This is a genomic window from Undibacterium sp., from assembly GCF_030683615.1.
Classification (GTDB): Bacteria; Pseudomonadota; Gammaproteobacteria; order Burkholderiales; family Burkholderiaceae_D; genus Undibacterium; species Undibacterium umbellatum.
This window is the reverse complement of record NZ_JAUXQE010000006.1, coordinates 113,262-170,932: the sequence shown is the minus strand read 5'-3', so window position 1 is coordinate 170,932 and position 57,671 is coordinate 113,262. Positions and strand designations below refer to the sequence as shown.

Genomic DNA, 57,671 nt, shown 5'->3' with positions numbered 1-57,671 from the left:
GTGGCAGTAGCCAGGAACTGACTACTATCCGCGATCAGTATAAAAGCCTCGAAGATTGCCGCAAAGACTGGGGTGATGGTGCTGCTTGCGAAACTGTTGCCAGCAGCACCGACCTGAATACCGCTAGCATGCCAGCTGGCACTACTGGCAGCAGCTATACGGGTAGCGGCAGTCACTATAGCGGTTACACGCACAGCTTTTTCGGGCCTTTTTATTCGCCCGGCTATCGAGATACCGTACAAAGAAATCTTGGCGTACACAATTCTGGCAGCGACCATGCCATCAGTCGCAGCACGACCACCACACGCAGCAGCGTCAGTCGCGGTGGTTTTGGCAGTAGCGCACGTAGTAGCGGAGGCGGTTGATGATACGCACCTCCCTGACACCACGCGCGAACTGGCAGCAACAATTTGAATCCCTGGGCTTTAGCTATCACTCCATCGATGGTCTGTACTGGGATGAACGCTATGCCTACCGCTTTACTGCAGAACAAGTAGATACGCTGGAACAAGCCAGCCTGGACTTGCACCAAATGTCACTGCAAGCAGTGGAACATGTCGTCAAGCACGGTATGCAAGAGAAATTTGCCATACCACCGGCATTCTGGTCACAAGTTGAAGATAGCTGGCGAGCCAAAGAATTTTCACTCTATGGCCGCTTTGATTTGAGCTGGGATGGCAATGGCCCGCCCAAGATGCTGGAATATAATGCCGACACCCCCACGGGGCTGGTGGAATCCAGTGTCGCCCAATGGTATTGGTTGCAAGATGTTCATCCGGATGCTGACCAGTTCAATTCCCTGCATGAAAAACTCATAGACCAGTGGAAGAAATTCCCTGGCAAGGGCCTGTTGCACTTTGCCTGCGCGGGCGGCAATGAAGAAGATGAAGGCAACCTCTCTTATTTGCGCGATACTGCCATACAGGCAGGCTTTGCCACCAAACAATGCGCCATCGAATCCCTGGGCTGGGATGAAGACGAAGGCGTATTTGTCGATGATCTTGACAGCAGGATAGACAATCTGTTCAAACTTTACCCCTGGGAATGGCTGTGTCGCGAAGATTTTTCCAATCATTTGCTGAAGCGCCCCATGCGTATCATAGAGCCAGCCTGGAAAATGATCTTGTCAAACAAGGCAATACTACCGATATTGTGGGAATTGTTTCCGAACCATCCCAATCTCTTGCCCGCCTATTTTGATGCCTGGCGCATCAGTGGCAATCATGTGAAAAAGCCTTTGTATTCTCGTGAGGGGGAAAACATTTCCATCTATGCGAATGGCGAAGTGATGCATACTGCTGGTGAATATGGTGCCGAAGGTTATATCTATCAGGCTTACGCACCACAACCAAAGTTTGACGACGGCATCACCCCTGCTTACACCTCGATCGGTGCCTGGATAGTTGGTGATGAAGCTGCCGGAATAGGCATACGCGAAGATGAAACCCTGATTACTAAAAATACCAGCCGTTTCATTCCCCATTATTTTGTAGAATAGGATTACCCATGAGTGAACAATTACTGGCACACGGATTAGTCGCCTTTTTCAGCCATATAGCAGCCGCCTTTGTCCTATTGACCCTGTTTATCGTCGTGTATATACGCATCACCCCTTATCGAGAAATCGCCTTGATTCGCGAAGGCAATATCGCTGCGGCCGCCAGTCTGTCTGGTGCCCTGCTGGGCTATTGCACCGCCCTGGCATCTGCCATTGCCAACAGCGTCAGCGTGATCGATATGAGCTTCTGGGGTCTGGTCGCCCTGGTTATACAATTACTGGCATTTGGCATTGCCCGTTTGCTGATACCCGGCATCATCTCGGATATCCCCAATAATAAAATTGCGTCTGGCATTTTCCTTGGGGCTTTGAGCCTTGGTCTGGGAATGATCAATGCCTCTTGCATGACCTATTAATTTGCAACAGATTCAAGATAGAGAATTGCATGCCACGTTTTTACTGCCCTCTCCCCTTAAGCATAGGGGCCATCATCAACTTGCCGGACGAAGTCGCGCATCATGTATTTGTACTGCGTCAGAATGTGGGTGACAACATCAGCATCTTCAATGGCGAAGGGGGCTGTTACGTCGCTACGCTTACCCAGGTCGCAAAGAAAAATGTCCAGGCCGAAGTAAAAGTATTTTTGCCGGAAGAATGTGAATTGCCTTATTCATTGAATCTGGTGCAAGCCCTGCCTGAGGCCTCGAAAATGGACTGGATCGTAGAAAAAGCCATGGAGCTGGGTGTCAGTGCGATACAGCCTCTGGCCGCGCAGCGTTGCGTGGTGCGGCTTTCAGCTGAACGAGCCGAGAAAAAACAGGCACACTGGCAAGGCATCATCATTGCCGCTGCTGAACAATGTGGCCGCAATCGCCTCGCTCATCTGTCACCCGTCATGAATTTCAACCAGTGGCTTGGGCAGCAAGATATGCATCAAAGAATATTGCTGACACCACGCGCAGAGCAATCACTGGCTGACTGGTCACGTCACCATCCGGCACAGGCAGTCAGCCTCATGGTGGGGCCGGAAGGCGGCTATTCCGACGAAGAAGAAAACCTCGCCATCAAGCATGGTGTACTGGCCTTATCCATAGGACCGCGCATCTTGCGTACGGAAACAGCGGGGCTGGCAGCGATTACCATCTTGAATGCAGCCTGGGGCGGCATGTGAGAAGATCACAATAACAAACAGACAAAAATTTCTCTCGCCGTAAAAAATTGTCAAATTTCATACAGAGTTCACAATTCCTGCCGATACTCAGCCAGACACTTGCAGCACTTTACCAATTCAGAAGGAAATATCATGAGTTTATTCGATAGCGCATTAAGCATGCTTGGCAGTGTGAGCCAGAACAGCGGCGGCAATGCATCGCTGATGCAAGCAGCAGTCAGCATGCTGGGTGACAGGCAACCAGGCGGCGTAGGCGGTTTGCAAGCATTGATCAGTGCTTTTCATCAGGCTGGTTTGGCAGACATCGTGCAATCCTGGGTAGGTACTGGACAAAACATGCCTATCTCTGCCGCACAAATCCAGCAAGCCCTGGGTGGCGGGCAATTGCAACAACTGGCAACTGCAGCAGGCATCTCTCACGAAGGCGCAGCCAGCCAACTGGCTGAATTTTTGCCTGGTATCATCGATCATCTGACGCCACATGGCCAGGTGCCAGAGGCTGGCAACATCGATCCGGCCGCGGTGCTGCAGCAGTTTTCATCCTTGTTCGGCAAGTAAGCCTCACCAACTTGCATCGATAAAATCCAGCGACATGCATTTTGCAGTCGCTGTTTTTTTATGGAACAAGATAAATCTCTACCCTCTCCTTACCCCGCCCGATATTATTGCGTTTCAGCCTGATCTGTCCTAATTCACCTGTGCGCCTGACATGGGTACCGCCGCAGGGCACACGCGAAAATCCGGCAATTTCCCAGTAACGTCTTTCTGTAGATTCATCTTCAAAAGCGCACTTGATGTCAAGATTGGCAGCAATGATAGCCTGTACTTGTTCTGCATAAGCTGGCAGCAAAGGAGCAATGCTCTCGCTCCAGATAAAGTCTATGCGCGCTTTGTCCTGCGCAATATGGGCACCGGCCTTGCCTATGCCTGGCAATGATTTATAAAATAATTCCAGTACCAGCTCGGCGGCAAAGTGCAAACGCATGAGACGGTAGCGTCTATCCCAATCTATGCAGACCTCCACATCCTGCCCCAGGTGCAAGCCATGCGCATCCGGCAAGGTATAAAGCAGGTCATGCCCTTCTTTACGTGCAGCCAGAACCGCATGGCCAGCTATACTGCCGGTATCGCTTTCCTGGCCACCAGAAAACGCAAAGAAAATCGTTGATGCGAGGCAGATATCATTGCCCTCTATCTTGCTGACTTGCGTCAACAGACGGGTTTGATAGGGATCTTCCCAAAAAATTTTCTTCGTCAATTTCAATCCTCAAGATACCAGGCAGGCAAAACCTCTCGACATATTTTCCAGTTATCAGGAATGCCTTCGCTACCAACAAACGATGCGACAACACCGCCAACTATCGCGCATAAGGTATCTCGGTCACCACCTGCGCTTACTGTCAGCCACATAGCCTTTCCAAAGTCGTCCAGCGCCTGGGCGCAGCACCACAAGGCCAGTGGCACGGTATCCTGCGCCGACATATTATTGCCATTACCCAAAACAGAAACTGGAAAATCCATGGCACCTGCCTTGGTGATGGACTGGGCACGAACCAGTTTCGAACGCACCTCAGTTTGTGGTAACGCGTCGATGATTTTGCCCAAAAATTCTGCATGTGCAGGTCTTACTCCAGCATCTCTGTAAATGCAAGCCTGGGCAGCCCCCAGTGCAACTGCAACGGCTCCCGCTATTCCTTCAGGATGAGCGTGTGTCACTTCGGCCGACAAACTGGCCTGCTTCATCAGCAATGCCAGATCATCTGCGAAGTAAGCGCCAAGTGGCGCAGCCCGCATGGCGGCACCATTGCCATAAGACCCCTGACCTTCAAACGAACTGGCAACTACATCCTGCCAGGCTTCACCGGCATCGATGCAGGCCAGGACCCTGTGCATGGATGGCCCATAAGCACGGTCGTAGCTATATTGTTTTGCAAAACTTTTTGCGAGTATGTCCTGATCAATTTCACCGTGATTACGCAATACACGCACGATAGACAATGTCATCTCTGTATCATCGGTAAAGTACCAGGGAGCATCAGGCAATTGCCCGCCACCTGCAAGCAGTGACTGATTTTCTGTTTGAAAGAAACACTGGCCAAATGCATCGCCTATGGACAAACCTTCCAGTGACGTCAGTGTGCGTTCTAGTGATTTCATTATTCAGGTATTTTTTATTCTGCACTTAAGATGCGTACAAGTTTATCACGGTGATGCGTCTGGCAAAGCCTCAGCCTGTCAGGCAGCTTCGCGACGAAGGCAGTACTTTCAGTGCGCGGTTCATAGAAACGCAGCGGCAAGGCTTAAGGGTGGTTTTGCGCAAGTCCTGCTGTAAAAATGTCAACACGCCCTGGCACAGGCATCATCTTGATTCTGGATTCCATTCATCGTTGATGCCATATCCGGCACGCTTCAAAATTGGCAGACCGTCTTCAATGCAAAAGGTCTGACGCTGGGCTTGCCAACCTTGTTCCATGCCACCGAGAATCAGCAAACGCGCAAAACTGGGAAGGTGCAAATTGATTTCGCCAATCCCAGATGTCAACCAGTTGCCCGCCACCGTTGCGCTGGTGTGAAAGTGGATATGAAGAGCAGTGGTTTTATAGCCTTCAAGAAAGGCGGTGAATTTCACATGCACAGGATAGTCAGCTGCCACGTCTGTACGTGTCAGGTATGTGGCTTTTACAGTCCAGAGAAAACTGTCATTCCCAATCTTCAATCTCCTTAGTTTGGATTTTGCCATGCGATTGCTGATACCAGTTCATGCCGCAACAGGGCAACTGCGCTTGATTGATTCATGACTCATCAGAAATTTCCAGTAGCGTTCATACTCAGGTAAATCACTGATTGCCACCCCAAGGTCCACTGCCTTGCGATAGATGATACTAACAAAAATATCAGCCTGTGTGAATTGCTTACCAACTGCAAACTGACTGTCTAACCATAAACGTGAATGCAGTTTTTGCAGGTTCATGAACAACCACTTTGCTCTTACCGGGCGCATCTGATCCTTATTCCAGTCAGGATGAAAAAATCTTACCGTGCTACTGTTTTGTTGAGGATGTATGGATGAGTTAACTGCCTCGCAAATTTCACGCACCTGAGCACGGGCAAAGGGGGCTTCGTATTGCAAAGGTGGATTGGGGGCGATCTCTTCAATAAACTCAGCCATGGCCATGGATTCGCTTAGGGCGATGCCATCAACCTCCATCAAGGGTACACGGGCGAATGGGCTCAGCAATCTGACTTGCTCCCCTACATCGCCCAACCCGACATCAATACTATCGTACTCGACTTGTTTGTAGTCAAGTATCCACAACAAGCGTTCACAGCAGTTTGCATCTGGTGCGTGATAAAACCTGATTTTCATATTTGATCCTGTCCGTCCTGGCCAATGCTATCTTACCGCGAAGTATGGATATGCGACAGCCATGAAAAAACCCGCCGTGCCTGGCGGGTTTTCACTTTTTTCTTAACAAGCTGCTAAAAAATTCACTGTGCGATAAGCGATATGTCATCAATCAGGAAAGAAGTTGCTGTCACGCTACCCTCAACGCCCACAAAGTACACGCGTATGGTCTGGCCTTTATAGCTGCTCAGATCAAAGGTTTTGTTGACATAAGTCGTGCCCTTGTTCAGGTTTGAGTACGTCGCCAGTGTTGTCAGTACCGTGCCACTACTGCTTCGTATTTGCAGTTTGAGGGTGTCGTAAGCCTGCGTTGTCGTGGTTTCGGCCGAACTGACTTTCAACCAAAAACTCAGGCTGGCGGACGTGGCGGCAGCGGGGATCGTCACTTGTTGATACAGCGTGTCAGTGTGGGCGCTGCCATAGCCATTAAGCCAGGCCTTGTAGCTGCCTGTACGAGATGCCTCAGAACCACCTGTGCTGATAACGCCTGAACTGGCAGTCCAAGAGCTGGCACCACTCTCAAAGCCACCATTGCTAATCAACTGCGTGGAAGTGCTGTTGTTGACAGTAAAATTCACTGCAGATGAAGTACCAATATTATTGGCAGCATCATAGGCTTTGGCGGTCAGGCTGTGAGTACCATTCGACAACGTTGCTGAATTCAAGGTCGTTGAATACGGTGACGTGGTACTGGTCGCCTTCAAGCTACCATCAACATAAAACTCAACTTTGGTCACGCCTACATTATCTGTCGCTGTCGCTGACAGAGTAATGTTGCCGCTCGTACCACTCACGCTGGCCGACACAGTAGGTGCAGTCGTATCGCTGACAGGGTTATTGATAGTAAAGCTGACCGCCGAGGAAGTACCAACATTGTTGGCAGCATCATAGGCCTTGGCAACCAGGCTGTGGCTGGCGTTAGTCAAGGTCGCCGAGTTCAGTGTCATGCTGTAAGGTGTACTGGTTGCCGTACCCTTGAGTGTGCCATCGACATAGAACTCAACCCTGCTGACGCCCACATTATCAGTTGCATTGGCAGACAAGGTGATCGTGCCACTGGTGCCTGACTCCCCAGCACTGACTGTCGGTGGCGTGCTGTCTGTGCTATTCGATTGCGTAACCCAGATTGGTGCAGACCACAGGATTTTACCGTCATCCTGGGTGATTTTGGCATAGTAAAAATGCTCGCCCACAGTTGGAGTAATCGTGGTGGTCGCGGTATTCGACAATTGCGTTACCGTGCCTCTGCGTCCTGGCACACCTTCATAAATCACTACCGTAGAAACGGTACGGCCACTCGTGCTGGCAAAATTGCTGACCAGGGTCAGAGGGCCGCTATTGGTGAAACGCTCTCCCATGATGTGGCCGTTAGCAGTCAGGACGATTTGCGATGTCTTGTCCATGGTAGCGAAGATGCGACGCGCTTTCATGGCTTCGACAAAATTTGCCGTATTCAGTGCAGCACCGTTTGCCAGCAAAACACCGGTACGGTTGGTATAAGATGCCCCCCAGTTTGCACAGTGATTATCCTGGTTTGTTGTAAACGCCACGTGGAAACCAGCTTCCAATGCCTTGTTGCAGGCACCTTCATACATGCTGCGGCTAGTTTCCGTTTCTGTGGTATTGGTTGAGAATGCAGAGGTATTCAAGACCTCACAAGCAACCATGGCCTGGTCGCCATCTGCGGTAAAACCGAATGCAGTGCCGCCGACAAGAAATTGTCCGCTGCTTGAGGGGTGATTAAACTGTCCTATCCATCCGCGCTGGCGCATCAAGGTGTACAAGCCAGCATAATCATTTTTTGTAGTTAGCGTATCTGCCAGCAACTGGTTGCCGCTATTGTATTCCCATCCCAACAATTCATTGGCATTGAAAATATTCAAGTGCCCACCGTTGTTGATGACACCCCATTCCAGACCATAAATCCCAAGGAAACCGGCATGGCTAGAGTTGAAACTGCTGGCAGCGGCAAGGCCAGACTGATACAGATTTTTTGCAGTTGCCGGTGTGGCTGATGCATTGGTGCCATCAGAACCGTCATACATATGGTTGTGCTCGGAGGCCAACAAAAAGTCCAGACCCCTGTTGAATGCGTACTGATAGGCGTCTGTCGGACCATAGGCTGCCGATTGCGGGTTTTGCGCACCAGTACATGAAGTCAGTTCACCGCCACCATCGCTATGATTGGTCTGGCTATGCAAGTTGCCGTAGTAGATAGTGTAAGGCAATGAACCTGTTGCCGCTGTTGGTGGCGGTGCCATGCCCGCAATAGACTTGGCTGCGGATGTACTAGTAAGTGAGGTGCTGGCCTTGGTCGGCAAGGCTGCAAAACTTGGCATTTTGGGTGTAGCGAGCTTGCCAACTTGCAGTGGCCAGCTTTGTGTAATGATTTCCGTGTCTGGTTTTGCCAATGCACGCTCAACAGTGCTGGCAACATCACCCGCTGGCGCAGCCTGCATGGCAGAAGTATCCGTCGCCTTGGCAGTAAGTCTGACTTGATAAACACCATCTTTCAAGGCTGCGCCTGTTGGGCCGCGGCCACTCCAGAACATTTGTGCAGTGACAGTTTTTTTGAACAGTTTTTCCGTGCCGTACCAGCGGTCTACTACACGCCCGTCTACGCCCAACAACTCCAGGCGCCAGGTGACGGTCTGCTCCTTCGTAACATGGGGATACTCGAACTCCATCGTGAAATAACGGGATTCAGCACCGGCTTTGGCATCAGTCCGATATGGCACATGCAGACTTGCCTCGAATTCATTATGATCCGCAATAGATGCTTGGGCAGCTTGTATGCCCACAAAACTGAATGAAAAAACAAGACCAAGTTGCAATGCCAACGTTGTTAGTTTGCTGGCTTTTGGTAAAGCTTGCATAAAAAATTCCCCCTGAATAACTACTCATTAATGTGTGTGGCCGTCCCACACACATCTTCATTCAGTCGAAATTCTCAAAGCAGAGAAAATACTTCTCGCGCTAGCGTCCATGACAGGACACCTTGCGTTATCTCGCTTCTTTATTCCAGCCTTGTTCAGATATCTGTAAGCAGCCATTCTTGTACTTCTCTACCTATTCTTCTTACCACCATGCTGTTTGCTGCTTTCCAGAAACGAGATTTAACGACAGTTGAACTAAGCAATCGTTTGCGCAAACGATTACTAGATTAACATCCGATCATGTCAGTTTTGTTACTGCGGATTGACTTTTTTTAACAAATTTGTGAAAAAACCACTATTACTTATCTGTTTGGTGCATTTCCATACCATTTGCACCGGATATTTTTGTTTGCACCAAAACAGACAAGGGGATATCTCCCCGACGGGAAACTTAAATTTCCCCATTTAAATATTTGACCTGGAACGAAAAAGAAATCTGGGAAGTAATTTGAGATTCAGGTGCGCAGGGCGGCCTGATGCTTCTTCAGCCAATCAATTTGTTCATCGGTATCGGGAACCGTAATACCGCGCGCTTTGCTGACCGTTGCCAACGCTACGACGGCATCCAGTCCATGCCGGATCAAGACTGCTGAAGCAAGCAAGCCAGTCCGCCCTATCCCCGCACGGCAATGAACGACAGTATTCTCCCCCTTGAGTATGTCATCATACAATTGCGTCACCAATTTCTGCGTGGCAGAAAAAGAAGAAGGCAGGCCCCTGTCCTTGATGGGAAAATGCACAAAATCGATCTGATTTGCTCCACATAAGTCAGGCGCAGTTTGCAAACCCAGCTGACGAATTTCATGTGCCTCCAATAAGGAGACCAGCCGATCGATACCGAATTGCGCGATCCCGCGAAATTCATCTTCTATCCATTCGCCCGCAACGGGTTTAGCCATCACGGCAAGGAAGCCTTGTCCGATCTGAGTGACTTTGTAAACATCGGGGCGCATGAATAGAAATTTTTAATTGGAATAGCTCAGTTTTTATTTCGTTGCGTCTTTCAACATCAGCTTCTTGATCATCCCCACAGGCGCACTACCATAGCTAAGGAATTGCTCATGAAATTGCTTGAGTTTGAACTTGTCGCCCTGCTGCTTTTTGAGCTGCTCGCGGAATTCCAGTATCTCGCTATAGCCGCTGAAATAGCTGGTGAGTTGCACAGATGTATATTGCACACGCAACCACTTGCCATCGGCTTCTGCCTTGGTCTGGAAGGCTTGGTTCATCAGGAAGTCTTTGGCTTCTGATTCTGTCATGCCAAGTACATGCACCTGATAATCGAGAATGGTATTGCAGACAGCGCGCAAGTTCCATTTGTAATACATAAGCCACATCTCTGGTGTGTTATCACCGTAGCCCGACTCCAACATCATGCGTTCGCTATACACGGCCCAGCCTTCTATCATGGCACCATTGCCAAACAGGGTCTTGATCACTGACGGTGATTTGTTCGCATGTTGCAATTGAGTGTAATGGCCAGGAATGGCTTCATGAATATTCAATATCTGCAAAACCCAGTGATTGTATTCACGCAAAGTGCTTTCAATTTGTTCTGGTGGCTGGCCATCAAAAGGTGTGACGTTGTAATAGGTTTTATCGTTGGGCCTGAAAATGCCAGGTGCTTCTATCGAAGCGACGCTGATACCGCGTTGATATTCTGGAGTTTCACGGACGACCAGAGGCTTTTTGAGATCCAGGCTGACCAGATCATGGTCGCGTATCCATTTTTCCAGTTGCGGTATTTGCTTGCGGATTTCCGGGTACAAGTCCTTTGCTGCTACATGTTTGTCTGACAGCTTATCGATGACCATGGCAATTTTCTTGACGCGATCAGCTGGCTTGGCTTGCGCGCCCATGGTTTTATCCCACAACTGGTCGGCCAGTTTTTCCATGTTATTGTGCGCTTCTTCCCTGGCTGTCAATGCGCGCTGGTAAATTTGTTCGGCTGTCAAGGATGTCTGGATATCAGCTGAGAATTTGCCTTCATACAAATCCTTGCCTATGCGAAAAGAGCGGGCGGTTGCCGGATCGAGTGTCTTTTCCAGGCCCACAAGAAATTGCACATAGTCATTGATGGCAGCACGTGCGTTTTTCAAGCCGTCTTCCAGCGCTTGCTTGTCTTTGACTGCAAGCTTCTCTTGTGCGGCTGCCTTTTCCAGACCTGCCAATACTGTGATGGCACCGGCACTTTGTTTGATCGCCAGACGGGTATGCTCAGGCGTGGGATTTTTAATACTGTCTTTTGCCGCTGCATAATATGCAGGTACGGCTTGCAGGCGCTGAATCGCTACCAGCACCCTTTTTGCTTTCGGGGCAAAATCGGTATTGAGAATGGCATCAAAGCTGCCAGCAATATTATGCTGGGTTGGATTCCATTCAAATTCACGGAATTGCGTCAGATACCAGCGTGTACCATTCAAATAGTTGCGTATCAAGGCCAGGTCAGTCTGCTCTTTTGCAGATAAAGCGTCGGCATTCACTTTGCCCAATTGGTCCAGCCAGTTATCGGCAAAAGCAACATAGGCATCGCGGGTCGCCTGATTGGGCAAGACCAGCTTGTTAGCATCCTGGTAACGGCCTGCGGCCATCGCCATGTCCGGGTCTTGTTGCCACAATGCAGCGAGGAAAGCTGTCTTTACCTGGGCAAAACCCTGATCAGCTTTTTTATTTGCAGCTACAGGGGTGGCAGTGGCGGACATGCTAACAGGTGCTACCAGCACCAAAGAAGACAGTAAAGTGGCAATAATGACAGAACGAAAAGGGATGGGCATGGTTGGTGTCTCGCAGGCTTAATATATTAAGAGGCATGAGGTTAACATAAGATGGACATGGTCACATGTATTTTTGTTTAATGGCTCGAATGATCTAAAAAGCACAGCCAACGGCAAACCAGTGATCGAATCACTACTTGAATGCCGCCGATCTGGCCTTAAAGCTCAACGCGCCACATTTATTTGTTACACTCCAGCCTTGGCAGGGGCCAGACTGCCCTGCTCTTACCACAAAAAAGAAAAATATGATCACCCCCAATCCCGCTCTGCAATTGCACTGGATAGAAAACGACGAAGCGCGCTCATGCCGCTGGCATTCCGAGAGTGGTGCACCGACACCCAAACGCGTGCAAATTGCCGATGACCGCATGAATGTGGAAACCGCCTATAAGCTGGCCTGCGAAGGCACCGCCCTGCTATGGCGTGGCGATTATCACAATGCAAAACAACTCTTGCAGGCGCTGGCTCGTCGCATTGATAAAAAGCCAGCCAAGGCCAGCAAGAAAGCCAAAGTACCAGAATCAGCAAAAGAAGCATTCAACCTGCACCGCCAGGCACAATCGCAAAGAGCACGTGTGCTGGCCATGGTCTTGGTCCCCTTTGAAGCTGACTACCGTATTACCCTGCGTCGTGCCCCAGATGTAACGCAAGCCTGCCGCGAAGTCTATGGCGAACCAAGCACTGCCTTTGTGGCCTCCCTGCGCGAATTGCTGGGCTTGATAGGTGCGCACGAATGGCGCAAGAATGGTGTTGAGATCGCTGCTCTTGGTGCAAAAATCCACCCCTACTATGGCGTGTTCTCCCCTGTACGCGGCGAATACATAGACTTGCTGGCAAAAGCACCACTGCCATCAACAACACTGGCTTTTGATATCGGTGTGGGTACTGGCGTGCTGTCAGCCTTGCTGGTGAAACGCGGCGTCAAAAAAATTGTGGCAACTGACCAAGACCTGCGCGCCCTCGCCTGCGCCCGTGAAAATGTGGACAGACTGGGTTTGTCCGACCAAATTGAATTATTGCAGGCAGATCTTTTTCCGCCTGGTCGTGCGCCGCTGATCGTATGTAACCCACCATGGTTGCCAGCACGCCCCAACTCACCTATAGAATATGCCGTGTATGATCCCGACAGCCGCATGTTGCGCGGATTTCTGGCTGGCGTGGCAGATCACCTCGAACCTCAAGGCGAAGCGTGGCTGGTCATGTCAGATTTTGCCGAACACCTGGGCCTGCGCACTGCGGCTGAATTACAAGGCTGGATAGAGGCTGGTGGGCTGACGGTAGCTGGCAAGGTGGATATCAAACCGCGCCATCCAAAATCTACGGATGAAAACGATCCCTTGCATGCGGCCCGCGTCAAAGAAGTTACTTCATTGTGGCGTTTAAAATTAAAATAGCATCTGTATAGGTGACCAGCGTCTATCAAAATTCTGGTCACTTGAATTGAATAACTGTTTAGAAAATTAGCATCATGATCAACAAACCCGCCCGCATACTGACCTTTAAATGCAAAAACTGCAGCAAATCTGTTCAGGTTTTCCTGCAAAAAGTCTCTGCCTGCTCGCACATTCAGCCTTATCAAGGTATTTGCAGCTGCGGCGAAATCATGAAACATGCGACTGGCAACAAGGAAGCAGTTCAATCCTATCTCAGCTCCAATGATGTCTTGTGGTCGCACCATCATTAATTTGATGTGAAAATGACCGTCCGATATCTGTGCATAAATCCGAACGCTGATCTGCCAAAACTGGCACCGTCACCTCCGTTTAAAGTGATCGTCCTTGCAGATCATGCAGTAACACCAGAATGGCAGGATAAGGTAAGCAATCACCTCGTCGATGCAGGTTGTTTGTACATGATGGCCTGGGGTGTTGATTGCAGCGCTTGGGATGACGCCTTAGATTGGGCAAATATCATGAAATTTATTGGTGAAGAAATTCCAGAAGATAAATTCTTGATAACTACCTGGCACGATGATGAAACTGTCGATGAAGTCTTATATTTTTGTAAATTTATAGCAAAACACCCAACAGTTGACTTGAATAGTGTCTTGATTTTTCATATTTCACAACAAGATGTATCTGAAGACCTGCTTGCCAGATATGAGACGCTTAGCTCGGAAGCCGGCTAACGCACATAAAATGGTAATTCAAGCTAACTCCAGACATTTTAGATTGCAATATGTGCATTAAATTGCCTTTTCTGATTAATAGCCCGCTGAAACGATTTATAATCTAAGGCTTTGCAGCAGTTTTCTGGAAACAATGAAGGTATTTCGCGGACTTCCAAATGCAGCCTCCCGTGCACCCTGTGCGCTGGCGATAGGCAATTTTGACGGTGTACATCTGGGCCATCAGACTTTGCTTGCCCGTTTGCGGGATGCAGCTACACGTCTGGACATAGAAGCTGCAGTAATGACATTTGAACCACATCCGCGTGCATTTTTTGCGCAAATGATGGGTGACTTGTCGAAAGCACCTACCCGCATTGCCAATTTGCGCGACAACATGGCGTCGCTAAAGGCTGCTGGTGTTGACCGGGTGATCGTTGAGCATTTCAATGCCCAGTTTGCCGCTTTGTCGCCACAAGATTTCATCGAAAAAGTGCTGGTTGATGGCCTGCATGTGAAATGGGTCATGGTCGGTGAAGATTTTCGCTTTGGTGCCAAACGTGCCGGAGACATCTCCAACCTGACAGAAGCAGGACAGCGCTTTGGCTTTACGGTAGAAACCCTGCCTTCAGTGCAAAACAAGGGCGTGCGTATTTCATCATCTGCCGTGCGCCTGGCATTGGCAAATGGTCATTTTGATGACGCAGAAGCCTTGCTCGGCCACCCTTACCGTATTTCCGGTCATGTAGTACATGGCCAGAAGCTGGGACGCACGATAGGTTTTCCTACACTGAACCTGCGCATTGCGCATCACCGCCCTGCCCTGAATGGCATCTTCATCGTCCAAGTACATGGCCTGGCAGAGCAGCCTTTGCCAGCCGTTGCCAGTCTGGGTGTGCGCCCTACGGTTGATGACAGCGGCCGCGTGCTGCTGGAAACCCATGTATTTGATTACAGCGGCCATGCTTACGGTAAAGTCGTGCAGATAGAGTTCCTGAAGAAGCTGCGCGACGAAGAAAAATACATAGACTTGCCAACCCTGACCGCAGCCATCAACAAGGATGCTGAACAGGCTCGTGCTTATTTCGCCGACAGCCACCGTCCGGCTCGCTCTGCCACTGACCGAATTTGAAGCTCACACTTTGTTTGTTGTGATTGCTTGTGACCTCATCCCGATTTTAAAAATAGAAAACCCATTATGTCTGAAAACAAAGCGGCAAAAACGGCCAGTAAATACCCGGTCAACATGACCGAAACCACCTTCCCTATGCGCGGCGATCTGGCCAAGCGTGAACCCAAGTGGATCAAGGAATGGCAAGACAAGAAAATCTATGAGCGCGTGCGCAAGGCATCCGCCGGTCGCCCGAAATTCATCCTGCATGACGGCCCACCGTATGCGAATGGTGATATCCATATCGGTCACGCTGTCAACAAAGTACTGAAAGACATGATCATCAAGGCCCGCACCATGGCTGGCTTTGACGCACCGTATGTACCAGGCTGGGATTGCCACGGCATGCCTATCGAAATCCAGGTTGAAAAACTGTTTGGCAAAAACCTGCCAGTGGCCGAAGTGCATGCCAAGGCACGCGTGTATGCGAATGAACAGATAGAAAAACAAAAGGCTGACTTCATCCGTTTGGGTGTTCTGGGTGAATGGGATAATCCCTACAAGACCATGGCCTTTGGCAATGAGGCCGAAGAATTGCGCGCGCTCGGCAAACTACTGGAAAAAGGTTATGTCTATCGCGGCCTGAAGCCTGTGAACTGGTGTTTTGACTGCGGCTCGGCCCTGGCGGAAGCTGAAGTCGAATACGAAAACAAACGTGATCCTTCCATCGACGTTGGCTTCCCGTTTGCTGAACATGACAAACTGGCCGCTGCATTCAAGCTGGACAAGCTGCCGCTTGATAAAGGCTATTGCGTCATCTGGACCACAACGCCATGGACCATCCCGTCCAACCAGGCGCTGAACATGCACCCGGAAATCACTTACGCACTGGTCAAGACCCAGCGCGAAGGTGAAGACATCCTGCTAATCCTGGCAAAGGACCTGGTTGACGCCAGCCTGACCAATTATGGTTTGACCGGTGAAGTCATCGCTACTTGCCTGGGTGCTGATTTATCTGAAATCAAATTCAAACATCCCCTGTCAACACTGGATGCGGGCTATGACCGCTTTTCTCCAGTTTATCTGGGTGAATATGTCAGTACAGAAACCGGTACTGGCGTGGTCCACTCTGCGCCAGCCTACGGTATCGAAGATTTCCAGTCATGCAAGGCGCATGGCATGAAGGATGATGAGATCATCGCCCCAGTGATGGGTGACGGCAAATTTGCATCCAGCCTGCCATTTTTTGCCGGCATGACCATCTGGGAAGCATCCAAGCCTATCTGCGACAAGCTGCGCGAAGCGGGTACCCTGTTCTCGTTCAAGATGTTTGAGCATAGTTATATGCATTGCTGGCGTCATAAGACGCCCATCATCTATCGCGCCACGTCACAATGGTTTGCCAGCATGGACAATACCCCGAAAGCGGGTGGTGACAACTTGCGCCAGACAGCATTGAAAGCCATCGATGACACTGCCTTCTTCCCGGCATGGGGCAAGGCGCGTTTGCATGGCATGATCGCTAACCGTCCTGACTGGACTTTGTCGCGTCAGCGTCAATGGGGCGTGCCTATGGCTTTCTTCCTGCATAAGGAGACTGGTCAATTGCATCCGCGCACACCAGAATTGCTGGAACAAATCGCCCTGCGCATAGAAAAAGAAGGCATAGAAGCCTGGCAAAAAATCGAAGTTGCTGATTTACTTGGTGATGAAGCTGCCATGTATGTCAAAAACCGCGATACGCTGGACGTATGGTTTGATTCTGGAACGACGCATCAAACTGTCCTACGTTATTCGCACAAAGAGCAATCCGCCTTTCCTGCCGACCTCTATCTGGAGGGCTCGGACCAACATCGTGGCTGGTTCCACTCATCACTGCTCACATCCAGCATGCTCAATGGTTGTGCGCCATATAAAGCCTTGCTCACGCATGGTTTTGTGGTCGATGGCAACGGTGAAAAAATGTCTAAATCCAAGGGCAATGTAGTAGCTCCTCAAAAGGTATTCGACACACTTGGCGCTGACATCCTGCGTCTGTGGGTTGCCTCGTCCGATTATTCGGGTGAGGTGTCCATCTCTGACGAAATCCTGAAACGTGTGACGGAAGCCTATCGCCGTATCCGCAACACCTTGCGCTTCTTGCTGGCCAACACTTCTGATTTTGATGCGGCAAAAGATGCTGTTGCGATCAATGAACTGCTGGAAATAGACCGCTATGCCATCGCCAACATGGCGGCATTGCAAAAAGATATCCTGGCACATTTTGATGGGTTTGAATTCCATCCTGTGGTCAGCAAATTGCAGTCATTCTGTTCAGAGGATCTGGGTGGTTTCTACCTCGACATCCTGAAAGACCGCCTGTACACCAGCGGCACGACTTCGCATGCGCGCCGTTCTGCGCAAACTGCAATCTGGCATATCACGCAATCCTTGTTGCGCCTGATGGCACCAATGTTGTCTTTCACTGCAGAAGAAGCCTGGCAATTCTTTGCCGCTGCTGATGCGTACAAAGACAGCGACGAAACCATCTTCACGCAAACTTATTACAGCTTGCCAGAGATCGCTGATGCAGAAGCCTTGCTGGCAAAGTATGCAGCGCTGCGTGCAGTGCGTACAGATGTTACCAAGCGACTCGAAGAAGTACGCGTTGCCGGTGGCATAGGTTCATCCTTGCAGGCAGAAGTGACCATCAAAGCCAGCGGCAGCAAATTTGATGTCCTGAACAGCTTTGCCGAGGACTTGAAATTCACCCTGATCACCTCAGCAGCAGGTGTGGAACAGGTAAATAGTGAAGCGGAAGAAACCGTGGTCGTTACCCCATCCAAATATGAAAAGTGCGAGCGTTGCTGGCATTACCGTGCGGATGTAGGTAGCAATCCAGAGCACCCTGGACTGTGTGGCCGTTGTGTCAGCAATCTGTTCGGTGCTGGCGAAGCACGCCGCTTTGCCTGATTTTAAATCTGGTGAGGCTCTACCCTGAGCCTCACTCATTGCATCTCAATAACACTTCACCATCCATGGCAACCAAAAAACGTAGCAATGCCTCTGGCAGCTCTTCTGGTTCTTCTGCTTCCAGCTCAGCTCTGGTACTTTGGCTGGGCTTTGCCGCCATCGTTATTTTGCTGGACCAAGTGAGCAAAATCACCGTCAGCAAGGCTTTTTCCTATGCCGAAACGCTTAGTATCACTTCTTTTTTCAACCTGACCCTGGTGTACAACAAGGGTGCGGCTTTCAGTTTCCTGGCAGCAGAATCAGGTTGGCAGCGATATTTCTTCACAGCCATTGGTCTGATTGCAGCGGCTTATATCACTTATCTGTTAGTACGCCACGCGGGTCAAAAGCTGTTTTGTACTGCCTTGTCTCTGATCATGGGCGGTGCTCTCGGCAATGTTATCGACCGGGTGATGTATGGTCATGTCATCGATTTTCTTGATTTTCATTACAAGGAAATTTATCACTTCCCGGCCTTCAACATCGCTGACAGCGCCATTTGTCTGGGTGCGGCATTATTCATCCTGGATGAATTGCGTCGAGTCAAAAAATAAAGGAATAGCACCATGAGTCTGCGACTGGCTGGTAAAAAGATCGTTCTGGGCCTGACCGGTGGCGTAGCCTGCTACAAGATTGCAGAACTGACACGGGCATTGGGCAAGGCTGGTGCCAATGTGCAGGTGGTGATGACAGAATCTGCCACCCACTTTATTACACCTGTAACCATGCAGGCCCTGTCTGGCAATACGGTATACACCGACCAGTGGGATGCGCGCATACATAATAATATGCCGCACATAGACCTAACACGGGATGCCGATGCCATCGTGATTGCACCCTGTAGCACAGACTTTATTTTCAAACTGGCACATGGTGCCTGCAACGACTTGCTCTCTACCCTGTGCATCGCCCGCCCTGCCAACCTACCGTTGCTGATAGCGCCAGCCATGAATGTGGAAATGTGGCAAAACCCAGCAACCCAGCGCAATGTGCAACAAATTCTGGCCGACGGCATACAGCTCATGGGGCCTGCTGCTGGTGACCAGGCTTGTGGCGAAACCGGCATGGGCCGCATGCTGGAACCGGATCAATTGCTCGCAGAAATCATAGCAGCATTCCATGCAAAAACACTGGCAGGCAAGCACGTATTGATCACCGCTGGCCCCACCTTTGAACCGATAGACCCGGTGCGCGGCATCACCAATCTGTCGTCCGGCAAGATGGGCTACGCAATTGCCCAGGCCGCCTGGGAAGCAGGTGCCATTGTCACACTGGTGTCTGGTCCGACCGCACTCGAAGCACCTTATGGCGTACGTCGTATCCACGTGCAGACTGCCCAGCAAATGCATGATGCCGTAATGGCGCAATTGAAACAGCAAAAACAGGAAGTATTTGTTGCCGTGGCAGCCGTCGCTGACTGGCGCGTCGCCAATGCCAGCGAGCAGAAGCTAAAGAAAACTGGCGACAATGATATGCCGCAATTGCAATTTGCACAAAACCCTGACATTCTGGCGGCCGTAGCAGCCATGCCGAATCCACCTTACTGCGTAGGCTTTGCTGCCGAGTCAGAAAATCTTTTGCAATATGGTTCTGCCAAGCGCCAAAAGAAAAATGTCCCGTTGCTGGTTGGCAATATCGGTCATAACACCTTTGGCAAGGATGATAATGAGCTGGTGCTGTTTGACGTACATGGTCACACTATTCTGCCACGCGCCGACAAGCAAACCCTGGCCCTGCAACTGGTCGCTGAAATCGCCCTGCGCACCAGCCTGATGTAAATCTTCCATTCAGTTCAAAGAGCCTGGTCTCTTTGAGCATTATTTATTTGTTCATTTTTTGCACAATACGATGAAAAACATAGACCTCAAAATCCTCGACAGCCGCATGAAGGACTTCCTGCCATCGTATGGTACACCCGGCAGTGCTGGCCTCGACCTGCGCGCTTGCATAGACGCAGCCATTACCATACAACCCGGCCAGACAGTCCTGATCCCTACCGGCCTGGCGATCCACATCGCTGACCCTGGCTATGCTGCCATGATCTTGCCACGTAGTGGCATGGGCCATAAAAACGGCATCGTCCTCGGTAACCTCGTTGGCCTGATTGACTCTGACTACCAGGGCCAACTGATGGTATCAACCTGGAACCGCAGCCAGGCAGAATTCACTCTCCAGTCCATGGAAAGACTGGCGCAACTGATCATCGTGCCTGTGCTGCAAGTTGGCTTTAATATCGTCGACGAGTTTGGACAGAGTGAGCGTGGTGAAGGTGGGTTTGGGAGCACAGGCAAACATTAAATTTATCTCTTGCTGGCCAATTTTTTGTTCAACCCCAGCACGCTAAGTAATAACAGTGCCAGCAACACGAATAGTGTCAGCAAGAAAACGGAAAACAGAAAAAATGCATGGTATGTCGGAGCATGCATCATCGTTATGGCAATGAGTAAGCTAACGATGATGTCTATCGTCAGGCAAACCAACAATTTCCAGACCCGCTCCCATAAATTCGAGCTTAGTGCCCATGCAAACATCATATAGAGCACAGCCAGGATTAGTAATTCAAGCAGCACTGACCAGACAGGATATGATTGCACCTCAATGATTTTTCGCACATGAATCATATACCCGTCCGGCAGCGTGCCCGCCCATATTAGCAATGCCGCCATCACTGCATAGATGGCGGCAATTATTTTCCTAGTATGGCGGTAAACCTGCTCAAACATGCACAGGAATCAATCAGGCAAGGCTGGCCAACGCTGCTAGCAATTTAGCTTTCAATTCCTCGTTCTTCAATTCCTGCTTTTCCACATCAAAATTTTCATAAAAGGTCGGCACTGACAAACTGGCCTTCACTTCTCCGCCAAAGAAGGGCGCTGATCCCGTAGCAGCAGCCAGCACGCTGGCACCACCACGTGCACCAGGAGACGTCGACAGCATGACCATGGGTTTTCCCTGGAAAACCTTGCCATTGACGCGTGAGCACCAGTCAAACAGGTTTTTGTAAGCAGCGCTGTACGAACCATTGTGTTCAGCAAAGGAAATCACGATGGCATCGCTGGCCGCAATTTTGTCCAGAAAAGCCTGAGCCAGCGCAGGTTTTCCCAATTCGGCTTCTTTATCCACACTGAACAATGGCAGTTCATAATCATTCAAATCCAGCACGTCTACAGTAGCGTCTGTAAGCAGGTTCGCAGCATAAGTCACGAGTTGCTTGTTGATGGATTTTTTGCTGGTACTTGCAGCGAAAGCGAGTAATTTCATCGTAATGTCCTTAATTCAAAAATTCAGATTCAGATTCAGATTTTGTACTAACAATCTCTTGGCGGCATTGTAAATCAAAATCCTTGTCATTCCTGGCAACAAGACTCATATGGGCAGAGCAAAACCTGAATCATTAATCTGGATTAAAATATTGACCAGACTGCATCACCAAAATAGCGATGCCGAACAATCACGCAGAAGCAAAAATGCGAGACATTCTGAATCCTTTCAGAAGTCATGCAAACTCTGCAAAAATCTTCATAGAAAGACCATCATGAGCCTTATCAGCCTGACCATACCCTCCCGCATGAAGGATCTGGGCGGTTTTACCGTAGGCCGAATTTTGCCGTTTGCCAAACGCCATCTGGTCGGCCCCTTTATCTTTCTGGACCATATGGGACCAGCGCATTTCACAGCCGGACAAGGCATGGATGTCAGGCCACACCCGCACATAGGCCTGGCTACCGTTACCTATCTGTTTGAAGGCGGCATGCTCCATCGAGATAGCTTGGGCACCGAACAGGAAATACTTGCGGGTGATGTCAACTGGATGACTGCAGGTCGTGGCATCACCCATTCGGAGCGCAATAGCGATGCTCAACGCTCCCAGACTCGCACGGTGCATGGTTTGCAAAGTTGGGTAGCCCTGCCCAAAGAGTTTGAAGAAGTAGAGCCGGAATTTCACCATCACCCAGCAAAAAACCTGCCCGTATTTGAAATTGGCGGGGTAGCACTCAAGCTAATCGCAGGCACGGCCTATGGACATACGGCGCCAGTCAAAATCTTTAGCCCACTTTTTTATGTCGAGGCAAAAATGCCAGCCGGTACGCAATTGCAAGTACCTGCCGAATATGCAGAGCGCGCTTTATACCTTATTTCAGGCGAAGTACGCGTAGACGAAGAAGTTGTGCAGGAACGCACCATGCCAGTCTTTGCAGAGGACGCTGATGTAATGATTACTGCAACCAGTGACGCCCATCTGGTGTTGCTGGGCGGTGCAAACCTACCAGAGCAACGCTATATTTTTTGGAATTTTGTATCCACTTCAGAAGCCCGCATAGAGCAGGCAAAAGTTGACTGGAAGGCTGGACGCTTTGCCAAGGTCAACGGCGACGATGAATTCATCCCATTACCCGAATAGGAAAACACAATGTCAGATCAAACCATCTCCGCTCATGTCGTCGAAACTGGCGAAAACACTTATGCCGTTGACATCAATGTCTCCGGCCATACGATCAAAGGTGACGAGCCACTAGATGCCGGTGGCGGCAATCTTGGCCCCGCCCCTTTTGATTTATTAACAGCAGCACTAGGGGAATGCACAGCCATGACAGTGCGCTGGTATGCCAAGCAGCATGAATGGCCGCTAGACAAGGTTGAAGTCAAATTGACGCATCACAAAGAGGGTACCCAAGACATATTCAAGAAACAAGTTATCCTGCATGGAGCAGACTTGACTGAAGAGCAACGAGCCAGACTCATTGCCATCGCAGCAAAATGCCCGGTGCACAAAACCATCACCAGCTCGCCCATCATAGAAACCAGCGCGGGCTAACAGACAAAAGCCCGGACAGTATCCGGGCTTTTTGCTATTTCTTCATTTTGCGGCTGCGTCCTGCTGATTCACGCAAGATAGTGTAGCTCCAGTCATCGCTATGCGAACCGGCACCCGTAGTCACAGAGACGCGAAACATATCGCCATCCCCTTTCATACGCTTGCCTGAGGCAACATGCTTTTTGCTGACATCGCTACGTTCGTAGACATCAACCTCAACTTCATTTCCTTCCAGGGCGGCCTGGGATAAAACTGCGTCTATGGTCTTGGTTGTATATTCAAGTACATATGTGGGAAGTGTAAGGCCTGCCATACTTGTCTCCATCACGCAAAAAACATACGTCCATTAAAGAAAAACCCCGGCCTGAGCCGGGGCAGACAAGGGTGGATTAATCTACTTCGACCACCTCTTGTGATGCCTCTGGTGGGCTGGCATCGCCTTCAGAAAATTCCAGTTTGACCTGGTCTTTATCATCAAGGTCAACGATGACACGTCCGCCTGTTACCAGCTTACCGAATAAGAGCTCATCCGCCAAGGCTTTACGTATCATATCCTGTATCAAGCGCGCCATAGGACGGGCGCCCATCAATGGATCAAATCCTTTTTTACCAAGGAACTTGCGTAAATTATCAGTGAAAGTTGCTTCGACTTTTTTCTCGTGCAATTGCTCTTCAAGCTGCATGAGGAATTTGTCAACCACACGCAAGATGATCTCTTCGTCGAGTGCACGGAAGCTGATAATGGCATCCAGACGGTTACGGAATTCAGGCGTAAACATCCGTTTGATATCGGCCATTTCATCGCCAGCTTCTTTGCTGTCGTTGAAACCGATAGAACGTTTTTGCAAACTTTCAGCGCCCGCATTGGTCGTCATAATAATAATCACATTGCGGAAATCTGCCTTGCGTCCGTTGTTATCTGTTAACGTGCCATGATCCATCACCTGCAACAAGATGTTAAAAACATCAGGATGGGCTTTTTCTATCTCATCCAGCAACAACACGGCATGCGGTTTTTTGGTGATGGCTTCAGTCATCAAACCACCCTGATCAAAGCCGACATAACCCGGCGGCGCGCCGATCAGACGGCTGACAGCATGACGCTCCATGTATTCCGACATGTCGAAGCGTATCAGCTCTATACCCAGGGTGAAGGCCAATTGCTTGGCGACCTCGGTTTTACCAACACCAGTAGGACCAGAGAACAGGAAGGAGCCGATAGGCTTGTCAGTCTTGCCCAGGCCAGCACGGGCCATCTTGATAGATGATGCCAATGCTTCAATTGCAGGCTCCTGACCAAAAACCACATTCTTCAAGTCGCGCTCTATGGTTTGCAGCTTGCTCCGGTCATCCTGATTAACAGTCTGCGGCGGAATACGGGCGATTTTCGAGATGATGTCTTCGATATCAGCCTTGCCTATGGTTTTCTTTTGCTTGGACTTCGGCAAAATACGCTGGGCAGCACCCGCCTCGTCAATCACATCGATTGCCTTGTCAGGCAAATGGCGGTCATTGATGAAACGTGCAGACAGCTCTGCCGCTGTCGTCAGTGCAGATGCTGAATACTTGACGTTGTGATGTTCTTCAAACTTGGATTTCAAGCCGCGCAAAATTTGCACAGTTTGCTCAACCGTTGGTTCGTTGACATCGATCTTCTGGAAGCGACGCGCCAGGGCATGGTCTTTTTCAAAGACACCACGATATTCAGTGTAAGTGGTCGCACCTATGCACTTCAGTTGTCCACTGGACAAGGCTGGCTTCAAGAGATTGGACGCATCGAGCGTTCCGCCTGATGCTGAACCAGCACCAATGATGGTATGAATTTCATCAATGAACAAGATACCGTTAGGTGTGTCTTTTAACTGCTTGAGCACGCCCTTGAGACGCAACTCAAAGTCGCCACGGTATTTGGTACCTGCCAGCAAAGCACCCATGTCCAGAGAATAGACCACGGCATTATTCAAAATATCTGGGACATCACTTTGTGTGATACGCCATGCCAGTCCCTCAGCTATAGCTGTTTTACCAACGCCAGCCTCACCCACCAGCAAGGGATTGTTTTTGCGGCGACGGCACAGAATCTGAATCACGCGTTCAACTTCATTGTCGCGACCGATCAGCGGGTCTATCTTGCCTTCCGCAGCGGCCTTGTTCAGATTTTGGGTGAACTGGTCAAGCGGATTTTCCTTGGCTTGTGCTTCTACCTGGTTTTCTTCCGTGCCTTCAGGTGATTTTTGCGGCTCGTTGTGGCTGTCTTTACGCACACCGTGCGAAATGAAGTTCACCACGTCGAGGCGTGTTACACCCTGCTGATGTAAATAATACACAGCATGCGAATCCTTTTCACCGAAGATAGCGACCAGCACATTTGCGCCAGTGACTTCTTTTTTGCCATTCGATGCCGATTGAACGTGCATGATGGCGCGCTGTATCACCCGCTGGAAGCCAAGGGTAGGCTGGGTATCAACCTCATTGGTGCCAGGCACGGTGGGGGTATTGTCAGTAATAAAATTACCCAGGGTTTTGCGCAAATCCTCAATATTGACCGCGCAGGCCCTGAGGACCTCCGCAGCAGAAGGGTTATCCAGCAAGGCGAGCAAAAGGTGCTCTACCGTGATGAATTCATAACGAGCCTGCCTGGCCTCCACAAAGGCCATATGCAGACTAACTTCCAGTTCTTGCGCAATCATACTTCCTCCATCACACATTGCAGGGGGTGTCCTGCCTTACGAGCGTGCGTCAAAACGAGTTCCACTTTGGTCAGCGCAATATCCTTGGAATAGACGCCACATATCCCTTTGCCATCCCGGTGCACCTTGAGCATGATCTGCATTGCAGTCTCACGATCCTTATTAAAATATTCCTGAACGATCGCCACCACAAACTCCATAGGAGTGTAGTCGTCGTTGAGTAAAATTACCTGATACATGGAAGGCGGTTTTAACTTCTGCGCCTGACGTTCCAGTATCGTACCGTTTTCTTGCTTGTTTCCCATACGTATATTCTAGTACGTTGATTCATTTCAGAGACAAATAATAAGCGAATAAAAACGGCTTAATTCTCTCCCAGGTCAATGTTACGCGCTTTCTGCTTTATTCGCAGATGGTGATCAATTCCTTTAGATCAAGTTTCAATAGCAAAACTATTTCTTCACATCAAATATCGCTGTATTTTCTTGTCATTAAGTAAAAATACAACAGTACTGCAAAACTACTTCATTTGTAACCAGAAGTTTCTTGACTTTAGCTTTTTTTCCGCCAAGAATGATATTTATTGACAAATAAAGTATTAAATCGTCAATATGAAGTGAGCAGGTCAAGGGGGAGGTAGCATAGTGCTAGGTTTCTTGCTTTTACGGCTCGTGTGATTAGTTTCTATTTGAAAGATGCATTATGGCAACAGGTACCGTCAAGTGGTTCAATGATTCCAAAGGTTTCGGCTTTATCACTCCGGATGACGGCGGTGAGGATTTGTTCGCCCACTTTTCCGCAATCCAGATGAACGGCTTCAAGACCCTGAAAGAAGGTCAAAAAGTAACGTTCGAAGTCACGCAAGGCCCTAAAGGCAAGCAAGCTTCCAACATTCAAAACCCTTAATCTTTGATTCTTCTTTGATTTTTGGTTTTTTAAAGAACCCCGCAACTGCGGGGTTTTTTTTGTGCTTTTGATCCTTGCACATCAAATTTCCACTTCGCTTATACCGGCATCAAGACTACAGTAGATGCCTGGTCAAAACGCAGGTTTACTTTTTCTCAATGAAGCTCAGGCAAAAAATCATATTCCTGGCAGTTGCCCCACTGCTGTTGGCGTTTTCCGGTATTGCGATGGCAGTATTTTACCAAGCCACGTTTTTGGCAAAACAACAAAGAAGCACCATAGAGCAAGCCTATCTGTCCAGTAAAGAAGCCGAACTCAAGCACTATGTCACGCTGGGCACGGCAGCGATAGCCCATCTCTACAACAGCAAGCAACAAAACCCCAATACGCAAGAAGAAGCAAAAAAAATATTGGCGGCCCTGGATTTCGGCGACGATGGCTATTTTTACATCTATAACATGGAGGGCAAGAACCTCATGCATCCACGCCGCCCCGACCTGGTCGGCAAGGATTTATGGAATATGACTGACCACGAAGGCAGCCTGACCATACAAAATCTGCTCAACAAAGCCAAGGCCGGCGGTGGTGCCATCCGTTATATGTGGGAAAAACCCTCGATGCACAAGGTCATGCCCAAGCTTGGCTATGTCGTCAAACTGGAACAATGGGGCTGGATGCTGGGTACAGGCATTTATCTCGACGACGTTGATGACGCCCTCAATAAAATTGACATACAAGTGGCAAAAAACATACAAAGCACCATGTCATGGATTGCAGGCATCGCGATTATCAGTGCCCTGCTGATCGCCCTGTCAGGTCTGGCCCTGAATATCAGTGAATCAAGGCTGGCTGAAGCCAAATTGAAAGTATTGGCCCAGAGCGTGGTCAGCTCGCAGGAAGATGAGCGCGCGCGCCTGTCGCGCGACCTGCACGATGGCCTTAGCCAGTTATTGGTGTCGGTCAAGCTGCAGATAGAGTCAGGACAAGTCAAACTTTATCAGGCCGGAGCAGGCCCAGAGGCTGCAAAACTGTCATTCGCCCGTGCCACCGACCAACTCAACGAAGCGCTCAGCGAAGTCAGACGCATCTCACACAATCTGCGCCCTGCCCTGCTGGACGACCTGGGTCTGGTGGCAGCTTTTGAACATCTGGCCGATGAATTTGAACATGCCAGCGGCTTGCCAGTTAGCTTTGATGCAGCCGGCGACTTTCAGTCACTGGATGAAATCAGTAATACTGTCCTATTCAGGGTTGCGCAAGAAGCCTTGACGAATATACACAAGCACGCCGAGCAAGTCAGACATGTTAATTTGCAACTACTCAGCGATGCAGAAGGAATCAAACTGATCATCGCCGATGATGGGCGCGGTTTTGATATCAAGGGGGTAGCAAACCACCCGCACAGAGGTATAGGCTTGAGCAATATGCGTGAACGTCTGGCTGCGATTAATGGCCGTTTAGAATTACAATCCAGTACCAATGGCACAACTGTGACCGCAAGCTTATCGAATGGAGAAACAAAATGACCGAGAACATACCGGTCCGGCCAGCAGCACAAGTACATCTATTGCTGGTTGATGATCATCCCCTGGTCAGGGACGGGCTCAGGGCAAGGCTGGAAACCATCGCCAGCATCACCATAGCTGGCGAGGCAGGTACGGCTGAGGATGCCCTGCTGATCGCTGCCAGCAAGCCTGTCAACCTCATCCTGATGGATATCAACCTTGGCACAGGCAATGGCATCAGCCTGACGGCGCGGTTCAAGGCAGAATATCCGCATATTGCGGTCATCATGCTGTCCATGCACGAGAAGACAGAATACGTCAATCAATCCATGCAAGCGGGAGCGCGCGCTTACGTGCTCAAGGATGCGCCGGCGGTAGAAATCATCGAGGCGATCGATACTGTCATGGCTGGCGGCACCTATTTCAGCTCGGGCCTGAAGAAGCAATCAGCAAATAGTGATAGCAGCCAGACGCTGACACAAAGAGAAAAATCCATACTGACTTGCATCGCCACAGGAAAATCCAACAAGCATATTGCAAGAGATCTTGGCCTCAGTGTCAGGACGGTCGAAACCCACAGGCTCAATATCAAGCGCAAACTGAATATTGAAGGTCAGGCGGATTTGATACGCTATGCTTTGAATAATGTGATTGTTTGACTTAGCAGACAGCAAAGCATGAAATGACAAAGCCGACACGCAAGTCGGCTTTGTCATTATCGGCAAAACTGGCTACCGAATAAGTTTTACATATTTTCAATCATGACATCGCCAAAACCGGAGCAAGATACTTGTGTCGCACCTTCCATCAGGCGTGCAAAGTCATAAGTCACTTTCTTGGCTGTGATGGCCTTTTCTGTCGCGCTGATCAGCAGGTCAGCGGCTTCCAGCCAGCCCATGTGACGCAACATCATTTCTGCGGACAAGATCAGAGAACCTGGGTTCACATAATCTTTACCAGCGTACTTAGGTGCTGTGCCATGGGTTGCTTCAAACATGGCGATAGAGTCAGACAGATTGGCACCTGGAGCAATACCAATACCACCAACCTGAGCTGCCAGCGCGTCAGAGATATAGTCGCCGTTCAGGTTCAGTGTAGCGATAACGCTGTATTCTGCCGGACGCAACAGGATTTGCTGCAAGAATGCATCAGCGATGGAATCCTTGACAGTGATTTCTTTACCTGTCCTAGGATTCTTGAATTTGCACCATGGGCCGCCGTCGATCAGTTCAGCACCGAATTCTTTTTGTGCCAAAGCATATGCCCAGTCACGGAAGCCACCTTCGGTGTACTTCATGATGTTGCCTTTGTGAACGATAGTCACAGATGGCTTGTCATTGTCGATTGCGTACTGGATCGCTTTGCGTACCAGGCGCTCTGTACCTTCGCGAGATACTGGCTTGACGCCGATACCAGAAGTTTCAGGGAAACGGATTTTCTTGACGCCCATTTCTTCTGTCAGGAACTTGATCAGTTTTTTAACTTGGTCAGAGCCTTCAGCGAATTCAATACCAGCATAGATATCTTCAGAGTTTTCACGGAAGATGACCATGTCTGTTTTTTCTGGCTCACGCACTGGAGATGGCACGCCTTTGAAATAACGCACTGGGCGCAGGCAGACATACAGATCCAGTTCTTGACGCAGGGCCACGTTCAAAGAACGGATGCCACCGCCAACTGGCGTAGTCAATGGGCCTTTGATGGAAACAACGTAGTCTTTCAAGACTTTCAGTGTTTCTTCTGGCAACCAGACGTCAGGGCCGTAAACTTTAGTGGATTTTTCACCAGCATAGATTTCCATCCAGCTGATTTTGCGTTTGCCGCCATAGGCTTTTGCTACGGCCGCGTCGACGACCTTGATCATGACCGGGCTGATATCAACGCCAGTACCATCGCCTTCGATAAAAGGGATGATAGGATTGTCAGGAACATTCAATGAAAAATCAGCATTGACGGTAATTTGTTTACCTTCAGGAGGTACTTGAATATGTTGATACATCGTTTTCTCCGTGGTTGGGCGATCAAGCGGGTCGCGCTTTTCTCATCATTTGTCTTTTGTGTTTACATTTAATAGAGTGAGCACTCTTCTATAAGACACAAGACCATCATTTCGTATTATGCACTACTATTTTACCGTATGCCATCAGTTTGTCAGCTTTACTGGTGTCACTGGTGCCATGAATTTCCCTTGCTGCAATATTTGAAATTACTACATATCATTCAATCAAGAGACCAGACTTGCGCAAACCAACATAGAAGACCAATCTTAGATTGACACTGTGCACAGTCTGTTTTGCCGTTTATTCAGCTGCATTTTACGGTTACCATATTGCCATGAAACTGATTTTACTCAACAAACCTTTCAATGTGATGTGCCAATTTTCGGCACATCCCAGCCGACCTACCCTGGCTGACTATGTCAATATCCCGCACATCTATCCGGCTGGCCGGCTTGACGCAGACAGTGAGGGGCTGATTCTGCTGACTGATGACGGCCAACTACAGAATCGCATCAGTCATCCCGATCACAAACAACCCAAAACATACCTGGTGCAAGTTGAAGGGACACCCACTCGCGAACCCCTGGACAAACTACGTCAAGCTTTGGACCTGGGCGATTTTGTCACCCAGCCCTGCATCGTTAAGCACATCCATCCACCTGAATGGCTATGGCCACGCAATCCGCCTGTGCGCGAAAGAGCGAACATACCAACCAGTTGGCTAAGCATGACTTTATCAGAAGGGAAAAATCGCCAGGTCAGACGCATGACTGCGGCAGTTGGCTTGCCAACCTTGCGCCTGGTGAGGATAAGCATAGGCGGTTTTTCGCTCGAATCCCACCCAATGTTACCCGGTGAATGGCAGGAAGTTAAAATTTAAACAATGTTTGCACAGGAATTCAGAAAAAATTCACAAACGTTGCAAATTAATTAGAATTCTTGTCAACGCCCAACTTAATGGTAGCGTTGCTTGCCTTGATTCCAGTGAATCATTTTCAACCAATATTTTTTTGAAGGACACCAAAATGAAAAAATTGATCGCCGCTCTGGTCGCAGGTCTGTTTGCTTCTGCTGCTTTCGCCCAAGCACCCGCTCCTTCAGCTAAAGCGTCCGCTCCAGCTGCAGCTGCAGCTGCTGCATCAACAGATGCGGCCAAGCCAGCTAAGAAAGCCAAAAAATCCAAGAAGAAAGCAGCATCCGCATCCGCCGCTGCATCTAAGTAATTCAGTCGTTTTCAGCACAAAAAAGGCAGGCTAGTCCTGCTTTTTTTATACCTGGAATTATCAGATACGCCGCCTGAAGTCGAAAATTCGGAGCAAAACCACAAACGACAAAAAGCCGCAATATATTGCGGCTTTTTTTCACTTCATGCAGTTAGCAGTTTAAGGCTAACCTTCCGGCTTTAGAAGCAGGCTTAAAATTAAGCCAGTGCTTTCAAAGCGGATGCCAGACGGCTCTTATGGCGAGCTGCCTTGTTTTTGTGAATGATTTTCTTGTCAGCGATACGGTCGATAACCGATACGGAGCTTTGGAAAATTGTTGCTGCAGCAGCTTTATCACCAGCTTCGATCGCTTTACGAACAGCTTTGATCGCTGTGCGCAGCGTGGAGCGCTGGCTGGAGTTGTGTGCATTCAGTTTAACTGCTTGACGAGCACGTTTGCGTGCTTGTGCGGTATTTGCCATGAGATTTCCTAAACGTGGTCAAAGCGACGAGGTCAAAACATTTGATAAAATGCCACGCCGCAAAATTCTATACAGCTTTGCAGTATAACTGGATTTATTTTTGATAGCAAGCATTCCTGTCGATTCTTGCAACAGACAGCAGTATTTCTGATATTCCAGTCAGATTTACGCAACTGTCATGCCCAAAATTTGCACGACTGTATCTATGCGTATCACATCAGGGGTGCAAAACTGAGTATCTGGGTACGATTTTACTATCAAAACCACTTCACTGCCCGATACCACTGCCAAAGGATGAACATGCATTGCAAGCCAATTACGATAAAGGGAAAACACGTCACCCTCGAACCACTGAAACAGCATCATCTGGCTGATATCCAGGCCGCAGCAGCCGATGGCGAGTTATGGAAACTGTTTTTTACCTCTGTCCCCTCCCCTGACAACACCCAGAACTGGCTCAATATTGCCCTGGAAATGCAACAGCAAGAAAAAGCCCTGCCGTTTATCGTCCGTGAAAACGCAACTGGCCAGATAGTTGGTGCCACCAGATACTGTAATATGGATATCAATAACAAACGCTTGGAGATAGGCTACACCTGGTATGCGCAAAGAGTGCAACGCAGTCCGGTGAATACCGAATGCAAGTTGCTGTTACTGGGCCACGCATTCGAAGAATTTGGCTGTATAGCTGTCGAGTTCCGCACTGACTGGTTCAACCGCCGTTCTCAGGCCGCAATAGAGCGACTTGGTGCAAAGCGCGACGCAATCTTGCGCAATCACATGATTTTGCCGGATGGCCGCATCCGTGATACGGTCGTATATAGCATTCTGAATTCTGAATGGGCGGGTGTGAAAAAGAATTTGCAATATATGCAATCCAAATATGAATAAATAGTAGGGAGACTGACTAGTGCTGATCGATTTTTTCTTTACCCTGAAAGACGCCAGGATCCCGGTATCCATCAAGGAGTTTCTAATGCTGCTGGAGGCCATGGAAAAAGGGCTCATCAGCTTGTCGCTTGACGACTTTTATTTCCTGTCGCGCACCATCATGATCAAGGATGAAGCGCATTACGACAAATTCGACAAAGCCTTTGGTCTGTACTTCAAGGGAATAGACACGATTTTTGAAAAACGCCCTGACATTCCGCTGGACTGGCTCATGAAACGCATGGAGCGCGAATTGAGCGACGAGCAAAAAGCCGCCATCGAGAAATTTGGTTATGACAAGCTGATGGACAGGCTGCAGGAATTGCTCAAAGAACAAAAAGAGCGTCACGAAGGCGGCAATAAATGGATAGGCACCGGCGGCACGTCCCCATTTGGTAATGGAGGCACCAATCCGGAAGGCATACGGATAGGTGGTAAAGGAGGAAGCCGCACCGCCGTCAAGGTGTGGGAAGCGCGCGCCTTTCGCGACTATGATGCCGAACGCGAGCTCGGCACCCGTAACATCAAGGTCGCCCTGCGTCGCTTGCGCAAATTCGCCCGCCAGGGTGCCGAAGAAGAATTGGCGCTGGACGCCACCATCAAGGCCACCGCAAACAATGCCGGTTACCTCGACATCAAGATGCAGCCAGAGCGCAAGAATAATATCAAAGTACTCATGCTACTGGACGTAGGCGGCACTATGGACGACCACATCGCCCAGACAGAAGAATTATTCTCCGCCGCCAAGACTGAATTCAAGAACATGGAATTCTTTTACTTCCACAACTGCGTCTACGACTACCTATGGAAAAACAACCGCCGCCGCCATGCAGAAAAGTTTCCTACCTGGGATGTCTTGCGCAAATATACACCCGACACCAAGGTCATCTTCGTCGGCGACGCCACGATGAGCCCTTATGAGATCCTTCAGGCTGGAGGCTCTGTCGAATACAACAACGAAGAAGCCGGTGCGACCTGGTTGCAACGGTTCACCTCGGCTTTCCCAAAATATATCTGGCTCAATCCAGAACCTGAAGGACTGTGGCAATACCGGCAATCTATATCAGTGATCAGGCAGATTATGAGTAACCGGATGTTTCCGGTGACGATAGAGGGGCTGGAGCGTGGGATGAGATTGTTGAGTAAGTAACTGCAGACCAGAAAACAAACTTTGCAAGGGTGCAATGGCAAAGTTTGTTTTTATCGGGCCGGCACCATCTTCACCGCAACTGCAAAAACTTCTGTATCGTCGACAAAACCTGCTTCCTCGACAAAGGCTTGGTTAAAAAGCCTTCACACCCTGCTTGTTGCGCATTTGCAACTTTATAATTAAAGCTTTTATCGACCAAAAAAATCACCGTCGTCCGCCGGTCAGTATTTTGCTTTTTTAATTCAGCACACAGGCGATACGGGTCAATATCTGGCGTTGAACTATTGATCATCGTCATGGCATGACGATTATTCTTGTCCAGCATAAGGGCGCTGCGCTCATCTGTTGCCAGTGTCACGGTGATGCCATATTTGTCCATGATCATGGCGACATATTCACGAAAACGTATGTCCTTGTCGACGATCATGATGCCACCCTTGGGCACGCTGGGCCTGCGCATCTTTTGGTATTCGCTAGGGTCGGTCAGGTCAAGATCAATACGTTCACGGCGGCGGCGCTCAGGCACGGCCACTTCGCCAAAGGCGCTTAAGGTAGTCAGCAATAGCTGGCGACGGTCTATCAGCTCATCGAGAACGTCAAACAGTTTGCGCCAGCGTATGGGCCGAGGCATGGACTGATAGTGCAAATTGACTTCAGTTTTCCCTATAAGCAATACTGGTTGCGCCCCGCCCAGATTGAGGTCGGATAGCGTAGCCAAAGCCTTTAAATCTTCTGCATTGACAATATGGATGTCAGGATCTTGTAAACTTCCAGTTTTTAATACCAGATAGCGATACCCCTTCTCGCGGAGCACGGCAAGAACGGTTGAAAAGGTTTCTTCCTCTTTTGGAGAAAATCCAAGCAGTCGGATCGCGATCGTTGGAGTTTTTGTTGGCATCGTTTTTCCATCTTACACATTGCAGCTTCGATCATTGCAGCTACAATAGCTGCAAAAACGCTGCAAGAATACAGCTTAATTCTGCCAGCCTCGCAAAAAAATTGCAAAACATCATCAAAAAATTAACCAAAACAACAGATTTTCATTCGCATGGCCACTAAAAAAAATACTTCTCCGTCAGACTATAGCGAATCATCCATCCGAGTACTTAAGGGCCTGGAGCCGGTCAAACAAAGACCGGGGATGTATACCCGCACCGAAAACCCCCTGCATATCATCCAAGAGGTCATTGACAATGCCTCGGATGAGGCATTGGGAGGGCATTGCAAAAACATTCTGGTGACCATCAATGCTGATACCAGTATCAGTGTAGAAGATGATGGCCGTGGCATTCCAGTTGGCCTGCACCCTGAAGAAGGTGTACCGACTGTAGAAATCGTGTTTACCCGCTTGCACGCGGGTGGCAAATTTGATAAAGGTTCAGGCGGTGCCTACGCATTCTCAGGCGGCTTGCATGGTGTCGGTGTATCTGTCACAAACGCCCTGTCCAAGCGCCTGGAAATCACGGTATGGCGAGAAGCAGGTTTGCACAACCTGACTTTTGCCAATGGCGACGTGATAGAACCGCTACGCAGCCAGCCACTGGCACGCGGCGATAAAAAGAGCGGTACGCGCGTCACGATCTGGCCAGATGCCAAGTATTTTGACAGCGCCAATATCCCGCAAAGCGAATTGCAGCGCCTGCTGCGCTCCAAGGCAGTGTTGCTGCCCGGCGTCAAAGTTACGCTGGCCAACGCCAAGACCGGCGAAAGCCAGACCTGGCAATATGATCAGGGCTTGCGCGGTTACCTGACAGAAGCTTTAGCCCAGTCTTCGCATGGTGAACCTTTAATACCCCTGTTTGAAGGTGAGCAATTTGCCAATTCCGACAGTGACGGCTTTGCCGAAGGCGAAGGTGCATCCTGGGTGGTTGCGTGGACAGAAGAAGGCAATGTCGTCCGCGAATCCTATGTCAACCTCATTCCTACCCCGGCTGGTGGTACGCATGAATCTGGCTTGCGCGAAGGCCTGTTTGGCGCAGTGAAGAGCTTTGCTGAAATGCACTCCCTGCTACCTAAAGGCGTCAAGCTGCTGCCAGAAGACGTTTTCGCCCGCGTATCCTTTGTCTTGTCAGCCAAGGTATTGGACCCGCAATTCCAGGGCCAGATCAAGGAGAGGCTGAATTCACGCGACGCCGTGCGCCTGGTATCATCCTTTACCAAGCCGCCACTGGAACTGTGGTTGAACTCACACGTTGAATACGGCAAGAAGCTGGCTGAACTGGTCATCAAGCAAGCCCAATCGCGCTTGCGTTCTGCCCAAAAAGTCGAAAAGAAAAAATCTTCTGGCGTGGCCGTCTTGCCAGGAAAACTGACAGATTGCGAATCGAATGACATTACCCGTAATGAAATCTTCCTGGTCGAGGGTGATTCTGCCGGTGGTTCCGCCAAGATGGGTCGCGACAAAGAATTTCAGGCGATCTTGCCTCTGCGCGGCAAGGTCTTGAACTCATGGGAGTCTGAACGCGACCGCCTGTTTGCCAATAACGAGATTCATGATATCGCCGTCGCTATCGGAGTAGACCCCCATGGCATGAACGAGATCGTTGATTTTACCAATCTGCGCTACGGAAAAATTTGCATACTCTCTGATGCTGACGTTGATGGTTCACATATCCAGGTTTTGCTATTGACACTGTTCTTCCGCCACTTCCCACAACTGATTGCGCGTGGTCATATCTGTGTAGCGCGTCCGCCATTGTTCCGTGTTGATGCACCTGCACGTGGCAAGAAACCGGCGCAAAAAATCTATGCCCTGGATCAAGGCGAGCTTATCGCCATTGAAGACAAATTGCGTAAGGATGGTGTCAAGGATGGCGCATGGGCAATTTCCCGCTTCAAGGGTCTTGGTGAAATGAATGCCAGCCAGTTATGGGAAACCACCATGAACCCGGATACGCGCCGCCTGCTGCCAGTTTCGCTGGGTGAGTTTGATCAGGCCTTCTCTGAAGGACGGTTCAATATGCTGATGGGGAAAGGCGAAGCCGCCGCCCGCCGTGCCTGGATAGAAGAGCACGGAAACGCTGTTGAAGCTGATATATAAAATATCTGACCTTGCAGACCACAAAAGAATACAAAAATACGAATAGAACCATGAGCGAACAAGCGAATTTATTTGATCAAACCCCACCGCCACCTGGCGATGGTGAAACCCTGACCCTGGCGACGTTTGCCGAACGCGCCTACCTCGACTATGCCATCTCGGTCGTCAAGGGTCGCGCCCTGCCCGATGTTTGTGACGGTCAAAAACCAGTACAACGCCGCATCCTTTATGCGATGAATGAACTGGGCCTGAACTCTGCCGCAAAACCACGCAAATCTGCCGCTGTAGTTGGTGATGTACTGGGTAAGCTGCATCCGCATGGCGACCAGTCCGTGTATGACGCTCTGGTACGCATGGCGCAGGATTTTTCGCTGCGCTACCCCTTGATTGACGGCCAGGGTAATTTCGGCTCACGTGATGGCGACGGAGCGGCGGCAATGCGATATACAGAAGCACGTCTGACACCAATCTCCAGATTACTGATGGATGAAATCGACCAGGGTACGGTCGATTTTCAGCCCAATTATGATGGCACAACAGAAGAACCCAAGCTGCTGCCGAGTCGTCTGCCCTTCGTCTTGCTGAATGGCGCATCCGGTATTGCAGTTGGTCTGGCAACAGAAATCCCTTCACATAACCTGACTGAAGTTGCAAAGGCTGCAGTCGCGCTGATACGCAACCCGGCCATGAAGCATGCCGAATTAATGGAATACATCCCCGGCCCGGACTTCCCAGGTGGCGGACAAATCATTACGCCAGCATCGACCATCGCCGATATGTACGCAACTGGCCGTGGCAGCATGAAGGTGCGCGCGCGCTGGAAAATAGAAGAAATGGCGCGTGGTCAGTGGCAAGCCGTAGTCACTGAATTGCCACCTGGCACCTCGTCGCAAAAAGTGCTGGAAGAAATAGACGAGCTGACCAATCCAAGAATCAAGCTGGGTAAGAAAACCTTGTCCCCAGAACAGGTCGCATTGAAACAGGTCATATTGTCCGTACTCGATACGGTGCGGGATGAATCCGGCAAAGATGCACCTGTGCGTCTGGTACTGGAACCAAAATCTAAGAATCAGGACCAGGCCGAGTTCATGCAAATGCTGCTCGCCCATACTTCTTTGGAGACTTCAGCATCCATCAATCTGGTGATGATAGGTGGCGATGGCCGTCCACGTCAGAAAGGTTTGCTGGACATTCTCAGTGAATGGATCGCCTTTCGCTTTACAACGGTCACGCGTCGTACCCAGTTCCGCCTCAAGAAGGTGGATGACCGCATCCATATCCTGGAAGGCCGTGAAGCGGTACTGTTAAACATCGATGAAGTCATACGTATCATCCGTGAATCTGATGATCCTAAACCCGCGTTGATCGCCGCTTTCAAGCTGTCAGATATTCAGGCCGAAGATATTCTTGAAATCCGCTTGCGTCAGTTGGCTCGTCTGGAATCTATCAAGATCCAACAGCAACTTGACGAATTGCGCAAAGAAAAAGCTGGCTTGCATGATTTGCTGGAAAACCCGTCCTCGATGAAACGCATGCTCATCAAGGAAATCGAGGCCGATGCGAAGCAATTTGGCGATGCCCGTCGTACTGTCATTGAAGAAGCGGCCAAAGCATCAATAGAACAAAAAGTCATCGATGAACCAGTCACCGTGGTCATTTCAGAAAAAGGCTGGGTACGTGCACGTACTGGTCATGGTCATGACAATGGCCAGTTCACCTTCAAGGCGGGTGACAGTCTGTACGGTACCTTTGAATGCCGCACGGTCGACCAGATGCTGGTATTTGGCTCGAATGGCCGCGTGTATTCCGTCGCAGTCTCTGCCCTGCCCGGCGCCCGTGGTGATGGCGTGCCTATCACTACCCTGATCGACCTGGCAGCAGGCAGCAAGATTTTGCATTACTTTGCTGGCAGCGCCGACATCTGTTTGCTGCTGTCATCCACAGCTGGCTATGGCTTTACCGCAAAAGTCGGCGACATGGTAGGTCGCATGAAAGCCGGTAAAGCCTTTATGACACTGGAAGAAGCTGACCAGCCTTTGCCACCTGCCGTGGTGGCTGAAGACGCCAGTGCGATTGCCTGTCTCTCAGAAAAAGGCCGCCTGCTGGTCTTTGGCCTGGCAGAAATCAAGCAACTATCCAGCGGAGGCCGTGGTGTAATCTTGATGGAGTTGGAAGACAAGGAAAGCCTCGTGTCAGCTCAGGCCATCAGCCAGCGCGGCGTACGCGTGCTTGGTATAGGCCGTGGCGGCAAGCCTCAGGAAATCAATCTCAGTGCAACCGGCCTCGGAATTCACATAGGAAAACGGGCACGCAAAGGCAAGGCACTGGAAGCCAAGATCAAGGCTAGTGGCTTGCAGAAGATAATGGCGAAAGAGTAAATGCTGTTTTTAATTAGCATTCGCTAATTATTGAATTGAAAATCGTCCATGGCTATGATGTCATGGACGATTTTTTATTAGGGGATTGCCAACAAGTAGTGCTGCGCTTCAAATATCCGTTAATTGACGGCATTCTGAAAACAAACAGCATTGGCTGGACTGACGTTTTTTTTGATGTTGACGTTGTTTTTGACTTTTGCAGTTCCCATGTGTCGGCGCCGTTTGTGCGGTACAGAAAATGGAATAAGAAGAGCCGCTGTCTGAGCGAAGCGAGTTTCGGATCTTCCCATTTTTTGTACCGCACAAACGGGAACCCCGCAGGGGATGTTGGCAGGGTTTCGCAAAGCATGCTTTGTGCTGCTAACATCTAAGCCGCTTGCAAGCGGCGCAGTGGAATCGACGCCTGGGTCGCCTTTTTGGCATCCCTTTTTGGCGAAGCAAAAAGGGATGTATCCGCCGGTCTACCACCGGCCAGCAATCGTAAAATTACATGTGCCAGTTTTAAAGAAGCCAGATTGGCTAAGAAACTGAAATTAATGAACTTCACAGCATGCTACGAACGACTCTAGATTCCTGCCAAAAACACGCAGGAATGACGTGACTACGGTTGCTGTATTTTTGACGTGAAGGAATTCCGCAAGAGACCGTACTATTTCCTCAACTTCAACACCCACCTCGGTAAAAGATTGAGCAGTGCAATCAGCCACTGCATCTGCCACGGAAACACCAGCCTGTCGCGTCGCGCGGCAATAGCCTCTACAATCAAGGCCACTGCCTTCTGCTCAGACATGATAAAAGGCTTATGGCTGGTATCACCCTCATTCAAGGCTCGCAGTTTTTCGGTATCAATATAGCCTGGCACTATCGCAGTTACGGCAATAGCAAATGGCTTGAGTGCAATGCGGTAGGTATCACACAAACTCAAGACACTACGCTTGGTTGCGCTATACACGGAGGCACCAGGATAATCGTGCAGCAGCCCTGCAACCGATGAAATGGCAACCAGTTGCCCCGACTTTTGCAGCAGCATTTTTTCGGCTGCCAGTTCAAATGCATGGCTGAGGCCGCTGACATTGGTGCGCAGCATCTGCAGGGTCGCCACTTCATCCAGCAAATGGCTGCGTGTATTGAAATAAATACCTGCAGTGACGATCAGCATGTCCAGGCCTTGCACAGCAAAGTCATCAATGGCTTGCGACAGTGCAGCACGGTCGGCAATATCGAACTGATAACTAGCTACACCAACCAGGTCATGAACGTCAGCAGGCAGTCGCTGCAAGTCACGTCCACAAATGGCAATCCTGTCACCGCGCTGCACATAGTGACGGGCCAGGGCCAGCCCGATGCCACTGGTACCGCCTATGACCATAATGCTCTTCATGCCTAGGCCACGCCCCTGCTGTATTTGTCGCTGCTGCGTATCATGGCTGCTTCGTCATAGGCAGCCTGGCGGGTGAAGGCTTCCATGCCGCGCGCATAACCATACTGCCATTGGGCCTCCATATAGGCTGCATAGGTGGCATGGGTTTCTGGCATGCTAAGGCGTATGCGATTTTTGCGCCAGTCCAGTTTCTTTTGCACTGATTCTTTGGCCAATACTGTCGCCACATCCGACGTATCGATACGCACATCAACTTCCTGGCCATTCGCATAGCGCAGGCGGGCGTTGCCGTCCAGCCCCAATACTGTGCGCCAGGCGGGGATGGAAAAAGCCTGGTCAAAGCTTTGCTTGAATTCCATCATGACTTCATCGGCCAGACGTTTTGCAATCTCTATGGGGAACAAGTCCAGCACGCCACCAAAATAATTGCCATCGGTATGGGTGTGACAACGGAAATAAAACATATCAGTGATAGAAATTCGTGCTGCCAGACTGGTGGGTGTTTGCACGTCACACAATAGCTGTTCTGAAATTGCATGTTCTCCCCAGCGCGGGTCAGCCAGTGGCGAAGCCATGCCGTCCAGCAGGGCAGCAGCTCTTGGGTTGCAAAACACGGTTTCTGCAAATAATTTGCGCTGACCGCGGGCTTGCCCAACTTCACTTTCATCAAACAGCAATTTGCCACCTATGATGGCAGTAACGACAGACTGCTCGCTTGCAGCCAAGCGTGGCAAGGGCAGTTCGGCCGGGATTTCAAACAGGTATTCATTGAACAGATCAGGAATGGTACTGGCAGAATCACGGCCAAAACCGCGTTTGGCAGCCAAGGCCAAAGCGCGGACTATGCCAGCCCTGGGGGATGACTTCAGGCCACTCCAGTAGTGGTACATTTCCTCAGAACTCAGCCATGCCTTGCGCTGTGCATCGTCTGGGAACGCAGCAATAATACTTGCCGCAATAGCACCGCCACAACTGGCCAGCAGAATATCCGGCGTGCGGCCAGCATTACAGGCAGCCGCGTACATGCCCAGATAAATACCAAAACGAAAGCCACCGCCAGCGAAAACCATGCAGCGTTTATATTTTTTAACTTGATTCATACTGCTAAAATATCACACTGTTAAGGCTAAACATACTCCAAATGTCGTACTCTCCTGCAACTGTGCAACACCGCTTGCGTCACTGGTTGCTGAATGCCTTGACGTTTAGCTTATGTTATTTCACCGCAAATATGCTGGCGCAGGAACAAGGTGTAGTCCGCCATGCTGCCCTGGCATTTGAGGCTGGCATCCCGTTTTTGCAATGGATGATCTTGCCCTACCTTAGTTCGGGTCTGTTTTTTTGCCTGACCTTCTTTATGGTAAGCAGCCAGGATCAATTACGTCTGCTCAGCCAGCGCCTGTTACTGGCAACAATCATCGCAGCATTCATCTTTGTACTCTACCCTTTGCAATTCAGTTGGCCCAGGCCTGCCATTTCTTCTGCATGGTACGCATACCTATATGATTTTCTAGCGCTAATGGATAAACCATATAATCAATTGCCATCACTCCATGTCGCGTATTGCCTGTTGTTCTGGAGCGCTCTGCGTGAGCATGTCCGACCAGCGGCATTGCGTATAACGCTGGCTGCATGGTTGCTGCTGACGGCGGCCTCCACAGTATTTACTTATCAACACCATATGCTGGATGTGCTTGGTGGTGGCTTACTAGGGCTTTTTTGCCTCATCTTTATTAAGCCAAAAAGAGCAGAACCGCATGTGGCGTTTTATTATCTGTTATTTGCCAGCATATTTTTCATCATTGGTGTCATCGCTGCACGTAGCTGGCTGGCTCTGTATATAACAAGCAGTCTTTTGCTGGTCAGCCTTGCGTATCATCGCAATGACGTTCATTTCCTGAATAAAAAACAGGGGCAATATCCATGGTGGATCTGGCTCATGTATGCGCCATACTTGTTGGGTTACCAGCTTACCTGGCTAGCCGTTGTCTGGCGTGAGAGGCATAAACCCGTCATTATCAAGTTGACGGAGCAACTCTGGGTGGGTCGTCGCCTCAGCAGTAGAGAGGCAAAACAACTGCCTCAAGATTGCAGCATCATAGACCTGGCGAATGAACTCAGTGAAACCCCGGCCTTGCGTAAGCACGCTTACAAACACTTTCCTTTGCTTGATCTGCTCAAACCCGGCAAGCCGGTTAGCAATGAAATTTTGCAGCACATGCGCCAGCAAATAGACTCCGGTAAAACGGTTTATCTGCATTGCGCCATGGGTTATAGCCGATGTATATTGCTGGCCAAACTGTATATGTCACAAGGAACGAACAGTAAGTCATGAGCTTTTCTATCTACCAACTGAAGCCACGCTTCCAGCAATTGCTGCAACCTTTGCTGGCTGGCCTGGCGAAACGTCATATCACGCCGAATCAAGTGACCTTGCTGGCGATGTTCTTGTCCATCGCCTATGGCATTGCACTGGCTTGTTACCCGCAAAATAAAAGCCTGTGGCTGGGCCTGCCAATCTTTATGTTTGTGCGCATGGCGCTGAATGCAATTGACGGCATGCTGGCCAACTTCACGCAGCAAAAAACAGCTTTTGGTGCAATTCTCAATGAACTTGGCGATCAGGTTTCAGATGCTGCCCTCGTCCTGCCTTTTGCCCTGGTGGCAGGTATACAACTGCCATTGTTGATTGCGGTAGCCATGCTGGCGCTGCTGACGGAATTTGTAGGTGTTGCTGCCTTACTGGCAGGTTCCAAACGCCGCTTCGATGGCCCCATGGGCAAAAGCGACCGCGCTTTTGCCTTTGGTTTGCTGGCCCTGCTGGTAGCGTTTCAGTTAGCAGCTATCTGGCTGAACGCCATATTGATCATCGTCCTGCTGCTTTTATTCTGGACTCTGCTCAATCGGATAAAACGGGCATTGCCGCATCACGCTGCGCCACCGACACCGTAAATATCCCGGCTATGCCAAGTTGGGTGGCAATTTTTTTGCAACCTATGCTGGCGACCAGGGCATCCATTTCCGCCTGTGGACGCGGGCGCATTTGCCATGACTGGCCTCTATGGCTGTTGAGTGTTTTCGCAATCATCAATAATTGCGGGTGCCATGGCTGGCCGGTGTACACCAAATGACCACCAATTTTCAATTGCTGCTGGATACCACGCAGAGATGCCAATACCAACACATTGTCGCTGAACAGCTCATACAGGCCAGACACGATGACGATGTCATAGGCATCTTCTTCTGCCGGGTAACTGGTTGCGGCGAAGGCATCGCGGCATTGATAGCTGATCTTGTTTTTCAATTGCAAGCGTTCAGCCAACTGCTTCGCCTGATCCAGATTAGCCTGGTCAAAGTCACGCAGGCTGATTTCTATATCACGGCTCTGAAAGCGCTTGATGGTTTCCAGTACATAACGGCCACCACCTGCTGCAATATCAAGTATGCGCACAGGCTGGTCTGCCGGGTATTGCTGTATCAGGTCAGACAAAGTCTGCTGCATTTGCGCCTTGCGCTGGCGTATACCGCGCCAACCTATGGCATCCAGATATCCACGGTCTATCATGCCTCCAATGAACAAACGGCCACCCGCCTGGTTGCGATAAACATAATCGAGTGAAGCACCAGAATCAAAGCCATGTTGCAGGCCTATCGTCATACCATTGCTTAGCCTGCCCAGATGGCCGAGCATGAATTTCTGCATCTCGTAAAAAGCATTTTCCAGAGCACCACCCAATTTACCTTGTTGCAGTGCCTGGTATTGACGGGCACTCTGGCTCAGGGTATCTGCCTTAAAGTAATGTGGCAAAGGTAACAGCTCTTTGGCATAACATTCAACGATGAAGTCCTTCGCTGCCTGTATGGCTTGTTGTACCTGACTCTCACTCTCATAAAAAATCGCGTGATGACAGTTTTCTATCAGTACATAGCGCTTCAGTGTAGAAGAAATAGTCTCAAAGAATTGTTTTTGCGGTGCCTGCTTGACGACATAATCTTTGTCAGCAACCAGCATCAGCACGGGCGCATCGATCGCCTGGGCATCCTGCACCACTCGCTTGGCAGTATCGGCCAGATCCAGCAAAACGCGGGCAGAAATATTCTTGGTAATCAGCGGGTCAGCATCATACGCCTTGGCCTGTTCGGCAGAATGCGTGAGCATGGACGAGCGTATATAGCTAGTGACAAACAAGTCAGGCTTGAAGCAGGTGGCGAAACGCAAAGCCGGTTTGGCCAGTGGCACATACAGATTGATATCAAATGCCGCAGCCGCCATGATCACACCACGCACACGCGGTGCATAGTCGTGCAGCCAGGTAGCAGCAATGACTGCACCAACACTGTTTGCCACGATGAGCATGTTTTCTTTGGCGATGCCATAACTATGCTGGATATGATTGATGAAGCTGTCAAAATCGCGCACCATGGTCTGAAAATCCGGTGCATCACCACGTTCGCCCGGCGAATTGCCGTGACCACGCGCATCCCACGCAAAAGCCCAGTCCTGAGTAAAGCCAAATTGCTCTACCAGTGGGCCGATGCGACCAGAGTGCTCATGGCCACGGTGCAAAAATATCAGGGCTTTTTGTGGTTGGCCTGCTGGAATCGCCAGTGGTTGCCAGACGCGGTAAAACAAACGGGTACTGTCATGGCTATCAAAGCCAGATTCACTGCACATCCATTTTGTTTGCAATTCTGTTGTCATGCATAATCCTTAATAAGTTCTTTTTTCAAAATAGTAATGTCAGATACAGTAAGGGTGCGGTAAGGACCAAGCTATCGACCCGGTCTAGTATGCCTCCATGCCCAGGTATCAACTCAGAAAAATCCTTGATCTTCAGATAACGCTTGGCTGCCGAAAATATCAGATCACCGACAAAACCACCTATTGAAAGCAAGATGCCCATCATCATTAAGTAAGTTGGGCTGGCCAGATCTAAATACATCCCCAGCACGGTTGATACCAGCATGGAAATCAACACACCCCCGATCAAACCCTGCACGGTTTTATTTGGGCTAATGGTTGGTGCGATGGTTTGCTTGCCAAAGATTTTCCCGCTGACAAACTGGGCGATATCGTTCAATGCGGTAACGACACACAGATAAAAAAACCATGCCATCCTGACTTCGTTTGAAAACGGCAGCGCCAATAACTCCAGCATGAAGCCCAGACCATAGCAGAGCAGCAAGAACAGCATGAGAAGTAAATGATTGCGCTGTCGCCAGATGAAAAACTGCAAGGCTTGCAGAAACAATAAGGCTGGCAAGATCAGACTGGAATCAAAGTTGCCTGCATGCTGCAAAGAAGCTTGCAGTAACAGCAAAATCAGGCAAGGCAAGAAGAAGCGCCAGCGTGGCCCACTATAGTGCAGGGACAATTCACGAACCGCCAGCACGACAATCAACAAGACCATCAGTAGCGGGCCAACAGGATATAAAAACAGACTCAAGCTGACGACGGGAAAAAGGAACCACCAGGCGTTGACTTGTTTGCGAAGCTGGCTCTCGGGCGAACTATGCCTGCCTACCCCAACACTTGCAAAAGCCAGAAGCAGGTAGAGCATCAACATGGCACCCAAGGTAGGATTGCCGAGAAGAAATTTTGGTAACACTAATCGACCTGAACAACAATGAAGATATTTCAGTGTACACCGAACTCAGCCGGACCTTGATTTTTGAATATGTAAGCATTGGAAACAGGGAATTGTTAATTTACCAATTTTTGGATATTCACACATCAGGCCAGGCTAATACGATTTCGGCCTTGTTGCTTTGACACATACATTGCAGCATCGGCAACATCAAACAATTCATCCGCATCCAGAGTGGATTCAAGATCAGCCACGCCTCCTGAGAAACTGACTGAGAAGTGTCCCCCCTCACAATGCTGCTGTATTTTGGCAAATGCCAGCCTCACCTGATCAAGTACACGGCGGGCAGTGGCCGCGGTAGTATCCGGAAAAATCACGGCAAATTCTTCGCCCCCATAACGACCGACGATATCGCTGCGGCGCAGTCGCTGGCGCAGAAGCCTGGCCAAGGTACGCAAGACCTGATCACCAGCAGGATGCCCATATGTATCGTTGATATATTTAAAGTTATCGAGATCTATCATCGCCAGGGACAACGGTGAGCCGGTACGACCTGCCTGTGAAATCTCGGATGCTAATTGTTCCTTGATGGCCGTATGGTTAAACAAGCCTGTCAAACCATCACGCATGATGAGTGCGCGCAAGGAGCGATAACGCTCCGCTCTGGAAACGATGGATGACTTCAGATATTCCGGTGCCACTGGCTTGGTAATGAAATCATCAGCTCCAGCCCTGACAGCATCAAGCTGCTTGCTAAGATCGGCCTCGCTGGACAAGAATACGATAGGTACATCAACATAAGAATTATCTTGTCTGATCAGGCGTGACAACTCCAGGCCACTACAAACCGGCATATAGATATCCATGAGCAGTATTTCGGGGCGGAAATCTGTCATGACGGTCAGTATTTGTGTTGGGTCATTCAGCAGATACACATTCATGCCTGCATCGCGCAAAATCGCTCCGTAAAACTTGGATGTGACAGCATCATCGTCAATGATGAGCACGCGATAACCCTTGTTTTCATCAAGTTGCAACAGGGACTCTATGCGTTCAGTCAGGGCAACGACATCAACCGGCTTGGTGAAATAACCATCGCCACTGGCACGCACAGCCAATAATCGTGAATCAAAACTGCTGGAACGCGAGACAAATACGGTAGGAATGCGAAAACGCTCTATCTGCTTGATACGGGCAATTTCTTCTGCCCCGGCAACCTTGCCTTCGGGGAAACTCAGTTCAATGACGATCACATGAGGCCTGCGCGTAGCGACAGCCTTGGCCAACGCGCCCAGGTGGTTGATGCGCACTATTTCGTAGCCAAAATGCTCAAGCTGTAAGGTAATTTCCTGGTTTTGGGCTTCATCTTCGTCTACCAAATAAATCAGATGTGGGTCACTGCTGTCGCGCTCTTCTTCCTGTACACTTTCGGCAACACCGTTGACTGGCACATTGTCATGCTTCAAGGCATATTCAAAATAACGATTAACCTCGGCGGCATAGGATTTCAATTCCTCGGAATCCCAGGCCTTCCCCTCGAGATGTGGCTTGAGCGTGGATTCAAAGACCCTCGCTTGCGCCCCTATCTCGGCAAAGCCAAAGGTCCCGGCAGAACCTGCCATGGTATGCAGATGCCGGTGCAGAACGACCATGGATTCTTTATCGTCCGGGCATTCCACAACCTTTTGCAAGGTTTGCGTGATCTCGTCAAACTTCGAAGGCAGTTTCTGTAAAAAAATAGCCTCAAGAGCACGCAATTTTTCTTGCAGGCTGTCATTTTTGTCAGACATTTAGGCTTTCTCCTGCCATAAGCCCCGCACCTGAATTGATAGTTCCATAGGATCAAACGGTTTTGCAATCACGCCTATGGCGCCCAGCGATTTATAAAATTCCATTTCTGACGACTGCACCTTGGCAGTCATGAGAATAACAGGGGTAGTCTTTGTGATAGACAATTTGCGTAATTCAGCCAGGGTGGTTGGGCCATCCATGTTTGGCATCATGACATCCAGGAGTAAGAGATCTGGAACAAAACCAGCACTTACTTCAGCGATAGCCTGCGCACCTGAACTACAGGTCTTTAAACTAAACCCTCCCACTACTTCCAAAGCAATCTGTGCCACGGTTTGTATATCAGCATCATCTTCGACATACAAAATGCTGGCGAGCGTTGCAGAAGTCATTGCTACTCCTTATTGCAATTGGTAAACCAGATAAAATCAGGATAAATCAAGATTACTCACAAAACAACAATAAATCCTGCACTGTGTCTGATATTGGCGAAGAAGTATGTTTTTCATTGCCCTTTCTGCCCAAAGCAGAGGCGTGAAGAAATAATAACACTAAAGCAATGATAATCTGGCAAACAGGCGATTCATTTATTTGAGCAGGAAATCCACACGATTTGGGCTAGCTCTGTCTTTGATACCTTCTGCGTTCAATCTTGGGGCGATCAGGAATAATCTGTCTCTTTCTATCCCAGCAACATCTTCCAGATAATCACGTACTGCATCGGCCCGTTTTTGTGCAAGGGCACGCAAGGCCTCTGGTGTCACTTGTGTATTGGCAAGTATCATTTTTTCTGCTTCTGAAGCGGGCAAGGTTTTCGCCAGTCCTATGGCATTGCGGGGCTTGGCAAATTTTTCTGCCTGATACACAACTTCGACATACTTTACCCGCTCAGTATCACTGATGCTGATGTCCTCTCTTTTGATTGTGCGGTCTTTTTGATGCACTTCTTTCCATTTCAACTCACGCATTTTTTGCATCAGCAATGATTGACGTATGCCATCAGCGTCGCTGACTGGTTCTACCCGGCCAATGATATCGAGCTTGAGGCCAGTACGGTTCTTGAGTGCCGTGGCCAGATTATCCAGCTTTGCCGTAGTGGCTGGCGTCAAGGCCGTCTGGCCAGGCAAGAATTCGGTGTAAGCCAGTTCTTCGCCACCGCCAAACATGGACCCTAACAAGGCGAATGGTGAGGTCACAGCCTTGGTGATCACATTCATGAACACCTTGAAAATGATCCCGCCAACTGAAAACTGTGGATCAGACAATGATCCGGTGATCGGCAAATTGATGGAAATACGTCCCTGGTTGTCGCGCAGCAAGGCAACCGCCAGCATCACAGGCAATTTGGTGGCAGTCGGGCTATCGACTCTTTCACCAAAGGTCAATTGATCAAGGCGAACATCATTCTCAGCCTGTAGTTGCTGGTTTTCTATGCGATAAGACACTTGCATGGACAGCTTGCCTTTTTCTATAACATAACCGGCGTACTTGGCTGCATAAGGCGTCAGTCTGGTCAACTCCAAGCCATTTGCACTGGCCTTGACATCCATGAACATGGGATTGGCCAACGGGTTCAAAGTACCGGATACCACCAACGGCGCATCATCATCGACCTTGCCGGTCAACTCTATGGTTGCCGCTTGCGGATTGTCAGAAGCGATTGCACCTATGGTCCCTGCCACACCCGTCAGATTGGCGGTGTAATTGGGTTTAACGAAATTATCCGTGAAATTGATATTCCCGCCACGCATGGTAGTCTGGGCGACGCGTATCACTACAGGATTGGGTTTTTCCGCTTTTGCGGGCAAGGGCACAGTCACAATATTCGTCGTGGCGGACTTGCTGGTGACAGCCTTTACTGCTGCGTCATCTACTTGCGCAACTGGAGCAGGTACTTCAACTTCTTCCGCATCTGCTTTCTTGGTGCTCAGGATGGTTTGTATATTCAGCTTGCCTTTGGCAGACAAAATGGCGCGTGCATAAAAATCATTCAGCGCCAATTTTTTCAAGGTAATCAATTGCTTGTCACCACCAATCTGGGCACTGAGGCCTTCCATCGCAATGTTTTTCCATTCCAGGAAATCTTCTTCCGCGCCATTTTCCAGCAGATGAAAATCGTTCAGTGCCAGCATGCCTTCGTATTTGATCTGTCTGTTATTGTCCAGCGCATTGGTCAGGTTTAGTTTGCCTTTGATGTCAGCCCGGCCACGTGTCAACGCGGCATTCACATAAGGAGACACGTAAGGGAATAAGGCAGACACTGGCAAACCCTGGCCATCCAGATTCACCATGATATCTTTCAACTGCGCGGATGCGGTCGCATCGAGACGGAGCTTAGACTTCTTCCCAATATTCGTCTTCAAAGTCATTTTGACTGGCTGCGACATGTCGCTACTGAGTTTTTCTGCATGTAGATTTAACGCATCCAGCCTCAGCTTGACTTCTGGCGACATGGATTTATCATTGAAACTGACAGCACTGTCCTTGAAGTCAAGGCTGGCAAGATTGATTTTCCAGGTTGCCGTTGCGGCAGCATTAGTCGAACTGGCAGCCACACTATCTACTACTGCAGGTGTCGTCGGGCTGGTACTTGCGCTGGATTTAAGCCATTTTTGCAAGTTCAGAACCGCTTTCTCATCCCGACGTACATCTGTCACCAGGCCATCGAAGAGCACGCTACCTATATTGACTTGCCTGCTTTCCATATTCAGGGCCAGTTTATCGATAGTCAATGCTTTCAGGTTGAAACTGCCGTCATCGGCTGACTTGGGTTTGATGGCGAATTGATTGAGCTTCATGCCCAGATCATCAACTTGCAGCATGCCTTTTTGCACTTGCAATTGTGCATCCACATCAAATTGACCCGTCACACTTGCGAGTAAATAATTGTTCAGCAAAGGTTGATATGTAGCCAATGCCCAGGACCCCAGTGCCAGTTGCGCTCTTCCCGTACCACTAAACGGGTGCACTTCCCCTTCCAGTTTCAGGCTTTCATTATTTTCACCACTGAGTGCAAACTTGAATGCGGCAGCTTTGGCATCTGCTGCAGAAGACAAGCCGCGTGCAGTCAGGCTGATATCTTTCAGGTTAACGGTTTGTGCTGGGTTGGCATGTTTGGCATCGCGGAAATGCAAAATTCCTTTTGATATTTGTAGCTCTGCCAATTGTTGCAAGGCTGGAGCCGGTTTTGTTGTCGTCGCTATTGCCGATGAAGCTGGAGATCCAGATGCAGATGCGGCACTTGCTGCGACTGTTGCAACTGGTGCTACAGCACTCTTATTATTCGCTTTGCTATCTGCTTTGACTGCTTTAGCGGGCATTGCCAAACTGGCCCAGTTCAATTGACCCTGCTGATTGACATCCAGCCAAATTTCTGGCGACGACAATTCCAGTTTGCTGATGCTGGCGGCCGCCGTCATGACATTCACTTGCTTGATCTGCGCATGCAGGCTGCCGAGCTTCAGCAAGGGTGCATCTGACTTGTCGTTGATATGCAGCTCATCCAGATGCACATCCCCTGCCAGCAATAATTCTGGGGAAGTACTCTTGCGGCTGAATATCAAATCCAGTTTGGTAGACAATTTCGCGTTCCTGACCTGGACTGGCAAAGCCGCCGGCACATAGGGCAGATAGTGTGTCAGGTCCAGTTTGTCGAGGTCTATCGCCAGTGACGTATCCAGGCTATTGGTAAATGGCTTCGCCCTGCCCCTGAGGACAAAATTAGAACCATTCACCTTTGCCGACAACATCGGTTCGACAAAACTCTCTATTTGATTAGGGAAGTTGGATACAAAGGGCACGCCAATTTGCAGTGCCTCTATCTTGAATTGCTCATCAACGACCCTGTCATCTATTTCTATGCGGCCACCTGCCAGTTGCAAGTTCGCCAACGAAAAACGTGCCGTTGATTCACTCTTGGGCATGGCAGCAATTTTCTCCAGGATATCGCTGAAGTTGTAGCGTCCATAGCCCTCACCTGGAGTACGGATAATATGCACGTAGGGCTCAGTGAGCCTGACTTCATCGACGATCAGCGCCTGACGAAACAGCGATGCCAGCGACAGATTCAGTACCAGTTCCTTGACCTTGACTGCGGGTGTACGCTGATCAGCCTCATACAAATTCAAATCCTCAATTGTCAGTGCCAGCTTGAAAGGTGAAAAGCGAATATCCGCCATATCCAGCTTGCGGCCTATCTGCTGTTGCACTTGCTCAGCGGCGACACGTTTGACTATTCCCGGCAGAAAAGCCCAGCTCAGCGCTGCCAGCAAAAATACCAGACCGACCAGGCCTGCAGCCCATCGCCCCAGATGCCAGCGTTGGTTTGCATTGGTGATTTTTTGTTTTATTGTCGTCATAGTAGAGTCTGGTGCATTTGTGTATGGCTGAATAAGATTATAGTCTTCAACGACAGCGATCAAAAGAAAACCCCGGCTAAGCGGGGTTAAAGAATGTCAATCAGGAAAGAAATTCGTACATCGTCAGGCCAGTAACTTACCCGCAAACACTTTGGCCTGCGAAGGGTTACCTGCAATGTGATAAGCCAGGTCTGCAGGTCTGGCGATATCCCAAAGCGCAAAATCTGCCGCCTTGCCGATTTCGAGACTGCCAGTTTCCGCATGCAAACCCAATGCCTGGGCAGCATGACAAGTCACGCCTTGGAGTGCTTCCAGCGGCGTCATACGGAACAAGGTGCAAGCCATGTTCATCGTCAGCAGCAGCGAAGTCAGGGGTGAAGTGCCGGGATTGCAATCCGTTGCCAGTGCAATCGGCACGCCCGCCACACGCAGTGCCGCCAAAGGCGGATACTTGGTTTCGCGCAAAAAGTAAAACGCCCCCGGCAAGAGCACGGCGACTGTGCCGCTTTCTGCCATGGCGGCTATGCCATCATCCGACAAATATTCGAGATGATCGGCAGACAAGCCTTTAAATTTTGCCGTCAATGCTGCTCCGCCCTGATCAGATAATTGCTCGGCATGCAGTTTGACTGGCAAGCCATGCGCTTGTGCTGCCTGGAACACCAGTTCAGTCTGCGCTGGCGTAAATCCTATTTTTTCGCAAAATACATCGACGGCATCGACCAGACCTTCAGCCACCAGAGCGGGCAGCATCTGTTCACAAACCAGTTTGATGTAATCATCCGCCCGTCCTGCGTATTCTGGCGGCAAGGCATGTGCGCCCAAAAAAGTTGTTTTGACGCGCACAGGAAACTCACGTCCTATGCGCCTGGCCACACGCAGTATGCGTGCCTCGGTTTCCAGGTCCAGACCATAGCCAGACTTGATTTCCAGCGTAGTCACGCCTTCGGCCAGCAAGGCATGCAGACGAGGCAAGGTAGCAGCCAGCAATTCATCCTCATTCGCTGCGCGGGTGGCACGTACGGTAGAAATGATACCACCGCCCTGCCTTGCAATTTCTTCATAGGCGACGCCATTCAAACGCGCCTCAAATTCATTGCTGCGGTTACCGGCATACACCAGATGGGTGTGGCAATCGATGAGGCCGGGAGTCAGCCAACAGCCTTTGCCATCATGGGTTTTGGCGACGACATATTCTGCTGGCAATTCACTTCGAGATCCCAACCAGACAATCCTGCCATCTTTCACGGCGATGGCAGCATCCTTGATTTCGCCATAGCCATCAGTCATGCATGCCAGGTGGACATTGATCCACAAGCTGTCCCAGGACAATCCAGTTGATATCATCAGCTGTCACCCATGTTTAAAAATTGTATGCGCATCAGATAGAGTACAGAATCTTCATCGCTATGCAAGTTCAGACGTATGCCTTTGTGTTCATGCTCTTCTTCGAACAGGCAGCAATCATAGTCTTGCAAAGACTCGCCTGTCGTCAGGCGGGCGCTGCCCTTGGCGCAAAACAGCAAGAGTTGCTGGGCATCATTGGCTTCGATGAAATGCTTGCCCGCCTCGAGCCTTTGCATGTGATGGGTGCAGACATCGCGCCGCGTCATCATATTCAAATCCAACACTGTGCCATGCAAGAGTTCAGCATTGATGGGCGTCTCGCCCCTGAACTGATGCGGCAGGCTGTCTTGTTTGAGGAAGACACTTTGCCCATGACTGTGTTCGCTATCGCTATGCAGTATCAAACCATCACCAGATAAAATCGCCAGAGTCCTGTCTATCTGGGCGAAATGCGAAAACGGGCCATTGCTACTGACTTCAGCCGTGCTTAAGCGCCAGACAAAATGATCCAGGCTGGCATCAGTTGGAAATATCGCCAGCTCAGTCGTACTGCCGCCGCCATTTTTCCACGGCATGGTTTGATAGTCTTGTCTTGTCCACTTGCGCATAGTAATCAAAAGCTTTCAGCAAAATACAGAATGGCCCCCTCATGCGAGAGAGCCATTATCATAATACAAACCGTCAAACAGAATCAGGCAAAAAAATCAGGCTAAATACAGATTCTGATACAACTGCTGGCATTGTGCGCTCAAATGTCCTTCGACGACCAGTGCTTTCGCAGCTTCTATATCTGGAGCAAAGAACCTGTCCTTGTCATAGAAAGCCACTTTTTCGCGCAAAAGCGTGTGTACTTGCTTCAACATAGCCGAAGTTTGTAATGGGGCATGGAAATCTACACCCTGTGCCGCGGCCAGCAACTCTATACCAACGATGGTCGCAGTGTTGTGAGCCATTTCATGCAAACGGCGCGCACCGTAGGTCGCCATGCTGACATGGTCTTCCTGGTTAGCTGAAGTCGGAATACTGTCCACACTGGATGGATGAGCATGTGATTTGTTTTCAGATGCCAGCGCTGCGGCTGTCACATGGGCGATCATGAAACCGGAATTCAAGCCAGACGAAGGCACCAGGAAAGGTGGCAGGCCAGAGATCGATGAATCAATCAGCAGGGCGATGCGACGTTCAGAAATGGAACCAATTTCTGCAATTGCCAGCGCCAGCGTATCCGCCGCGAAAGCGACTGGCTCTGCATGGAAGTTACCACCAGAAATGACTTCACCAGTTTCCACGAACACCAATGGATTATCGGTAACAGCATTGGCTTCTATCAGCAAAGTGCGTGCCGCATTATTGATGATGTCGAGGCAAGCCCCCATAACCTGTGGCTGGCAGCGCAGGCAATAAGGATCTTGCACACGTTCATCATTGACGAGATGAGACTGGCGAATTTCACTGCCAGAGAGCAGGTTGCGATAAATCTGCGCTGTCGCAATTTGGCCAGGCTGACCACGGCTGCTATGGATGCGTGCATCAAATGGTGCATCACTGCCCTTGGCCGCATCGACTGACAAGGAACCAGTAATGGTCGCTGCTTCCAGCAGACGCTCTGCCAGGAACAAGCCATTCAAAGCCAGCGCTGCCGATACCTGCGTACCATTGATGAGCGCCAGACCTTCCTTGGCAGCCAGTACGACAGGCTTGATACCGGCAGCAGCCAGCGCTTCTTTGGCAGGAACCAGTTTGCCATTCACACGCGCATCGCCTTCGCCCAGCAAGGCCAGGGTCATGTGCGACAAGGGTGCCAGATCGCCAGATGCGCCCACTGAACCCTTGACCGGGATAGTCGGCATGATGCCAGCGTTATACATGGCAATCATGCTGTCAATAACAGAAGCACGTATGCCGGAAAAGCCACGCGCCAGGCTGGCGATCTTCATCGCCAAAATCAGACGCACGACTTCATCCGAAATCAATTCGCCAGAACCGACGGAATGCGACAGGATGAGATTGCGCTGCAAGAGTTCCAACTGGTCGTCAGGAATGCGGGTCTTGGCCAATTTGCCGAAACCGGTATTGATGCCATAGGCCGCATCGCCTTTTGCGACAATTTTATCGATTGTGGCAGAGGCAGCATTGATGCCGGCATAGGCGGACTCTGCCAATTTCAAAGGCTGCGCCCTGGTCCAGATGGAGCGCAAGTCGCTCAGCGTGAATTGGCCTGGTTGAATTTCAAAATGATTGCTCATGTTTTTTCCTGAATACTTTTAATAGTGTCTTGGATTCCTTCCCATTAAAGGGAAAGGGCTAAGCCGATGCTTGCTTACTTTGCTTTGGCAATCATAGGCAAATTCAAGCCCTCACGCTCAGCACAAGCAACAGCATGCTCATACCCAGCATCCGCATGACGCATGACGCCAGAACCGCAGTCATTGACCAGTACACGCGCCAGACGTTTGGCCGCCGCATCTGTGCCATCAGCAACAATGACCATACCAGAATGCTGGGAATAGCCCATGCCCACACCGCCACCATGATGCAGCGATACCCAGCTCGCACCACCCGCAGTATTGAGCAAAGCATTCAGCAAAGGCCAGTCGGATACTGCATCCGTACCATCGCGCATGCCTTCTGTTTCGCGGTTGGGGCTGGCGACTGACCCTGTATCCAGATGATCACGGCCAATGACGATAGGTGCTTTCAATTCGCCATTCTTGACCATTTCATTGAAGGCCAGGCCAGCGATATGGCGCTCACCCAGGCCCAACCAGCAAATACGCGCTGGTAAACCCTGGAAGGCAATACGTTCTGATGCCATGTCCAGCCATTTGTGCACGCCTTTATTCTCAGGGAACAGCTCCTTGATCTTGGCATCGGTCTTGCGAATATCTTCAGGATCACCCGACAATGCTACCCAGCGGAACGGGCCCTTGCCATCGCAAAACAAGGGACGGATATACGCAGGCACAAAACCAGGGAAATCAAAGGCATTCTTGACGCCTGTGTCAAAGGCTACCTGACGGATGTTATTACCGTAATCAACAGTCGGTATACCCATGGCGTGGAAATCCAGCATGGCTTGCACATGGACGGCGCAGGCCTGTGCAGCATCGGCAGTCAGTTTCGCATGCTGAGCAACGTCTTGTTGCGCAGCTTTCCATTCAGCCACTGTCCAGCCTATAGGCAGGTAACCGTTGATGAGATCATGGGCAGAAGTCTGGTCAGTCACCAGATCAGGTTTCATGCCACCCGCTTTTGCACGCTTGACCAGTTCAGGCAAGATTTCTGCCGCATTGCCAAGCAATGCAATTGATACGGCTTCCTTACGGTCACAATGATGCTTGATCAAAGCCAAGGCATCATCAAGATCTTTGGCTTGCTTGTCGACATAACGGGTACGCAGGCGGAAGTCTATGCTTGATTGCTGGCATTCTATATTCAGTGATACCGCACCGGCAAAGCTGGCAGCCAAAGGTTGAGCGCCGCCCATGCCACCCAGGCCAGCTGTCAATATCCAGCGGCCGCCCCAGTCACCATTGAAATGCTGGCGACCTGCCTCTGCAAAAGTTTCGTACGTCCCTTGGACGATGCCCTGGGTGCCGATATAGATCCAGCTGCCGGCTGTCATCTGCCCATACATGAACAGGCCCTTGCGGTCGAGTTCATTGAAATGTTCCCAGTTGGCCCATTTTGGTACCAGGTTGGAATTGGCGATCAGCACACGTGGTGCATCTTCGTGGGTCTTGAACACGCCTACTGGTTTGCCAGATTGGATCAGCAGGGTTTCGTCTTCATTCAGTTCTTTCAGCGATGCCAGGATCTGGTCATAGCATTCCCAGTTGCGGGCTGCGCGACCTATGCCGCCGTAGACGACCAGATGCTTGGGGTTTTCTGCCACCGCAGGGTCAAGATTATTCTGGATCATGCGGTAAGCCGCTTCGGCTACCCAGGTCTTGCAGGTTTTTTCTGCGCCATGCGGTGCGTGGATTACGCGAGTGGCATCCCAGCGTGGGTCGTTATTCATTGTCTCTCTCCATCAGTTAAATACAGGATAGCGGCAATTCACAGAAATACCGCCCAGATATAAAAATCCGGCAAGCGAACAAATGCATAAGA

Annotated in this window: 53 protein-coding genes (1 of these 53 only partly in view); 27 read left to right on the top strand and 26 right to left on the bottom strand. The window is 49.9% G+C overall.

The annotated features are described in order from the left end of the window. The 5 genes from Q8K39_RS03795 to Q8K39_RS03775 form a co-directional block, all read left to right on the top strand. Positions 1-365 carry the 3' portion of a hypothetical protein gene (locus Q8K39_RS03795; protein ID WP_305258361.1) on the top strand. The gene continues 109 nt to the left of window position 1, outside the view, so 365 of the gene's 474 nt are visible here — the last part of the coding sequence; the start codon falls outside the window, past its left edge; it ends in the stop codon at positions 363-365. Then, the gene (locus tag Q8K39_RS03790; RefSeq protein ID WP_305258360.1) at positions 365-1,498 is read left to right on the top strand and encodes a glutathionylspermidine synthase family protein; all 1,134 of its coding nucleotides are present in this window, start codon (positions 365-367) and stop codon (positions 1,496-1,498) included. Before Q8K39_RS03795 ends, Q8K39_RS03790 begins: the two co-directional genes overlap by 1 nt. Positions 1,499-1,506: 8 nt before the next feature. Then, complete coding sequence (locus Q8K39_RS03785; protein ID WP_186954216.1) at positions 1,507-1,914, top strand: DUF350 domain-containing protein; 408 nt, start codon at positions 1,507-1,509, stop codon at positions 1,912-1,914. A gap of 29 nt (positions 1,915-1,943) precedes the next feature. After that, positions 1,944-2,669, top strand: coding sequence for a 16S rRNA (uracil(1498)-N(3))-methyltransferase (locus tag Q8K39_RS03780; RefSeq protein ID WP_305258359.1), 726 nt, complete (start codon positions 1,944-1,946; stop codon positions 2,667-2,669). Positions 2,670-2,801: 132 nt separating this feature from the next. Continuing rightward, positions 2,802-3,227: a YidB family protein gene (locus Q8K39_RS03775; RefSeq protein ID WP_305258358.1), complete on the top strand. Its 426-nt coding sequence runs from the start codon at positions 2,802-2,804 to the stop codon at positions 3,225-3,227. 58 nt (positions 3,228-3,285) lie between these two features. On the opposite strand, the gene Q8K39_RS03770 is transcribed toward Q8K39_RS03775, so the two are convergent. The 7 genes from Q8K39_RS03770 to Q8K39_RS03740 all read right to left on the bottom strand — a co-directional run bounded on the left by Q8K39_RS03770 (position 3,286) and on the right by Q8K39_RS03740 (position 11,785). Then, positions 3,286-3,927, bottom strand: a complete 642-nt coding sequence (locus tag Q8K39_RS03770; RefSeq protein WP_305258357.1) for an alanyl-tRNA editing protein — start codon at positions 3,925-3,927, stop codon at positions 3,286-3,288. A gap of 2 nt (positions 3,928-3,929) precedes the next feature. Next, positions 3,930-4,826: an ADP-ribosylglycohydrolase family protein gene (locus Q8K39_RS03765; RefSeq protein ID WP_305258356.1), complete on the bottom strand. Its 897-nt coding sequence runs from the start codon at positions 4,824-4,826 to the stop codon at positions 3,930-3,932. 202 nt (positions 4,827-5,028) lie between these two features. Further along, positions 5,029-5,409, bottom strand: a complete 381-nt coding sequence (locus Q8K39_RS03760) for a hypothetical protein (RefSeq protein ID WP_305258355.1) — start codon at positions 5,407-5,409, stop codon at positions 5,029-5,031. 18 nt (positions 5,410-5,427) lie between these two features. Next, the gene (locus tag Q8K39_RS03755) at positions 5,428-6,036 is read right to left on the bottom strand and encodes a glutathione S-transferase family protein (RefSeq protein WP_305258353.1); all 609 of its coding nucleotides are present in this window, start codon (positions 6,034-6,036) and stop codon (positions 5,428-5,430) included. 122 nt (positions 6,037-6,158) lie between these two features. Further along, positions 6,159-8,951: an Ig-like domain-containing protein gene (locus Q8K39_RS03750; RefSeq protein ID WP_305258352.1), complete on the bottom strand. Its 2,793-nt coding sequence runs from the start codon at positions 8,949-8,951 to the stop codon at positions 6,159-6,161. 515 nt (positions 8,952-9,466) lie between these two features. Continuing rightward, positions 9,467-9,964: a protein-tyrosine phosphatase family protein gene (locus tag Q8K39_RS03745; protein ID WP_370868550.1), complete on the bottom strand. Its 498-nt coding sequence runs from the start codon at positions 9,962-9,964 to the stop codon at positions 9,467-9,469. A gap of 33 nt (positions 9,965-9,997) precedes the next feature. Then, positions 9,998-11,785 carry a DUF885 domain-containing protein gene (locus tag Q8K39_RS03740; protein ID WP_305258350.1) on the bottom strand — a complete coding sequence of 596 codons (1,788 nt, stop codon included), beginning with the start codon at positions 11,783-11,785 and terminating at the stop codon, positions 9,998-10,000. 245 nt (positions 11,786-12,030) lie between these two features. On the opposite strand from Q8K39_RS03740, the gene Q8K39_RS03735 reads away from it, so the two are divergent. The 8 genes from Q8K39_RS03735 to dut all read left to right on the top strand — a co-directional run bounded on the left by Q8K39_RS03735 (position 12,031) and on the right by dut (position 20,292). Further along, positions 12,031-13,179, top strand: a complete 1,149-nt coding sequence (locus Q8K39_RS03735; protein WP_305258349.1) for a methyltransferase — start codon at positions 12,031-12,033, stop codon at positions 13,177-13,179. 74 nt (positions 13,180-13,253) lie between these two features. After that, positions 13,254-13,469, top strand: coding sequence for a hypothetical protein (locus Q8K39_RS03730; protein ID WP_230413734.1), 216 nt, complete (start codon positions 13,254-13,256; stop codon positions 13,467-13,469). 6 nt (positions 13,470-13,475) lie between these two features. Next, entirely contained in the window at positions 13,476-13,913 is a 438-nt protein-coding gene (locus tag Q8K39_RS03725; RefSeq protein WP_305258348.1) for a hypothetical protein, read from the top strand. A 133-nt stretch (positions 13,914-14,046) separates the two neighbouring features. Then, positions 14,047-15,024, top strand: coding sequence for a bifunctional riboflavin kinase/FAD synthetase (locus tag Q8K39_RS03720; protein WP_305258347.1), 978 nt, complete (start codon positions 14,047-14,049; stop codon positions 15,022-15,024). Positions 15,025-15,090: 66 nt separating this feature from the next. Continuing rightward, positions 15,091-17,955, top strand: a complete 2,865-nt coding sequence (gene ileS / locus Q8K39_RS03715; protein WP_305258345.1) for an isoleucine--tRNA ligase — start codon at positions 15,091-15,093, stop codon at positions 17,953-17,955. Between the two features lie 65 nt (positions 17,956-18,020). Continuing rightward, positions 18,021-18,548 carry a signal peptidase II gene (lspA, locus tag Q8K39_RS03710; protein ID WP_186954202.1) on the top strand — a complete coding sequence of 176 codons (528 nt, stop codon included), beginning with the start codon at positions 18,021-18,023 and terminating at the stop codon, positions 18,546-18,548. A gap of 18 nt (positions 18,549-18,566) precedes the next feature. Further along, complete coding sequence (gene coaBC, locus Q8K39_RS03705) at positions 18,567-19,772, top strand: bifunctional phosphopantothenoylcysteine decarboxylase/phosphopantothenate--cysteine ligase CoaBC (RefSeq protein ID WP_305258401.1); 1,206 nt, start codon at positions 18,567-18,569, stop codon at positions 19,770-19,772. A gap of 70 nt (positions 19,773-19,842) precedes the next feature. Beyond that, positions 19,843-20,292, top strand: coding sequence for a dUTP diphosphatase (gene dut / locus Q8K39_RS03700; protein ID WP_305258344.1), 450 nt, complete (start codon positions 19,843-19,845; stop codon positions 20,290-20,292). A gap of 2 nt (positions 20,293-20,294) precedes the next feature. Here dut and Q8K39_RS03695 read toward each other — a convergent pair whose 3' ends face one another. Together Q8K39_RS03695 and Q8K39_RS03690 are read right to left on the bottom strand one after the other, a co-directional pair. After that, positions 20,295-20,717, bottom strand: coding sequence for a hypothetical protein (locus Q8K39_RS03695; protein WP_305258343.1), 423 nt, complete (start codon positions 20,715-20,717; stop codon positions 20,295-20,297). A gap of 13 nt (positions 20,718-20,730) precedes the next feature. Beyond that, complete coding sequence (locus Q8K39_RS03690) at positions 20,731-21,255, bottom strand: NADPH-dependent FMN reductase (protein WP_305258342.1); 525 nt, start codon at positions 21,253-21,255, stop codon at positions 20,731-20,733. Positions 21,256-21,526: 271 nt separating this feature from the next. Here Q8K39_RS03690 and Q8K39_RS03685 point away from each other — a divergent pair, with 271 nt between their 5' ends. Together Q8K39_RS03685 and Q8K39_RS03680 are read left to right on the top strand one after the other, a co-directional pair. Further along, positions 21,527-22,396 (top strand): pirin family protein, encoded by an 870-nt coding sequence (locus tag Q8K39_RS03685; protein WP_370868554.1) that lies wholly within the window; start codon positions 21,527-21,529, stop codon positions 22,394-22,396. Positions 22,397-22,405: 9 nt separating this feature from the next. Further along, on the top strand, positions 22,406-22,810 hold the full coding sequence (locus Q8K39_RS03680; protein ID WP_305258340.1) for an OsmC family protein: 405 nt from the start codon (positions 22,406-22,408) through the stop codon (positions 22,808-22,810). 34 nt (positions 22,811-22,844) lie between these two features. Here Q8K39_RS03680 and Q8K39_RS03675 read toward each other — a convergent pair whose 3' ends face one another. The 3 genes from Q8K39_RS03675 to clpS all read right to left on the bottom strand — a co-directional run bounded on the left by Q8K39_RS03675 (position 22,845) and on the right by clpS (position 25,805). After that, positions 22,845-23,123, bottom strand: a complete 279-nt coding sequence (locus Q8K39_RS03675) for a hypothetical protein (RefSeq protein ID WP_186954196.1) — start codon at positions 23,121-23,123, stop codon at positions 22,845-22,847. Between the two features lie 76 nt (positions 23,124-23,199). After that, positions 23,200-25,500: an ATP-dependent Clp protease ATP-binding subunit ClpA gene (gene clpA, locus Q8K39_RS03670; RefSeq protein ID WP_305258339.1), complete on the bottom strand. Its 2,301-nt coding sequence runs from the start codon at positions 25,498-25,500 to the stop codon at positions 23,200-23,202. Further along, positions 25,497-25,805 carry an ATP-dependent Clp protease adapter ClpS gene (gene clpS / locus Q8K39_RS03665; protein WP_110257372.1) on the bottom strand — a complete coding sequence of 103 codons (309 nt, stop codon included), beginning with the start codon at positions 25,803-25,805 and terminating at the stop codon, positions 25,497-25,499. The genes clpA and clpS overlap by 4 nt, the downstream gene beginning before the upstream one ends. A gap of 397 nt (positions 25,806-26,202) precedes the next feature. Here clpS and Q8K39_RS03660 point away from each other — a divergent pair, with 397 nt between their 5' ends. From Q8K39_RS03660 to Q8K39_RS03650, 3 genes are all read left to right on the top strand, one after another. After that, positions 26,203-26,406, top strand: a complete 204-nt coding sequence (locus Q8K39_RS03660; protein ID WP_162021162.1) for a cold-shock protein — start codon at positions 26,203-26,205, stop codon at positions 26,404-26,406. Positions 26,407-26,633: 227 nt separating this feature from the next. Next, positions 26,634-27,932, top strand: coding sequence for a cache domain-containing protein (locus Q8K39_RS03655; protein WP_370868549.1), 1,299 nt, complete (start codon positions 26,634-26,636; stop codon positions 27,930-27,932). Further along, the gene (locus Q8K39_RS03650; protein WP_305258337.1) at positions 27,929-28,570 is read left to right on the top strand and encodes a response regulator transcription factor; all 642 of its coding nucleotides are present in this window, start codon (positions 27,929-27,931) and stop codon (positions 28,568-28,570) included. Before Q8K39_RS03655 ends, Q8K39_RS03650 begins: the two co-directional genes overlap by 4 nt. Before the next feature lie 86 nt (positions 28,571-28,656). On the opposite strand, the gene icd is transcribed toward Q8K39_RS03650, so the two are convergent. Continuing rightward, positions 28,657-29,910, bottom strand: coding sequence for an NADP-dependent isocitrate dehydrogenase (gene icd / locus Q8K39_RS03645; RefSeq protein ID WP_305258336.1), 1,254 nt, complete (start codon positions 29,908-29,910; stop codon positions 28,657-28,659). Positions 29,911-30,245: 335 nt separating this feature from the next. Here icd and Q8K39_RS03640 point away from each other — a divergent pair, with 335 nt between their 5' ends. Together Q8K39_RS03640 and Q8K39_RS03635 are read left to right on the top strand one after the other, a co-directional pair. Further along, entirely contained in the window at positions 30,246-30,791 is a 546-nt protein-coding gene (locus Q8K39_RS03640; protein WP_305258335.1) for a pseudouridine synthase, read from the top strand. Between the two features lie 145 nt (positions 30,792-30,936). Then, a complete protein-coding gene (locus Q8K39_RS03635; RefSeq protein ID WP_186954190.1) occupies positions 30,937-31,134 on the top strand; it encodes a hypothetical protein in 198 nt (65 codons plus the stop codon). 197 nt (positions 31,135-31,331) lie between these two features. Here the strand turns inward: Q8K39_RS03635 and rpsT are convergent, their stop codons facing one another. Further along, positions 31,332-31,595: a 30S ribosomal protein S20 gene (gene rpsT / locus Q8K39_RS03630; protein ID WP_162040741.1), complete on the bottom strand. Its 264-nt coding sequence runs from the start codon at positions 31,593-31,595 to the stop codon at positions 31,332-31,334. A 294-nt stretch (positions 31,596-31,889) separates the two neighbouring features. On the opposite strand from rpsT, the gene Q8K39_RS03625 reads away from it, so the two are divergent. Further along, on the top strand, positions 31,890-32,486 hold the full coding sequence (locus tag Q8K39_RS03625) for a GNAT family N-acetyltransferase (protein ID WP_186954189.1): 597 nt from the start codon (positions 31,890-31,892) through the stop codon (positions 32,484-32,486). Between the two features lie 19 nt (positions 32,487-32,505). Next, positions 32,506-33,675: a VWA domain-containing protein gene (locus tag Q8K39_RS03620; protein WP_186954188.1), complete on the top strand. Its 1,170-nt coding sequence runs from the start codon at positions 32,506-32,508 to the stop codon at positions 33,673-33,675. A gap of 70 nt (positions 33,676-33,745) precedes the next feature. On the opposite strand, the gene Q8K39_RS03615 is transcribed toward Q8K39_RS03620, so the two are convergent. Beyond that, positions 33,746-34,573 (bottom strand): response regulator, encoded by an 828-nt coding sequence (locus Q8K39_RS03615; protein WP_186954187.1) that lies wholly within the window; start codon positions 34,571-34,573, stop codon positions 33,746-33,748. Positions 34,574-34,723: 150 nt separating this feature from the next. On the opposite strand from Q8K39_RS03615, the gene Q8K39_RS03610 reads away from it, so the two are divergent. The 3 genes from Q8K39_RS03610 to Q8K39_RS03600 all read left to right on the top strand — a co-directional run bounded on the left by Q8K39_RS03610 (position 34,724) and on the right by Q8K39_RS03600 (position 39,464). Next, positions 34,724-36,715 (top strand): DNA topoisomerase IV subunit B, encoded by a 1,992-nt coding sequence (locus Q8K39_RS03610; protein ID WP_305258334.1) that lies wholly within the window; start codon positions 34,724-34,726, stop codon positions 36,713-36,715. A gap of 50 nt (positions 36,716-36,765) precedes the next feature. Beyond that, complete coding sequence (gene parC, locus Q8K39_RS03605) at positions 36,766-39,093, top strand: DNA topoisomerase IV subunit A (RefSeq protein ID WP_305258333.1); 2,328 nt, start codon at positions 36,766-36,768, stop codon at positions 39,091-39,093. Between the two features lie 62 nt (positions 39,094-39,155). After that, positions 39,156-39,464, top strand: a complete 309-nt coding sequence (locus Q8K39_RS03600; protein ID WP_305258332.1) for a hypothetical protein — start codon at positions 39,156-39,158, stop codon at positions 39,462-39,464. 278 nt (positions 39,465-39,742) lie between these two features. Here Q8K39_RS03600 and Q8K39_RS03595 read toward each other — a convergent pair whose 3' ends face one another. Both Q8K39_RS03595 and Q8K39_RS03590 read right to left on the bottom strand, forming a co-directional pair. Further along, positions 39,743-40,474 carry an SDR family oxidoreductase gene (locus Q8K39_RS03595; protein WP_305258331.1) on the bottom strand — a complete coding sequence of 244 codons (732 nt, stop codon included), beginning with the start codon at positions 40,472-40,474 and terminating at the stop codon, positions 39,743-39,745. A 2-nt stretch (positions 40,475-40,476) separates the two neighbouring features. Continuing rightward, positions 40,477-41,574, bottom strand: coding sequence for a patatin-like phospholipase family protein (locus tag Q8K39_RS03590; protein WP_305258330.1), 1,098 nt, complete (start codon positions 41,572-41,574; stop codon positions 40,477-40,479). Positions 41,575-41,615: 41 nt separating this feature from the next. On the opposite strand from Q8K39_RS03590, the gene Q8K39_RS03585 reads away from it, so the two are divergent. Next, positions 41,616-42,809 (top strand): phosphatase PAP2 family protein, encoded by a 1,194-nt coding sequence (locus tag Q8K39_RS03585; RefSeq protein WP_305258328.1) that lies wholly within the window; start codon positions 41,616-41,618, stop codon positions 42,807-42,809. After that, entirely contained in the window at positions 42,806-43,426 is a 621-nt protein-coding gene (locus Q8K39_RS03580; protein WP_305258327.1) for a CDP-alcohol phosphatidyltransferase family protein, read from the top strand. Before Q8K39_RS03585 ends, Q8K39_RS03580 begins: the two co-directional genes overlap by 4 nt. Here the strand turns inward: Q8K39_RS03580 and Q8K39_RS03575 are convergent. From Q8K39_RS03575 to hutU, 9 genes are all read right to left on the bottom strand, one after another. Beyond that, entirely contained in the window at positions 43,374-45,176 is a 1,803-nt protein-coding gene (locus Q8K39_RS03575) for a bifunctional alpha/beta hydrolase/class I SAM-dependent methyltransferase (protein ID WP_305258326.1), read from the bottom strand. The genes Q8K39_RS03580 and Q8K39_RS03575 overlap by 53 nt on opposite strands. 25 nt (positions 45,177-45,201) lie before the next feature. Continuing rightward, positions 45,202-46,083, bottom strand: a complete 882-nt coding sequence (locus tag Q8K39_RS03570) for a phosphatidate cytidylyltransferase (protein ID WP_305258325.1) — start codon at positions 46,081-46,083, stop codon at positions 45,202-45,204. Between the two features lie 125 nt (positions 46,084-46,208). Beyond that, complete coding sequence (locus tag Q8K39_RS03565) at positions 46,209-47,852, bottom strand: diguanylate cyclase (RefSeq protein ID WP_186954178.1); 1,644 nt, start codon at positions 47,850-47,852, stop codon at positions 46,209-46,211. Then, on the bottom strand, positions 47,853-48,245 hold the full coding sequence (locus Q8K39_RS03560; RefSeq protein WP_305258324.1) for a response regulator: 393 nt from the start codon (positions 48,243-48,245) through the stop codon (positions 47,853-47,855). It lies immediately after the preceding gene. A gap of 195 nt (positions 48,246-48,440) precedes the next feature. Beyond that, positions 48,441-52,211, bottom strand: coding sequence for a DUF748 domain-containing protein (locus Q8K39_RS03555; RefSeq protein ID WP_305258323.1), 3,771 nt, complete (start codon positions 52,209-52,211; stop codon positions 48,441-48,443). A gap of 123 nt (positions 52,212-52,334) precedes the next feature. Continuing rightward, positions 52,335-53,558: an imidazolonepropionase gene (gene hutI, locus Q8K39_RS03550; protein WP_305258322.1), complete on the bottom strand. Its 1,224-nt coding sequence runs from the start codon at positions 53,556-53,558 to the stop codon at positions 52,335-52,337. Further along, positions 53,558-54,166, bottom strand: coding sequence for a HutD family protein (locus Q8K39_RS03545; RefSeq protein WP_305258321.1), 609 nt, complete (start codon positions 54,164-54,166; stop codon positions 53,558-53,560). The genes hutI and Q8K39_RS03545 overlap by 1 nt, the downstream gene beginning before the upstream one ends. Positions 54,167-54,262: 96 nt before the next feature. After that, positions 54,263-55,804 (bottom strand): histidine ammonia-lyase, encoded by a 1,542-nt coding sequence (gene hutH, locus Q8K39_RS03540; protein WP_305258320.1) that lies wholly within the window; start codon positions 55,802-55,804, stop codon positions 54,263-54,265. Positions 55,805-55,878: 74 nt separating this feature from the next. Then, positions 55,879-57,579, bottom strand: a complete 1,701-nt coding sequence (gene hutU, locus Q8K39_RS03535; RefSeq protein WP_305258319.1) for a urocanate hydratase — start codon at positions 57,577-57,579, stop codon at positions 55,879-55,881. Positions 57,580-57,671: the final 92 nt, after the last annotated feature.

Bases quoted from the DNA above. Each gene is read 5' to 3' on its own strand.
- Q8K39_RS03760 (WP_305258355.1), bottom strand. From the start codon at position 5,409: ATGGCAAAATCCAAACTAAGGAGATTGAAGATTGGGAATGACAGTTTT.
- Q8K39_RS03695 (WP_305258343.1), bottom strand. From the start codon at position 20,717: ATGTTTGAGCAGGTTTACCGCCATACTAGGAAAATAATTGCCGCCATC.
- hutI (WP_305258322.1), bottom strand. From the start codon at position 53,558: ATGATATCAACTGGATTGTCCTGGGACAGCTTGTGGATCAATGTCCAC.
- Q8K39_RS03635 (WP_186954190.1), top strand. From the start codon at position 30,937: ATGAAAAAATTGATCGCCGCTCTGGTCGCAGGTCTGTTTGCTTCTGCT.
- Q8K39_RS03740 (WP_305258350.1), bottom strand. From the start codon at position 11,785: ATGCCCATCCCTTTTCGTTCTGTCATTATTGCCACTTTACTGTCTTCT.
- Q8K39_RS03625 (WP_186954189.1), top strand. From the start codon at position 31,890: ATGAACATGCATTGCAAGCCAATTACGATAAAGGGAAAACACGTCACC.
- clpS (WP_110257372.1), bottom strand. From the start codon at position 25,805: ATGGGAAACAAGCAAGAAAACGGTACGATACTGGAACGTCAGGCGCAG.
- Q8K39_RS03675 (WP_186954196.1), bottom strand. From the start codon at position 23,123: ATGGCAGGCCTTACACTTCCCACATATGTACTTGAATATACAACCAAG.
- Q8K39_RS03780 (WP_305258359.1), top strand. From the start codon at position 1,944: ATGCCACGTTTTTACTGCCCTCTCCCCTTAAGCATAGGGGCCATCATC.
- Q8K39_RS03720 (WP_305258347.1), top strand. From the start codon at position 14,047: ATGAAGGTATTTCGCGGACTTCCAAATGCAGCCTCCCGTGCACCCTGT.
- dut (WP_305258344.1), top strand. From the start codon at position 19,843: ATGAAAAACATAGACCTCAAAATCCTCGACAGCCGCATGAAGGACTTC.
- Q8K39_RS03640 (WP_305258335.1), top strand. From the start codon at position 30,246: ATGAAACTGATTTTACTCAACAAACCTTTCAATGTGATGTGCCAATTT.
- icd (WP_305258336.1), bottom strand. From the start codon at position 29,910: ATGTATCAACATATTCAAGTACCTCCTGAAGGTAAACAAATTACCGTC.
- Q8K39_RS03750 (WP_305258352.1), bottom strand. From the start codon at position 8,951: ATGCAAGCTTTACCAAAAGCCAGCAAACTAACAACGTTGGCATTGCAA.
- Q8K39_RS03745 (WP_370868550.1), bottom strand. From the start codon at position 9,964: ATGCGCCCCGATGTTTACAAAGTCACTCAGATCGGACAAGGCTTCCTT.
- Q8K39_RS03565 (WP_186954178.1), bottom strand. From the start codon at position 47,852: ATGTCTGACAAAAATGACAGCCTGCAAGAAAAATTGCGTGCTCTTGAG.
- Q8K39_RS03790 (WP_305258360.1), top strand. From the start codon at position 365: ATGATACGCACCTCCCTGACACCACGCGCGAACTGGCAGCAACAATTT.
- Q8K39_RS03660 (WP_162021162.1), top strand. From the start codon at position 26,203: ATGGCAACAGGTACCGTCAAGTGGTTCAATGATTCCAAAGGTTTCGGC.
- Q8K39_RS03555 (WP_305258323.1), bottom strand. From the start codon at position 52,211: ATGACGACAATAAAACAAAAAATCACCAATGCAAACCAACGCTGGCAT.
- Q8K39_RS03690 (WP_305258342.1), bottom strand. From the start codon at position 21,255: ATGAAATTACTCGCTTTCGCTGCAAGTACCAGCAAAAAATCCATCAAC.
- hutU (WP_305258319.1), bottom strand. From the start codon at position 57,579: ATGAATAACGACCCACGCTGGGATGCCACTCGCGTAATCCACGCACCG.
- Q8K39_RS03765 (WP_305258356.1), bottom strand. From the start codon at position 4,826: ATGAAATCACTAGAACGCACACTGACGTCACTGGAAGGTTTGTCCATA.
- clpA (WP_305258339.1), bottom strand. From the start codon at position 25,500: ATGATTGCGCAAGAACTGGAAGTTAGTCTGCATATGGCCTTTGTGGAG.
- Q8K39_RS03545 (WP_305258321.1), bottom strand. From the start codon at position 54,166: ATGCGCAAGTGGACAAGACAAGACTATCAAACCATGCCGTGGAAAAAT.
- Q8K39_RS03680 (WP_305258340.1), top strand. From the start codon at position 22,406: ATGTCAGATCAAACCATCTCCGCTCATGTCGTCGAAACTGGCGAAAAC.
- Q8K39_RS03600 (WP_305258332.1), top strand. From the start codon at position 39,156: ATGGACGATTTTTTATTAGGGGATTGCCAACAAGTAGTGCTGCGCTTC.
- Q8K39_RS03560 (WP_305258324.1), bottom strand. From the start codon at position 48,245: ATGACTTCTGCAACGCTCGCCAGCATTTTGTATGTCGAAGATGATGCT.
- Q8K39_RS03590 (WP_305258330.1), bottom strand. From the start codon at position 41,574: ATGAATCAAGTTAAAAAATATAAACGCTGCATGGTTTTCGCTGGCGGT.
- lspA (WP_186954202.1), top strand. From the start codon at position 18,021: ATGGCAACCAAAAAACGTAGCAATGCCTCTGGCAGCTCTTCTGGTTCT.
- Q8K39_RS03735 (WP_305258349.1), top strand. From the start codon at position 12,031: ATGATCACCCCCAATCCCGCTCTGCAATTGCACTGGATAGAAAACGAC.
- parC (WP_305258333.1), top strand. From the start codon at position 36,766: ATGAGCGAACAAGCGAATTTATTTGATCAAACCCCACCGCCACCTGGC.
- Q8K39_RS03755 (WP_305258353.1), bottom strand. From the start codon at position 6,036: ATGAAAATCAGGTTTTATCACGCACCAGATGCAAACTGCTGTGAACGC.
- Q8K39_RS03615 (WP_186954187.1), bottom strand. From the start codon at position 34,573: ATGCCAACAAAAACTCCAACGATCGCGATCCGACTGCTTGGATTTTCT.
- Q8K39_RS03580 (WP_305258327.1), top strand. From the start codon at position 42,806: ATGAGCTTTTCTATCTACCAACTGAAGCCACGCTTCCAGCAATTGCTG.
- Q8K39_RS03610 (WP_305258334.1), top strand. From the start codon at position 34,724: ATGGCCACTAAAAAAAATACTTCTCCGTCAGACTATAGCGAATCATCC.
- Q8K39_RS03595 (WP_305258331.1), bottom strand. From the start codon at position 40,474: ATGAAGAGCATTATGGTCATAGGCGGTACCAGTGGCATCGGGCTGGCC.
- Q8K39_RS03775 (WP_305258358.1), top strand. From the start codon at position 2,802: ATGAGTTTATTCGATAGCGCATTAAGCATGCTTGGCAGTGTGAGCCAG.
- rpsT (WP_162040741.1), bottom strand. From the start codon at position 31,595: ATGGCAAATACCGCACAAGCACGCAAACGTGCTCGTCAAGCAGTTAAA.
- Q8K39_RS03655 (WP_370868549.1), top strand. From the start codon at position 26,634: ATGGCAGTATTTTACCAAGCCACGTTTTTGGCAAAACAACAAAGAAGC.
- Q8K39_RS03575 (WP_305258326.1), bottom strand. From the start codon at position 45,176: ATGACAACAGAATTGCAAACAAAATGGATGTGCAGTGAATCTGGCTTT.
- Q8K39_RS03585 (WP_305258328.1), top strand. From the start codon at position 41,616: ATGTCGTACTCTCCTGCAACTGTGCAACACCGCTTGCGTCACTGGTTG.
- Q8K39_RS03730 (WP_230413734.1), top strand. From the start codon at position 13,254: ATGATCAACAAACCCGCCCGCATACTGACCTTTAAATGCAAAAACTGC.
- hutH (WP_305258320.1), bottom strand. From the start codon at position 55,804: ATGAGCAATCATTTTGAAATTCAACCAGGCCAATTCACGCTGAGCGAC.
- Q8K39_RS03650 (WP_305258337.1), top strand. From the start codon at position 27,929: ATGACCGAGAACATACCGGTCCGGCCAGCAGCACAAGTACATCTATTG.
- ileS (WP_305258345.1), top strand. From the start codon at position 15,091: ATGTCTGAAAACAAAGCGGCAAAAACGGCCAGTAAATACCCGGTCAAC.
- Q8K39_RS03785 (WP_186954216.1), top strand. From the start codon at position 1,507: ATGAGTGAACAATTACTGGCACACGGATTAGTCGCCTTTTTCAGCCAT.